This is a genomic window from Paraburkholderia sp. BR10936 (assembly GCF_040965735.1).
Lineage (GTDB): Bacteria > Pseudomonadota > Gammaproteobacteria > Burkholderiales > Burkholderiaceae > Paraburkholderia > Paraburkholderia nodosa_A.
In genome coordinates this window covers 1-56,838 of sequence record NZ_JBFRCM010000014.1, presented here as the reverse complement: position 1 = coordinate 56,838, position 56,838 = coordinate 1, and the positions used below count along the sequence as shown (strand labels likewise).

Genomic DNA, 56,838 nt, shown 5'->3' with positions numbered 1-56,838 from the left:
GGAGCGGTTCAACCGGCAGCCTGCGGTGGCCGCGCCCGCGCAATCGGGCGCATAACGATTTTGTCTGCGTCCCCCGCAGACAATCCATCCGGCTGGAAAGGTAGCGGTGGTCATTACAGCCGGCCGATGTTTGCGGTAACGTGCGCGTTTGCAGAGGCGGGAACGACGCCACGAAAAGGAGAGAGACAGATGACAAAGCGAGTGATAGTGACCGGCGGTAGCGGCCTTGCCGGCAAATGGGTGGTCGAGAACCTGGTCGCGCACGGCTACGAAGTGTTGAATCTGGACCGTGTGCCCATGCCGAAGCGCACGGCGCGCACGCTGATCACGGACATCACCGACGCGGGCCAGGTTTTCAACGCGATCACCTCGACCACGGCGCCAGTGGAATTCGCCGACGACCTGGAGCCGAAACCCATCGACGCGATCGTTCACTTCGCGGCGATTCCTCGCATCATGTTGACGACCGATAACGAGGTCTACCGCATCAATGTGATGGGGACTTACAACATTCTCGACGCCGCTGCGAAACTAGGGGTCCGCAAGGTGATCCTCGCCTCGAGCGAGACGACTTACGGTGTGGTGTTCGCCCACCGGCATCGCGATCCCGCGTACTTTCCGCTGGACGAGAACTATCCGGTGGACCCGATGGACAGCTACGCCACCTCGAAAGTGGTCAACGAAGTGACCGCGAAGGCATTCCAGGCGCGCACCGGGTCGGACATCTACTGTTTTCGCATCGGCAACGTGCTCGATCCCGAGGATTACGCGAAGTTCTCCACGTGGCTCAAGGATCCCGCGCTGCGCAAGCGTATTGCGTGGAGCTACATCGACGGGCGAGATCTCGCCAACGCGTGCCGGCTCGCCATCGAAACGGACGGCCTCGGCTTCGAGATCATGAACGTCGCGGCGGACGACGTGTCGTCCGACTTGCCGACCCAGACGTTGCTGGATCGCTACTATCCGGGCGTGCCGGTCAAGAAGGCCCTCGGCGAGTTCGAGACGCTGCTCAGCAACGAGAAGCTCAAACGCTTGCTTGGCTGGCAGCAGCAGCACTACTGGCGCGACGAGGCAAAACGCTTCAATCCGTAAGCGGCATCAGCGTCGAAAACGCGCAGGGCCAGCGAGTGCTGGCCCTGTTCACGACATCGACGCTCCCGGCGTTATGCTGCCAGCTTGAGCGCTTGCGAGAAGTCTGCAATCAGGTCGTCGATATCTTCGATGCCCGCCGAAAGCCGCAGCATGCCGTCGGAGATGCCCATCGCCTTGCGCGTTTCTGCGCCGGCTTCGAAAAAGATCGTCGGCGCGACGGGGATGATGAGCGTGCGCGTGTCGCCGAGGCCGGTCGCCTTGATCGGCAGTTCGAGCGCGTTGACGACGTCGATCATGCGTTCCGCGTTGAGCAGTTCGAACGAGAGCAGCCATGACGCGCCCTTGAAAAGCGCATGGGCAACCTCGTATTGCGGATGGCTCTTCAAGCCCGGATAGAACACCTTGCCGATGGCTTCGTGGCCTTCGAGAAACTGTGCGAGCGCGAGCGCATTGTCGCTGCTTTGCTTCACGCGCAGGGCGAGCGTTTCCGCGCCCATGGCGATGGCGTGCGCCTGCTCGGACGACAATGACGCGCCCATGTCTCGCAGGCCCTTCTTGCGGATCTGCAGGAGCCCCTGATCTTTCGGTGCCGAACGCCGATAGTCGTCGGCGATGTTCGGATACGTGCTCCAGTCGAACAGGCCCGTATCGGTCACCGCGCCGCCGAGCGCGGCGCCATGGCCCGCGATGGTCTTCGTCAACGAATTGATGACGAGGCTCGCGCCGACCGCCTTCGGCTGGAACAAGGCGGGCGAGGTAATCGTGTTGTCGACGACGTAGACGATGCCGCGCTCGCGGCACAGCTCGCCGATGCCTTGCAGGTCGGGGATCTGCGTGCCCGGATTCGCGATGGTTTCGACGAACACCATGCGCGTATTCGGGTGGATGGCGTTCTTCACGTTTTCGGCGTCGCTGGCGTCGACGGTCGTGACTTCCACGCCGAGCGTGCGCAACGTGCCGAACAGGCTGTTGGTGTTGCCGAACACATAGCGGCTCGACACGAGATGATCGCCCGCACGCAGCAGCGTGAGGAAGGTCGCCGTGATCGCGGCCATGCCGGTGCTGAAACAGACTGTGCCGGTGCCGCCTTCCAGGCTCGTGATCTTGCGCTCGAGAGCCGCCGTCGTGGGAGTGCCTTGCCGCGCGTAGTTGAAACCCCCTTTCTTCGTGCCCTGAAATACGCCGATCAGGTCCTCGACGCGCTCGAAACCATATTGCACGGACGTATGAATCGGCTGGCGCACGCCGCCGTGCTCGGTGCCCGCGATCCTGTCGCCGTGAACGATGCCAGTGGTGAAGCCTTGCTTGCTCATTCTCACTCCGTTTCTCAAGTCGATTGCGTTTGGCACATTATCGCCTGTAACGCGTGTTGCCGGCAGGTGGGACGCACCGAACCAATCGGTCGGGCGCTAACGCAGTTCGGACTCCGACGGTTCCAGCACGCTGCGCAGCTTGCCGAGCAGCCAGTTGACCAACGCGTTGTTGTGCCGGTAGTGATTCCAGGTGGGAATCTGGCGGGCGCCGAGGATGCGTTTGAACTCATAGGACGTCGCGCCCAGCTCGATTTCCTCGAAACCTTCGCGAATGCCGAATTCGACCGTGCGAATGAACATGGCGAAGTACAAGCCGTACTCCTGGCTCCTGGCGTAGTCGAGCCCGATATAGCGGTTGACGAGGTGCCTTCCCTTGCCGATCAACTGGGTGAAGCCAATCAACTCGTCGTCCAGAAAGTACAGCAGATAATGGCTAAGGCTGCGGGTATTGGCGAAATACTCCGGCGTGAGCTTCTCGAACTTCAACTCGGCTTTCTGCCAGGTGTTCAGATACAACTCATACACTCTGGCGACGAGGTGATCGGGCAGACCCGCGCATTCTTCATAGCGCAGTGCGGCGGCCTTTTTCAGCTTACGCTTGAGCAGGTTCCTGCGGTCGCTCTTCATGGCCTGGTAGTAGTCCGGGCCGATCGACAGCACCGGCACGGGCAGGCCTTTTGCCGCCACGAAGCCGCGCAGCGGCAAGTCCTCGGTGAAACCCTTGTACGCGAGCAGGCTCCCTTTCTTCGCAAGCGCCGTGCTGATGGCCGCGAGCGTCTCCTGCGAGACTTCGCCCTGGATGCGGCCGGCATCGACGGTCGGATGCCCGATGCAGGCCAGCTTGAAGCGGATCCAGCTCAGGCTTTGCTTCAGCCAGCCGCTGGGAAGGAGGGTGTTGAGCCGGAAATCCATCACGAAGTAGGGCGCCACGGTAACGAGCGCGCTGTCCCGGTACACGGCGAAATAACCGAAGCTGAAATCATCCAGCCGGGCCGTCTGAAAGGCCTGGTAAAACTCCGCTCCCTCCGGCTCGTCGCGCAGAAACCCCTCGGGCGGATTGGCCAGATCCTCGACGTGCAGCATGGATTGCGGTCCCTTTTTTCTGTTTGCTTTGTCGACAGCCCAATGTCGGGCACCGATTGTCGGCGATCTTCGCTTTCTTGTCGATTGGCGGCGCGGCGCTCGCGGCAGGCGTCACAACTGCGAATCGAGGAGGGCGGCTGCGTGTTCGAGCAGCTTTTCCCGTAACGACCGGCGGCGCCAGTCTTCGAGCGTGATGCGTTTGGCGAGGGCAGCGTCGGCATCGAAAATGGCCGTCTGCTGGCGCGCGAAATCGCGGTCGTAGATGTTGAGATTGGCCTCGTCGTTGAGCTTGAACGAGCGGCTGTCGAAGTTGGTCGAGCCGACCGACACCAGATATTCGTCGACGACGATCAGCTTGCAGTGGAACATCGTCGGCTGATACTCGTACATCTCCACGCCGGCCGCGAGCAGGTCGCCCCAGCACGCACGCGAGGCCTCGCGCACCGTGTGAGTATCGATGCGCTTGCCCGGCGTGATGATGCGCACCTTCACGCCGCGCTTCGCCGCCTCGACGATCGCGTTGATCGTCAGCTTGTCCGGCACGAAGTACGCCGTCGACAAATGGATGGAGCGCGCCGCGGCGGTGATCGCCATGAGGTACATCAACTCCATGTCGTCGCTGCCGCCCGAGGGCGAACTGCTGAACACGTGCGCGAGGCCGTTGCCCGCGGCGTCGATCGCGGGAAAGTACTGCGGGCCGTGCAGCACATTGCCCGTCGACTTGACCCAGTTGTCCATGAAGACCGCCTGCATCTGTCCGACCGCCGGGCCTTCAATGCGAAAGTGCGTATCGCGCCAGTGCTTTTCGTCCTGCGCATGGCCGGTCCATTCGTCGGCGATGCCTACGCCGCCCGTAAAACCGATGCGTCCGTCGATCACCAGCAACTTGCGGTGCGTGCGGTCGTTCATGCGGCCGAGGCCCGTCCAGTGCGGCTTGTGATACAGGACGAGCTGGACGCCCGCCTCGCGCAGCATGCGTTGATAACGCTTGTCCATTTTGGACGAGCCGACCCAGTCGAGCAGCACGTGCACGGCGATGCCCGCGCGCGCCTTGTCGGACAGCGCGCGGGCGACTTCTTCGCCAATCGCGCCGGACCAGTAAATGAAGGTCTCGAAGGTAATGGTGTGCTGCGCCGCGCGGATGCCGGCCAGCATCGACGGAAAGATCTCGTCGCCGTTCACGAGCACCTCGAAGCGATTGCCTCCCACGACGGGCGGCCCGAGCAGCAGCCCCATCGAGCGGATGAACTGCGGACTGTCGCTCGCGTAAAGCCGGTCGATCTTGTGCTCGATCTTCTTTTCGCCGCTCGTGAGATTCGCGATCACCAGGATGACGACGAGCGTCACCGCGACCGTCACGACAATGAGGGCAATGGTCGACATGCGTGGGCCTCGCCTCGCGGATGGTAACGATGCCCTGCTGTAGCACATTGCATGCGCAAGCAGCGCTGTCGATCAATCCGGCTCGTCGGCTCCGGCCATTTGGTCCAGATTCGACTGCAATTTCGTGATGACGCGGTGCAAGGTCTTGATTTCGCTGGCGGTCACGCCAGCGGAGAGCTGGTTGATCCAGGGGGCCTGAAGACGCATGGCCGCTTCGAAAGCTTGCCGGCCCTCGTCGGTCAAAACGACAAGCTGCGCGCGGCGGTGGTGAGGGTTGGCCTCGAAGCGGACCAGACCGTCGTTGGCCAGGTCATTCACGATTCGTTGCACGTTTTGCCGATTGGCCCCCAGATCGCGGGCAATCCAGGCCACCGGCTGCGGCCGTTGCGCGGCCCTGATGGCGCCGAGCATCTGCCAGCGTGCGCTCGTGAGGCCGAGGCCCTCGACCAGGCGGTCGCCCGAAGTGAGCAGTCCGCTATTGAGCCGGAAGAGCTCGAGCATGATGCCCGACAGGAGTTCGCCGACCGGTGTTCTCGCGAGTTCGCGCATATGGCACCCTATTTCTAAATTGACATCATCATGTCAATTTACTATATATTGGCCATGACCGGTTGACATCATGCTTTTAGACTCTGGAGTGCACCATGCTGCAATTGCGACCGCTTGATCCTTCTTTCCCGATCGAACGTCAACTTGCCGTTGACGCCGAGCCCGTTGTGCTCGTGAACGTTTTCACACTGGATCTGGCCGATGAGGCGAAGTTTCTGGAGGCCTGGCAGGAAGACGCTGCGCTCATGAAGCAGCAAGCCGGCTTTATTTCAACGCAGCTCCACCGGGCGATCGGAGAGCAACCGGCTTATATGAATTACGCAGTGTGGGAATCCACGGCGCATTTTCGGGCGGCATTCTCTGCGCCGGCGTTCCGGTCGAGTCTGGCCGCTTATCCTTCCTCGGTGATCGCGTCGCCGCATATCTTCCAGAAAGTTGCCGTGCCGGGGATTTGCGAGAGTTAGTTGTTTTGCCGTCGTTGCGGCTCGATTTCAGGTCGCTGCTGGTTGCCGGCCCTTGGCCGCGTTGCGGCGAAGAGCGGGCATATCGTGGAAAGACAACGGCATGATCAATGGCTGCCGGCGGTCAGAACCGTCGAGATCACGCCGGTCGCGCTGGCAACGAGCACGTAGTCGCCGGCTACGCCGACCCAGTGGTAGCCACGCGGGGGCGCTTTCAGGCCATGCTGATTCCAGTTTTCGACCACGAAAATCCGATCACGGTATTCAGGCGGCAGGCGGTCGCCACGATGCCAGTCGCGATGCGGAATCGCACCGACCGGACGGTTGGCTCGTTCGATCGACGTAGGTGGCGGGTTGCCAGGCCGGTGTTCGGGCTGCGATGCGAACGCGGTGCCTGTCGTGGCGAGCAGGGCGGCAATAACGAAGAGTGTCGTGACTTTCGCTTTCATGGTGAATGCTCCAAATAACGTTCAAGAAAAGAGGAAGTGAGATGAATTTTACTTAGGAATGTTGATCACTAACTAACGGATTCACTTCCACCGGATTCGCTGGCGCGACGCTCCTCATCGGCGAAGCGGTTCGACGTGCGCTTCTTGACGAGAGATTCGCCATGCGGGACAGCGCTCGGCGCTGGCAAGCGGGCCATGGCCATGAACGGCGCCATCATGAGGAGGCCGGCGATCGCGAACGTGGCGTTGAGTCGGTTGATGTACGAGTTCATGGTTTTCTCCAGGGCAAGGAAGTAAAGGATGACTAAGTTATCGATGGATTGACTCGAGCTTCGAGGGAAGCCTCGGGAAGACTGCGTCCGAATCCAAAGCTTGCATTAAGTTTACATTTCGTAAGATTTGCTTTCAAGCAATGGGAGCGAAGTTTCAGTGCGGCGTATCGCCTCACAAAATTGGAGCGCGAACCCGGCGGCGGTGGTTGCCCGAGCCGCAAGGCGCGCCGCGGCCGGGCGTGCCAGTCAATTACGGCCAGTCTGCGTTGCACAGACCAGCCGGGGTTGCAGGCTCAGAGCGGGAGGACGCGGCGCTTATGTCCCCCAGGGCGCGCGCGGCAATCGCTCGAAGTCAGGCAATGGCGCCTTCCCTGAGCCTGAACGCGGACACGGTCTCGCGAAGCGCGTGTGCCTGCTCAGCCAGCGCATACGTCGCGGCCGAAGCCTCCTCCACGAGCGCCGCGTTCTGCTGCGTGACTTCGTCCATTTGCGTGACGGCGATGTTCACCTGCTCGATGCCCGTCGACTGTTCGCGCGACGCCGTCGAAATCTCCTGCACGGTGCCGGAAACCCGCTGCACGGCTTCGACGATCTCGTCGATGATGTGGCCGGCGTCGGCCACCTGGAACGATCCGCTTTCGACGTGTACTTTCGACTGCTCGATGAGCGCCTTGATCTCGCGCGCCGCGCTCGCGCTGCGCTGCGCGAGCGTGCGAACCTCGCCCGCGACAACGGCGAAACCGCGGCCTTGCTCGCCCGCACGCGCCGCTTCGACGGCGGCGTTGAGCGCAAGGATGTTGGTCTGGAACGCGATGCCGTCGATCAAGCCGATGATCTCGCCGACCTTGCTCGAACTGTCCGCGATAGATTGCATCGTGCCGACCACGCCTCGCATCACCGTGCCGCCGCGCGCCGCGGTCTGCGCCGCCGTTCCCGCGAGCGAACTGACGTGCTCCGCGTTCTGCGCGTTCATGCGTACGATCGACGTCAGCTCCTCCATGCTCGCGGCCGTTTCTTCAAGCGATGCAGCCTGCTCTTCGGTGCGCGAGGACAGATTCTGGTTGCCCGAGGCAATCTGCGCGCTCGCCGTTGCCACGCCTTCGGCGTTGGCGCGAACTTCGCTCACCACGCGTGCGAGGCTCGTCTGCATTTTCGAAAGCGCCGTGAGCAGTTCCGCGGTCTCGTCGTCGCCATGTGCATGCAGATCGGTCGACAGGTCGCCGTCGGCGACCTCGCGCGCAAAGTCCACGGCACGGCCCAGCGGGCTCGTGACAGTACGGCTGAACAGCACGCCGCCCGCCAGCGCGAGCAGGAACGCGGCCACCATCAGCACGGCGCTCACGATGGTGGCGTGCGCGGCCTGCACCGCCGCCTGGGCGGCCACTTGCGCGTTGGTGGCGGCAATGATCTGTGCGGCGCGGTCGAGCAGCTGGGCGGGCGCGCGATCGACGCCGGCGACCACAGTATCGCCCGCAACAGGATCGGCGCCGGCCGCCTTGAACGCCTCGAAGCCCTTGCGGTACCCCTGGCCCATCGCCTCGTGCGCCTCGGCGAACTGCGCGACGAGCGTGTGCGCTTCGCCTTCGGGCAGCTTCGTTTCGAGCCCGGCGGCGAGATCGTTCACGGTGCGCTCGCGCTTCTGAAACGCGCTCCAGTAACGATCGAGTTTTTGCGGGTCCTTGCCACGCAGGAGTGTGTCTTTCCACTCCTGCACCTGCAGCTTGAACTCGACGAGCGTGGCCGACACCATGCGCTCGTTCGCGGCGGCGTCCTGCACGGTGGTGCGGTAGGTATCGATCGCCTGGTTGAGCGTGTGGATGCCGTAGAACGCACCCGCCGACATGAGGGTGAGCGACGCGGCGAAGGCGAGGGGAATCTTGCGGCTGAGTTTCATGGGGTTCGAATGGCTAAAAATGCAAGGCGCATGACGCGCCGACTTCCCTATTACGGCTCAAGTCTGCTGTTCTTGAGTTTTTGCGGATTACGCCGTCTTTCGTCATACGTAAGCCGTTGCGAACACCATGCGCGTGCGGCGCGGCGAATTAGAGATCGGCCTCTCCTTCAAACGCTTCGAATCGAGCCTCGGCTGTCTGGCGTGACGAGATACCGTTGAGGCGAGGGACGGTGAAGCGACGGATGCAGCGACACCCAGCTTCTCGCACTTTCCAGCGCTTCGATCTGACCGGTCTGCGAATTGCGCCGATACACGAGGCCGCTTCGGCCACTGATCTCGATGGCCTTTACCACTTCACCCGAAGCAAGCCGGATTCGGGTGCAAGTGCAGATAGACATCGTGGATGTCCGTAGTTGGCGCATCGAGACGGCGGATCGTGAGGCAGGGCGCGGGTTTTTACAAGCGGTTGATAGAATTGCGCAACGCGCAAGCAACCCCTCGACTCGAAGGAGCCAGTCTGAATGTCGCCGAACACGGATACCGAATTATTTCGCCTTCTCGCGAACAGCTATCGCCGCCTGTTGGGCGTCGCGCTCGTTCCCGAAGGCATGGGCGACACAGAGGGCGCGGCCTGGCTCTACGAACGCGCGCCGTTCGGCTTGCTTGCGCACGGCACGCAGGCGGACCCCGTATTCATGTATGGCAATCGTCGCGCGCAAGCGATCTTCGGCTACGACTGGGACGAAATCACGGCGCTGCCTTCGCGTCTTTCCGCGCAGGCGCCCGAGCGTAGCGAGCGGCAGGCATTTCTCGATTCGGTGACGCGCGAAGGCTTCGTGAAAGACTATCGCGGCATCCGCATCACGAGGTCGGGGCAGCGCTTCTGGATCGAGCGCGCGACCGTATGGCAACTGATCGACGAAACGGGTGTGCTGCACGGGCAGGCTGCGATGATTCCGCATGTTGCGCCTTGCTGATGCGGGCTTGCGCTCGCGAATCCCGCCATCATTTTGCGTTCTGCGGACCCTTGCGGTTCGCTTGCGGCGCTGTCACGGCATAGCCCGCGAGAAATACATCGATTGCCCGGTTCACGACCTCCAGCAATTTCGCGCGCGAGGCCTTGACCTCATAGCCTAGCGTCGCAATTTCGACCAACTCGGCTTCGAGAAGCGCCAGTAGATGTCGCGCCGCGACGCCTGGATCGCACGGCCGGATTGTGCCCGCCTCGATCGCGCTCGCCAGAAAGTCGCGCACGTGCATCAAGCCCCGTTTTGGACCCGATTCATACAAGGCTCGGCCCACGTTCGACCGGTCGACCTCCTGGTAGCACAGGCGGCGCGTTGCGAGAAAAGAGGGCTGCAGCACGGCCGTCAGGAAGTGGACCCCAAACGCGACGAGCGACTCGCCCAGCGGCATTTCGAGCGTCAGTTGACTGAACGCATGCCGGATTTCCCTTCCGGCGCGGCTCGTCATTGTTTCAGCAAATAACGCCTCTTTCGACTCGAAATAGCTATACAGCGTCGCCTTCGACGCGCCCGAACGAGCCGCGATTTGCGTCATCGACGCCTGCTCGAAGCCGACGTCCCGGAACACTGCCAGCGCGGCTTCGATGATGGATTGACGCTTTTCTTCGGTCTTCTTTCTCATCGGGTCTCCCTTCCTCACTTGTTCTCGGGCCTGGGACGCGAGCGTCCACGCCAATACCCTCGTCCGTCATGGAATGAAACATTCGTTGCCGGGTAAGGCGATTGACAGTCATCGATCGTTCCATTATAAACCATACCGTTCAGTTTAGTTATGTGACCGGGACATTAATTCAGGGTTCAAAGTTGATGCGCAACGAGGCATCAGCCTTTCCGGGCTGCAAGACTTCAACCGCTTAGTACTACGAGTCAATGGCTTTGCGCCTTGCCTTGTTCTGGCAGGGCGCGTCAACGCACGATTCGATGGAATATATGCCACAACAGATTCATGCAAGAGAGGGATGGAACAGGAAGGGCCAACGCCTCGGCGCGGCGCTTTTCTGCTCGACCGCCATATTGATCGCCGGCTGTCAACGTCACGACGCCGGGATGCCCGCTAACCCCGCCAGCCAGAGCGTCGAAGTCGGCGTCAAGACGCTCGCCCCGCAGCGCATCGTGATGACGGCCGAGCTTTCGGGCCGCCTTTCGTCTCTCAAGGTCTCGGATGTGCGGCCGCAAATCGGCGGCATCGTCCAGAAGCGGTTCTTCGTCGAGGGTTCGGACGTGAAGGCGGGGCAGGTGCTCTACCAGATCGATCCGGCCACCTACCAGGCGACGTACGATCAGGCGCGCGGCACGCTCGCGAAGGCCGAGGCAACGCTCGCTTCCGCGAAGACGAAAGCCGATCGCTACGCCCAGCTCGTGAAGATCAACGCGGTCAGCGCACAGGACAACGACGATGCGATCGCGGCCGTTCGCGAGGACGAGGCCGATGTGATCGCGGATCGCGCATCGCTCGAGTCGGCGCGTATCAATCTCGGCTACACGCGGATCACGGCGCCCATTTCGGGCCGCATCGGCGCTTCGTCGGTGACCGAAGGCGCGCTCGTGACTTCAGAGCAGACCACGGCGCTCGCCACCATTCAGGCATACGACGAGATGTACCTCGACGTCACGCGTTCGAGCGCCGACTGGCTGCGCTTGCGCAAGGCGTTTGCCTCGGGCCGGCTCAAGCGTTCGGGCACGGGCGCGGCGGTGCAGCTCGTGATGGAGGACGGCACGCAGTACGCACACGCTGGCGTGCTGCAGTTTTCGGGCATCACCGTTGACGCGACAACGGGCTCGGTGACGGTGCGTATGGTCTTCCCGAACCCGGACGGCGAACTGCTGCCCGGCATGTTCGTGCGCGCGCAGCTCGACGAGGGCGAGAGCACGAACGCGCTGCTCGTTCCGCAACTCGCGGTCACGCGCGCTTCGGACGGCAGCGCGAGCGTATGGGTCGTCGATGCGACCGGACACGCGAAGCAGGTTGCGGTACACGCGGACAGTGCCTATGCAGACCAGTGGATCGTCACGAGCGGATTGCAAGCCGGCGATCGCGTGATCGTGAGCGGGCTGCAAAAGGTGCAGGCCGGCGAGGCGGTTCACGTGGCCGCGGATTCGGCCACCGCAGCCGCTGCTGCGTCTGCTGCGAAGTCGTAAGGAGGGCGCATGGCAGGTTTCTTCATTCAGCGCCCGATCCTCGCGTGGGTCGTTGCGATCGTCATCATGTTGATCGGCGCTGCGGCGACCACCACGTTGCCGATCGAGCAATATCCGACCATCGCGCCGCCTTCGGTACAGGTCACGGCGACCTATCCGGGCGCTTCCGCCGACACGGTCGCGAAGACCGTCACGCAGGTGATCGAGCAGAAGCTTTCCGGCATCGATAACCTGCTGTACATGTCGTCGACGAGCAGCGGCGCGGGGCAGGCGACCATCAACCTGACGTTCAGGCCCGGCACCAACCCGGACATCGCGCAGGTGCAGGTCCAGAACAAGGTGACCCAGGCCACCGCCTCGCTGCCGGAGACGGTGCAGGAGCAGGGCGTGCAAGTGGCGAAGGCGTCGAGCGACTTTCTGATGATCGTCGCGCTCTCGTCGCCGGGCGGCACGCTCGATTCGATCGACCTCGGCAATGTCATCGCCACGCAGATCGAGGACCCGCTTACCCAGATCAACGGTGTGGGCGACGTCACGCTCTTTGGCGCGCAGCACGCCATGCGGATCTGGCTCGATCCCGTGAAGCTGCGCAGCTTCGGCGTCACTGCGTCCGACGTGACGACAGCGGTCACCAATCAGAACGTGCAGCTTTCCGTCGGCGAACTCGGCGGCGCGCCTGCTACGGACTCCCAGGCGATCAATGCGACGATCTCGGCGTCGAGCCTGATGACGACTGCCGACCAGTTCGGCGACATTCTGCTGCGCGTGAACAGCGACGGCTCGAAGGTTCGCCTCAAGGACGTCGCGCGCGTCGAGGTGGGCGGCGATTCATACGATACGTCCTCGCGGCTCGACGGCAAGCCGGCGGCCGCGCTGGCCGTCAAGCTCTCGACGGGTGCGAACGCCATGGCGGTCGCGAAGGCCGTGCGCGCGAAGCTCGTAGAGCTGCAGCCGCAATTGCCCAAAGACGTGGCGATTGCGTATCCGTACGACTCCACGCCGTTCGTGAAGATCTCGATCGAGGAGGTCATGAAGACGCTCTTCGAAGCGGTGATCCTCGTGTTCCTCGTGATGTATCTGTTCCTGCAGAACCTGCGTGCGACGCTGATTCCGACGATCGTCGTGCCGGTTGCGCTGCTCGGCACGCTGGGCGTGATGTCGGCGATAGGCTTCTCGATCAACGTGCTCTCGATGTTCGCGATGGTGCTCGCGATCGGCCTGCTCGTGGACGACGCGATCGTCGTCGTCGAGAATGTCGAGCGCATCATGGCCGAGGAAAAGCTCGACGCGAAGGCGGCCACGAAGAAAGCGATGAGCCAGATCACCGGCGCGCTCGTGGGCGTGACGACGGTGCTGACTGCCGTCTTCATCCCGATGGCCTTCTTTTCCGGCTCGACCGGCGCGATCTATCGCCAGTTCTCGGTCACCATCGTTTCGGCGATGGTGCTCTCGGTGCTACTCGCCATGACGCTCACGCCCGCGCTCTGCGCGAGCCTGCTGAACCCGTCGGCCGTCGAGCACGCGCAGAGCCCCGGCTTGCTCGGCGCGTTCAATCGCTTCTTCACGAAGAGCAATGCGCGCTACAGCACCACGCTTGCGCGCGTGGTGGCCAGGCCCGCGCGCTGGATGCTCGGCTATGCACTCATTGCGGGCGTGGTCGGCATTCTGTACGTGACGCTGCCTTCGTCGTATCTGCCGGAGGAAGATCAGGGCTCGATCATGGTATCGATTTCGGCGCCGGTCGGCACGCCTTCTTCGAAGACGCTTCAGACCGTGGCAGCTGTCGAGCAATACTTTCTGAAGCAGCCCGCGGTAACGCACGTGATGGCCGTGAACGGTTTCAGCTTCAACGGGCAAGGGCAGAACAATGCGCTGGCGTTCGTGCAGTTGAAGGACTGGAGCCAGCGCGGGTCGAACGATAGCGCGCAGGCGGTGATCAATCGCGCGAACGCGGTCTTCGCGGGCAATCGCGATGCGCAGATCTTCGTGATGAACGAGCCCGCGATTCATGGTCTCGGCACGCAAAGCGGCCTCGACTTCGAGATCGAGGACCGCGCGGGCCAGGGGCATGACAAGCTGCTGAAGGCGCGCAACCAGTTCCTCGCGCTGGCCGCGAAGGAACCGTCGCTCGCCATGACGCGCTCGGCCGGCCTCGAAGATACGCCGCAGCTCTACGTCGATATCGACCGCGAGAAGGCGAGTGCGTTCGGGCTGTCGATCGCCGATGTCGACACGACGATTTCCACCGCGTTCGGCTCCGCGTACGTGAACAACTACATCGATACCGGGCGGATCCAGAAGGTCTACGTGCAGGCGGACGCACCGTACCGGATGATGCCGGACGACATCGGGCAATGGTATGTGCGCGCGGATTCGTCGTCGTCGAGTACTTCGTCATCCTCGAGTTCGTCGTCGAGTTCGACTTCGGCTTCAACGTCTACAACGTCTACAACGTCCACGACGACGTCGGGCTACGACGGCCAGATGGTGCCGTTCTCCGCATTCGCCACCACGCGCTGGACGTTCGGGCCGCCGCAGATCGAGCGCTACAACCGCGAACTGGCGATGCAGATGAGCGCACAGCCCGCGCCCGGTGTGAGCACCGGCCAGGCGATGGCCGCGGTCGAAAATCTCGCGAAGCGGTTGCCCACCGGATTCGGCATCGAGTGGACGGGGCAGTCGTATCAGGAAGTGCTTGCCGGTTCGCAGGCCACGTATCTGTATGCGATTTCGCTGATCGTGGTGTTCCTGTGCCTCGCGGGGCTGTACGAGAGCTGGTCGGTGCCGCTCGCGGTCATTCTCGTGGTGCCGATCGGCGTGCTTGGCGCGTTGTTGGGCGCGCATTTGCGCGGGCTGTCGAACGACGTCTATTTCAAGGTCGGCCTGCTGACGACAATCGGCCTCGCAACGAAGAACGCGATTCTGATCGTCGAATTCGCGAAGGACCTCCAGGAGCAGGGCCGTGGGCTCGTCGAGGCCACGCTCGAGGCGGCGCACCAGCGCTTGCGGCCGATCCTGATGACATCGCTGGCGTTCGTGTTCGGCGTGCTGCCGCTCGTGATCAGCACCGGCGCGGGCTCGGCCGCGCGCCATGCGATCGGAACCGGCGTCGCCGGCGGGATGATCGCGGCGACGGCGCTCGCCATCTTCTTCGTGCCCGTGTTTTTCATCGTCGTGCGCCGGCTGTTCAAGGAGCATGGCGACGGCGAAGCCGTGCAGCACGCAAAGGACCAGGAATGAAATTGAAGCTTCTGTCCGTGCTCTGTGCGGCAGCATTGAGTGCGTGTTCTCTCGACCCGGTTTATCAACGGCCCGCTGCGCCGGTCGCCACCGCCTGGCCAACGGGCGCCGCGTACGCTACGGGTGCATCGGCGGCTACGCCCTCAACATCACCTGCGGCGCCGAACGCGGCCGACGTCGGCTGGCGCGATTACTTCAAGGACTCGCGCCTGCAGGAACTGATCGCGCTCGCACTCGACCACAACCGGGACTTGCGGGTGGCGGCGCTGCAGGTGGCCGAGTACGAGGCGCAGTACCGCATCACGCGCGCGGAGCTGGCGCCGACGATCGACGCCGGCGGCTCGCTCACGAACACGCGCACCGACGGCGCGGTGAGCCACTCGAATACCGTTTCCGTCGGCACGACGTCGTGGGAAATCGACTTTTTTGGGCGCATCCGCAGCCTCAAGCGCCAGGCGCTCGAGAACTATCTGTCGACGCAGGCCTCGCGCACGAGCACGCAGCTTTCGCTCGTGGCCGATGTCGCGACCGACTATCTGCAATTGCTCTCCGATGAGACCTTGCTGAAGGTTTCGACCGACACCGCCGCGGCCGACCAGAACACCTACGACCTCACGGTGAGCATGATGAAGATCGGCAGCGCGTCGCTTCAGGACGTGCGCGAGGCGCAGACGTCGCTTGCGAGCGCACGCGCGAGCGTGGCGTCATACACGCGCGCGGTCGCGCAGGACCGCAACAATCTGATCGCCGAAATTGGCTGTCCGTTGCCCGACGACTTCGCCACGGGGCCTACGCTGCTCGAGAGCGACGCCATGTTCGCGGACGTCGATGCGGGCATCCCGTCCGACTTGCTCGCGCGACGGCCCGATATCATCGAGGCGGAGCATACGCTCAAGGCGGCGAACGCGAACATCGGCGCCGCGCGCGCGGCGTTCTTTCCCAAGATCGAGCTGACGGCGAGCGCCGGCACTGCTAGCACGAGCCTCTCGCAGTTGTTCAAGGCGAGCACGGGCGCGTGGACGTTCGCGCCGACGATCACGATGCCGATCTTCGATTACGGCAGCAACAAGGCGTCGCTCGACGTTGCGAAGATCGAGAAGGATATCGACGTGGCCGACTACGAAAAGGCGATTCAGACGGCGTTCAAGGAAGTGTCGAACGCACTGGCGGGGCGCGCGACCTATGTCGATCAGGTCGCGGCGGACCGCGACTACGTGAAATCGGCGCAGGATTACTACGACCTCGCGCAGGCGCGCTACAAGACCGGCACCGACAGCTTCCTGACCGTGCTCACCGCGCAGCGCACGCTCTATACGGCACAGGAGCAACTCGTCACCGACGAGCTGGCGAAGCTCTCGAATCAGGTCACGCTGTACAAGGTGCTGGGCGGCGGCTGGTCCGCGTCGAGCGTGCCTGAGCAGGCTGCCGCAAGCGACCCGGCGCATTCCTGAAGCATGCAGTCGGAAATGCGGCCCAGGATGCAGTCCAGGCGAGTCACCCGCTAGAATTGCGATGGTCGGCGCTGCGTTGTGCAGCGGCGCTTGCGACTTCCTTGCCATTACTCGATTCAATTCACGCGTGAAGACCGCTACTCTCGAACAACTGCGTGACGGGCAACTCGCCGGCGCACGACAGCTCAAGCTCGCTTGCGGGTTGACCGAATTTCCGCGCGAAATCTTCGATCTCGCCGACACCCTCGAGGTGCTCGACCTCTCGGGCAATGCGCTCACGTCGCTGCCGGACGACCTGCCGAGGCTGCGCCGTCTGCGCATACTGTTCGCTTCGAACAACCCGTTCACCGAGTTGCCGCCTGTACTCGGCGACTGCGAATCGCTGAGCATGATCGGCTTCAAGGCGAACCGCATCCGCCGCGTTACGGGGCGCGCGCTGCCGCCGCAATTGCGCTGGCTGATCCTGACCGATAACGACGTCGACGCGCTGCCGGCCGAAATCGGCGAGCGTCCGAATCTGCAGAAGCTGATGCTTGCCGGCAACCGGCTGCGCTCGTTGCCCGAGACGATGGCCGCGTGCAGCCGGCTCGAGCTGCTGCGGCTTTCGGCGAACCGGCTCGACGCCTTGCCCGACTGGCTGTTGCGCCTGCCGCGCCTGGCGTGGCTCGCCTACGCCGGCAATCCGCTGAACGTGGTGCGCGAGCAGGTGGCGCTGGCCGATTCGCCGGTGCCCGATATCGACTGGCATACGCTCGCACTCGGACAAACGCTCGGCGAGGGCGCATCGGGCGTGACGCATCGCGCGACGCGTCTCCTGCGCGACGGGCATCCGGTGGAGGCGGTGGCCGTCAAGCTGTTCAAGGGCGCGGTCACGAGCGACGGTTTGCCGGAACTGGAAATGGCGGCGTGCCTGCAAGCCGGGCCGCACGCGAACCTCATCCCGGTGCTCGGCAAGATCACGGGTCATCCGCTGGGCGAGCACGGCCTCGTGATGGAACTGATCCCTCCGTCGTTCGCCAATCTCGCCGGGCCGCCGAGCCTCGACTCGTGTACGCGGGACGTCTATGCAGCCGATGTTCTGTTCGACAGGCCAGTCGCACTGCAGATCGCGCGCGGGATCGCATCGGCGGCGCGGCATCTGCATGGGCGCGGGATCATGCACGGCGATCTCTATGCGCACAACATCCTGCACGACGGCTCAGGGCACGTATTGCTCGGCGACTTCGGCGCGGCGTCCTTTCACGATATCGACGATCGCGCACAGTCCCAGGCGCTCGAGCGCATCGAGGTGCGTGCGTTCGGCTGTCTGCTGGAAGAACTCGCGCAACGTCTGGCCGCAGAGGCTAATGAACGCGACGCCGGCTTCGATGCGCTGATTGCAGACTGTTTCGCCGAGCAGGTCGACAGGCGGCCTTCGTTCGATGAGATTGTCGAGCGGCTGTCTGCCTGACGCCATGGAACGGGCGGATTCGCTGACGCCCGGTGAATTTTCGCAAGCCGCTGAATACTCGGCGTGAAGGACAAGAATTCTGTCCTCTTTCCCACACTCATTCGTGCAACGAGCAACTACAGTTGAATCGTTGGGGATCAGTTGCACGTTGGACCCGCCATCGCCTGATTGCCGTCCCAGGGTGTGAACGCCATGAAAAAATTCCTCAGCGCGCTATTGCTCGCTTCGGCGCCGTTCGTCGCGTGGGGCGAGACGCCATTCCTCCATTCACACAGCGCGATCGTGTATGACGTCGCGCGCCACGAAGTCCTGCTCGAAAAGAACGCCGACGAGGCCCAGCCGATCGCGTCGCTCACCAAGCTGATGACGGCGATGGTCGTGCTGGACAGCGCCCAGCCGTTGGGAGAGACGGTGACGGTCGGCAACGACGACATCGATCGGCTCAAGCATACGGGGTCCCGCATCCCTATCGGTGCGTCGCTCAAGCGAGGAGAGATGCTGCGTCTTGCGCTCATGGCGTCGGAGAACCGCGCTGCATCCGCGCTTTCACATGCGTTCCCGGGCGGCCAGGCGGCGTTCATCCGGCAGATGAATGATAAGGCGCGCGCGCTGAATATGGCCAATACGCACTTCGACGATCCAACCGGGCTCTCGCCCGAGAATCTCTCGACGGCGCGCGATGTCGTGAAGATGGCGGACGCCGCGGCGCGCTATCCGTTGATCAGCGAATACACGACGCTTCCCCGTTACGAAGAGGCGATCGGCACGAGGACGCGGTTCTATCACAACACCGACCCGATAGTGAGCTCAGCCGACTGGGACGTGCTGGTCGCAAAGACGGGCTATATCCGCGAGGCGGGGCGCTGCATCGTGGTCGATGCGAACATGCCGAACGGGCAGGTGATGATTGCGCTGCTCGGCTCGCGAACCTCGTGGGGACGCTCTGCCGATCTCGTCACGATACGGCGATGGCTGAACGGCGACGACACGCCGGTCGTGGAACCGCGCTATTACGCAAGCGCCCGTGCGCATCATCACTATTCGATGCTCGCGCGCTCGCACGGCGTCAGGGTGCGGCTCGCATCGTACCCGAGCGCCCCGACGTCCGGTGCGCACCGGCAGAGCGTCAAACACCATGCCGGCAAGCGGGCGCACCATACGCTGGTTGCCGCGCTAGGCTAGACGGCATTCGTGTCGACCGGCGTATAAATCGCGAGTTTCAGCGCCGGATCGTCGTTCGCCTGAAACGTTGCGTACTCGTAGCGCTGCGTACCGTGCTTCGCGTGCGCCAGGACCTTCTGGCCCGACGCGCCGCTGCGCACGTCGTGCGCACTCCACCACCTCACGAATTCCTCGCTGCCTGAACGCAGGCGCTCGACCAGTTCGACGAACGCCGGGTCGCCTGCATGGAGGTCGTGGCTCGTGCGAAACAGCGCGATCATGCGGCGCGCTTCATCGGGCCAGCCCGCGCCAAAGAGCCGCCGTGCCTCCGGTTCGATGAACATGTAGATCATGATGTTGCGATCTTCCGCAGCGAGGCGATCGAAGCCAAGCAGATCGGAGGCGGCCTCGTTGCACACGAGGATGTCCCAGCGCCGGCCCGTGACGTAAGCGGGCAGACCGAGACTGGCGACGATCCGCGCAAGGGTCGGCGGCACGCTCTCGCGGGCGAAGACGCGCGGCTCGCCGCGCTGCGCGAGCACGCGCAAATGGGCGGCTTCGGCCTTGTCGAGCCGCAGTGCCTGGGCAAGTGCATCGAGCGTCGAAGCCGAAGGGCTGACCGCGCGCCCCTGCTCGAGCCGGACATACCAGTCGACGCCGATGCCCGCGAGTTCCGCGACCTCTTCACGCCGCAGGCCGGGCGTACGGCGGCGCCGGCCGCCACCGAGGCCGACGTCGTCGGGGCTCAGCTTCTTGCGCCGGGAGCGCAGAAAATCGCCGAATTGGGTTTGTGTCGTGGCTGTCATCGCGTTCGCTTCGTGCAGGGTGGGTGGGACTGCGCAATCCTGGGATCGCAGCGGGCCTTGTTGCCCATTCTAAGCCTGCCAGAATCGGCTCGTTCCCCCTTCTGGAAGCGCCATGAAAGCTGCCATTCTGAAAACCCTCAACGCGCCGCTCACGATCGAACAGATACCGGACCCCACCGCCGGCACTGGCGAGGTCGTCGTGGACGTCGTTGCGGCGCCGGTGTTGTCCTATGCGCAGGAAGTGTTTAGTGGAGAACGCCGCTATCCCATCGACCTGCCGATCGTGCCTGGTTGCGGCGCGATCGGCCGGGTCCGGACCGTCGGCCCGGATGCGACGAAACTGCAACCGGGCGACTGGGTGTTCTGCGATCCGACGGTGCGCGCGCGCGACGACGCGCTCATGCCCGACATCGTGCTGCAGGGCTGGAGCGCGCGGGGCGAGGGCGGCCAGAAATTGCAGCGCTATTTTCATGACGGCCCGTTCGCGGAACAGCTTAGGGTGCCGACCGAAAACGCGGTGCGTATCGGCGACATCGATCCGGCCGACGCTGCGCGATGGTGTGCGCTCAATACGCTGCTCGTGCCTTATGGCGGGCTGCTCGCGTCCGATCTGCGGGCGGGCGAGATCCTGCTCGTGAGCGGCGCGACCGGCAACTTCGGCAGCGCGTGCGTCGCGGTCGCGCTCGCCATGGGTGCGCGGTGCGTCGTAGCCCCCGGGCGCAACGTACAGGCGCTCGACAAACTGGCGCGCAACTTCGGCGAGCGCGTGCGGACCGTGGCGCTTTCCGGCGACGAAGCAACGGACCGCGAACGCATGCAACAGGCGGCGCCTGGGCCGATCGACTGCGTAATGGACCTGATGCCGCCATCGGTTCCGGCGACGACGGTGCGCGCCGCGGTGATGGCGGTGCGCCCATACGGGCGCGTGGTCCTGATGGGCGGGGTCGGCATGCTCGGTGGCGCCGGGCTCGAACTGCCTTATCCGTGGATCATGCGCAATGACATCACGGTGCGGGGCAAATGGATGTACCCCACGCAAGCCGTGACGCTCATGACAGGTTTGATTAACGGGGCACTGCTCGATCTGCGCCATTTCGACGTGACGGCCTTCGCGCTCGACGATGCGAACGAGGCCGTCGCGCACGCGGCGGCGAACGGCGGCCCGTTCAACATGACGGTGATTTGCCCGTAGCCTCGATTCATGCGCCTTGCGGCGATGAACGGCGTGCGCCGCTCCGTCCTGCCAGTGCGCCAAGCGCCGTTCGAGGTAGTTCTTCGGTGGCGAGAGCCCACAGCGAATACGCCACGCCGCGCTGGAACAACAAGCTGACAGCACTGCGAAGCTCGCCCCTGCCGAGCGCATAGACCGAGTCAGTGACGGCCTTGGCGCCGTGCATCAGCACGCTGGCATGGCGGTAGCACCCCATCATGCAGGCGTTGCACGGTTCGCGTTGATCGGGCAGGCGGTCGAGGTCGAACACAGAGCCCATGGGCTCATGCCACGGTTCGCAACGCCAGACATCGAGGTTCCAGTCGATATAAAAATACTTGCTGCCGGCGATGCACGGAATGAGTTGCTGTTCGCCGCGCACGAACCGCGCGACCTCGTCCAGTGCAGCGCCCGGGTCCATCACGCGAAAGCGCTTTTTGAGGGCCTCGATGGCACTCAATGCTTCGAGCAGTTCGTCGCGGCTGAGGTCGACGAGCTTCGAATTTTCGTCGTAAACGAGCGATGTGGAACCGAATGCGTCGCGCCTTGGGTAGGAGAACACCACGGAATCGAAGCCAAGCTGATTGAGCGTCTCGGGAAGCGCTGCGTAACGGACCAGATGGCTCACCGTAACCGTTGCGCAAACCGGGATGCCGAAAGCATGCGCCTGGGTGATGCCCTCGCGGATGCGGGCCGCAAGGCCGGGCAGGCCGCGATTGTGCTCGTGCTCGCTCATGTCCGCGCTATCGATCGAGATCAGGAGACGCTTGAGGCCGGCGTCAGCCAGCTGCTTGATGTGGCGGGGAAGGAACCAGCCGTTCGTGATCACGCCGCACTGGATGCCGGCTTTCGTGGCCGAGCCTACGAGCGATTCGATTTGCGGGTGCACCAGAGGCTCTCCGCCCTGCAGCGTCATGTAGCGAATCTTGCGTCTGCGCAGCATCGGCATCGCACGCTCGAACGCATCGGGATCGAGATAGCGGCGCGGACCTGCCATTTTCTTCTCACGAGAAAAGCCGCAGAAGTCGCATGCAGCGTTGCAAACGTTCGTCACTGAGACGTCACAGACCGCAGGCAATGGATTGCGTGGCTCGTTCGCGTCGTTGCTTACATTTGGCAAACTGCGCCACTTGATAGTCCGCTCTGTCCTGTCCATGGTGCTGGTGCCCTCACGGTTTGCCGGCTCATTGCGCTCGAACCATCATAGGTTACGCCATGCACGCGCGCCGCATCGGGTACGATTCTTATTCAAAAATAACTCCAACAAATCTTGTTTGACCGGCTAGTGCGAGTCGACTTCAATCCCCATACTTGAAGGTGTCTCGTCGGCATTTCGGTTCCGGGCGAGTTTGCGAATGCTATGCACTGGCTGCAGAAGGAGGGGGAAATGGTTGACACTTCAACCACCAGGCCGCGCGTCATCGGCTTCAATCACGTCGCGCTGGAAGTCGGCGACATCGAGGAAGCGCTGGCATTCTATGGCCGCATCTTCGACTTTCAGTTGCGCGGCAAGAGCAGGACGATGGCCTTCATCGATCTTGGCGATCAATTCATTGCGTTGCAGGCGGGGCGCAAACAGCCCGCCGACGACGGCCGCCATGTCGGCCTCGTTGTCGATGACAAGGAGGCGGCGCGCGCCGCACTCAAGGCGGCGGGCGTGAAGCCGCTCGACGGTCCATTTCTGGATTTTCGCGACCCCTGGGGCAATCGCATCGAGATCGTGGGCTATGACAACATCCAGTTCACGAAGGCGCCGAACGTCCTGCGCGGCATGGGCCTGACGCACCTGACCAAGAACGAAAGCGCGAAGAAAGAACTGGCCGAAAAAGGGATGGCAGCCAGTTGATGGCCGGCTTTCGGTGATGGCCGATCGGCCGGACGGCTGCTTCGCTCAATTCGGTTGAGGTTGCGGTTCTTGTGGCGCCAGTTGCGGTTGCGGTGGTGGTTGCAGCGGCAGTTGCGGCGCCGGTTGCGGCTGCAGCAGCGGCAGCGGAGGAGGTTGCGGTGCCGTGATCGGTTCGAGACCGCTGTGCGTGATCGCCGCCGCCGCTTCCGGCGAGGACAGAAAGCGGATCAGCGCTTCTGCGCCGACAGGATTTCTCGCTGTGGCTGCAATGCCGCCGGAGTACACCGTGTAACGTTGTACTTCCGCGGGCAGACTGCCGACCACTATTATCCCCTTCACCGGCAACAGTTCCACGACTTGTTGCAAGCCGATCTCGGCGTCGCCGTTCGCGACGACAGTGGCGACCCGCTCGGCGGAAACCATGCGGCTCCTGCTTTTCACGCGCCCGTCGAGGCCCAGCCGCGGAAACAGTTCGTTGGCGATATAGACGCCGCTCGCGCTATCCGGATAGACAATCGACTTCGCTGCAAGCAGCGTGCGGCGCAAACCGTCGACCGTGCTGATGTCCGGTTGCGGCGCGCCCTCGCGCACCGCGAGGCCGATTGGCGAGCGTGCGAAGTCCACCTTGCTGCCGGGCACCACGTTGCCCGCGCGAACCTGGTCGTCGAGCGCATTGCTGACCACGATCAGCACGTCGGCCCACTCGCCGCGCGCAAACCGCACGGGAATCGCATTCAGGGCGTTGCCTGTTGCAGCGCCCCAGACGGTGGCCAGCGTATAGCCGCTCTCGTCTTCGAATTGCGGGCCCAGATCACGATACGCTGGCGCAAACCAGCCCGACATCATGACTTTCACCTGGTCCGCCAGACACACGCCGGGGCCCGGTAACGCGAACGCGATGCACAGCGCAAATGTGCAAAACCTCAGCTTGTGGATAGTCACGGTTGCGCCCCATCTCGATCGGCTGATCCGGCACCACGGACATGTATCGCTCCCTATTTGCAACCACAGCGTGCAACGAAAGCATGCGATGAAAACGCGCTATGTAAGCGCGTCGTGGATACGACCTTTTTGCATCGTTTATACAACACGTTCGTTTGCACACACACTGGTTTTCTTCGCCTCTGATAGTCTTTTCCCAGCGACAGTTCGGGCGGTTATCAAACTTGACGCGTGCGATCGTGAAATTGAAAACAGGGGGGCTTATCCATGTTGCATTGGCTTTCGAACTTGATTGCCCACAATGCCGCAACGCCGGAGAAGCAGGCTCAACGCGCGCTCAGTGAATTGCGCATGGCACTCTTCCAGGCCGAACAGCGGGTTCTCGATGCGCAATTGCAGGCCGAGTACTACCGCACGCGAATTGCGTTTTGCGAGGAGGTGCTGAAGGCCGGCATCGAACAGGTGTCGGACCTGCGCAAAGGGCAACGTGAAGCGGTTACTCACGACTTGCGTCCGAACCTGAAGCTCACGACTTCCTGAGAGTCGGGCGCGGCAGAAGAGACTCCGCCGGCATGATAGAAAGCGACTGCGGCACCAAACTTGCTCAGCCGGTATGTAGGGAACCCTACTGTCGAACAACTAGACCCTACATCAGGAGACGATCATGGATAAACGTGAGTACAGCCACTCCCAGGAGATCGAACAGGACGACGCCGATCCGGAAAACGAACCTTATCTGCACCCCTATCGCGCGTTATTGCATGAGCCCACCGTCGTACTGGCTGGCAACCCGAGCGACCGCGCAGACGTCGCTACGTCGGCGATACTCGGGTACAACTGACTGACTGCAACGCATTCGCCCGTCGCTTGCCGGGTCAAATATTCGGTATTCCGAATGATTTGATTCGGCGATTCTGCTTTGGCGACTAGCGGCCGATGTGCGCCCATCCGGGCGCAGCGCACTTTTCTTTCCGGTAGTCGGCGGAACGATCGAAGCACCGCTAGACGCGCGGTAGATCGTCGATGGATTTTTCGACGTTACCGTCCGGCACTTCCAGATCGATTCCATCGATTCCGTTGGGATGCGGCACCGGCTTGATCTTCGGACCGAGAAATCTCATGCCGCCGAGCGTAAATACCGAATACACCACGGCGCCCGAGCGGATGTCGTTGGTGACGGCCGCCACTTCGGAGATGGTGGGTGTCGAGAGCCAGTCGTGTGTCTGGGGGTCGATCAGCGCCCAGCGCACGTGTGTTACGCGGTCCGTTGAGGAACTGATGCGGACACCGTCGATACCATAGGTAGCCATAGCGTCACCCTCGAGGCGAGAATCCTCTAATGGTAATCCGTTCGCTGCCCGGGTGGTAGCACGCCGGATGCCGTCCATTCGACCGCGCTCACCACACCGCCTGGCTCGTGATTGCAAACTGCTTGAACTGGGTATCGACGCGCAAGGGCGCGCCGCGCTCCGTCTTCTCGATGTGGTCGACGAGCGGCAGCCCCACGCCTTCGAGCCAGTCGGAGAGTCCCAGATCGACGGGCGTGTCGATGCGTACGAACATGCCCGCGTTGGAGGCGAGCCAATGGCTGATCAGCGCCTTGGCGCGGCAGGCATCCGGCGAATCGGGGGCGATCACGGGGCCGATCACGTGCCCGTCGCCAAAGCGGCGAAAGAGGGCGAAGCCAATCAGGTCGCCGTCGCGGTCGAGCGCGATGCCGCTCGCCTGATCGAGCAGTTTCGGCAGCATGTCCGAGCGGTCGAGGCCGCTTGCGCGCGTCGCCAGTTCGATGAGCCGGGGCCGGTCGCTGGCGCCGATCGGGCGCAGCCGCTCGCCCGCGGGCAGCGAGACGAGCGGCGGCTGAAACGCTGCGCCCTGGTGCTGGTGAATGCGGCCGATGCGCGTAAAGCCGAGCCGCTCGACGAGCGGCCAGCCCGTGTCGCTCGCGTGGAGCAGCAGCGTGCGCGAGGCGAGCGCCTGCATCCAGTGCTCGATCATGGCCCGGCCAATGCCGCGGCGCTGATGACTGGGCTTGACGATCAGCATGCCGAGCGTCGCCGCGTTGGGACCGAACAACCACGAGAAAGCCGTGCCGACGAGCGAACCGCTTTCGTCCACGGCCACGATGCCTTCGCCGATGCGGGCAGCGAAACGCCAGTCTTCGGGGCGGTGCCGCCAGCGCACCGCCGTCGACAACGCATGCGCGGCGGCCAGATCGTCGGCGGTAAATGCGCGGTAGGTAATGACGCTGTTCAGGTTTGGGTCGGACACGCCGGCCTCCGGATTCTGTATACGCGTCCCGTGACTATCGCATCGCCCGCCGTGACTGACTAGGACGATCTTCCTGTTTGGGCGCGCGCCCCGCCAGCGCCCGTGATGCAATGCAAAACGCGGGGTTGGACGGTCAATAACGCGTCGATTCTGCTGATTGGGCTTTTTTGTCGGCGAAATATGCGGTGGCAGTGGACCTACGATATTTCCCATCGAGACCAAGTCGAGGGAACCCAGTCATGGACCAGTTCGATCCCGCCGCAGTCGCTGCCTCAGTGGCCGAAAAAGCCGGCCACTTCATCGGCGGAGAGTGGGTCGTCGAAGGCGCGGCGCGCATCGGGGTCGCGCGGCCATCGGACGGCGTCGTCTATGCCTCGGCGCCGCTTGGCGACGCGCAACGGGTGGACCACGCCGTCGACAACGCGAAGCGCGCGTTTCGCACGAGCGGCTGGCCACGCATGGCGCCGCGCGAGCGCGCCCGCATCCTGCGCCGCTTCGCCGACCTGATCGCCGCCGACACCGCCACGCTCGCGCCGCTCGAGGCGCTCGGCTCGACGCGCCCCGTGCGCGACGTGTGCGCGTGGGACGTGCCGTTCACGGCGGAAGGCATCCGTTTCTATGCCGAGTTCGCCGACAAGCTCGGCGGCGAGGTCGTGGCCACCGATCACGACCATCTGGGCATGACGATCGCCGAGCCTTATGGCGTGGTCGGCGCGATCGCGCCGTGGAATTTCCCGCTCGTGATGGCGTCGTGGAAGATCGGTCCGGCGCTCGCGGCGGGCAATGCCGTGGTGCTCAAGCCTTCGGAGATGACGCCGTTCTCGGTGCTGCGTCTGGCCGAACTCGCGATCGAGGCAGGCATTCCCCCTGGCATCTTCAACGTGGTGCAAGGCGACGGCGCGACGACCGGCGACGCACTCGTGCGCCACCCGGACATCGCGAAAGTCACGTTCACGGGATCGACGCGCGCGGGCTCGGCGATCATGGCGGCGTGCGCGCAAAGCGGCACGAAGCCGGTCACGCTGGAATTGGGCGGCAAGAGCCCGCAAATCGTCTTCGCGGATGCGCCGAAGCTCGACGAGGTCGCGCGCCGCATCGCCGGCGCGATTGCCGTCAACGCGGGGCAGGTGTGCGTGGCCGGTTCGCGCCTGCTGGTCGAGCGCGCCGTTGCGGACGAACTCGTGTCGCGCATCGAGCAGGCTATCGCTGAGTTGCGCGCCGGCGCGACGTGGGCTTCGGGCACGACGCTGCCGCCCATCATTTCGGAAACCCAGGCCGCGCGCATCGAAGGCATCGTCGAGCGCAGCGTGGCCGAAGGCGCCACGCTCTACTGCGGTGGCCGCCGCGCGGACGCGCCCGTGCCCGGCGCGTTCTACCTGCCCACCATCCTCACCGGCGTGACGGCGCAAACCGAGGCGGTGCGCGCCGAGATCTTCGGCCCGGTTCTCACGGTGCAGACCTTCGACACCGAGGAAGAGGCGCTCGCGCTCGCCTCGCATCCCGAATACGGCCTGGCGGCCGGCGTGCACACCGCGGACATCGGCCGCGCGCTGCGCCTCGTGCGCGCGCTGGAGGCGGGCACCGTGTGGGTCAACCGCTACGGCCGCAGCAACGATTTCATGATCCCGACGGGCGGATACAAACGCTCGGGCATGGGCAAGGATCTCGGGCGCCAGGGTTACGAAGCGCACCTGCGTTTCAAGAGCGTGCTGATCGATACGAGAACCTGACGCCATGCTGACTGCAAAGCTGACGAATCACGCACGAAAACGCACGGTCATTCGGCTATGGCCCGCGCGATGGCGCCACCGCAGAATCTGCTGCGGCGGCCCCTGCAAACGCGTCGTTTATACCGTGCAGGCCCCACGATTCGACGCCAACCCCAAATTTTGCGCTGTTTAAATTTTCCACAGGGACGCACTTCCACCTGTTTTCGCCACTGAGCCCCAAGCGGGTTCATCACACGAAAGGATTGCCATCATGATCGATTTCGAGCCGAAGTACATCACGTTCGACTGCTACGGCACGCTGACGAAGTTCCGCATGGCCGACACGGCGCGCGAGATGTATGGCGACCGCCTCAAGGGCGCCGACCTCGAGAAGTTCGTCGCGTTCTTCGCGGGCTATCGCCGCGACGAGGTGCTCGGCGCATGGAAGCCGTACCGCGACGTGGTCGTCAATTCGGTGCGCCGCGCCTGCAAGCGCATGAACGTCGAGTTCATCGAGGCCGAAGCGGAAAAGTTCTACACCGCCGTGCCGACCTGGGGCCCGCACCCGGACGTGCCGGAAGGCCTCTCGCGCCTCGCGAAGAAGTACAAGCTCGTGATTCTCTCGAACGCTTCGGACGACCAGATCCAGAGCAATGTCGACAAACTCGGCGCGCCGTTCCACCGCGTATTCACGGCGCAGCAGGCGCAGTCGTACAAGCCGCGCATGCAGGGCTTCGAGTACATGTTCGATCAGCTGAACTGCAACCCCGGCGACGTGCTGCACGTTTCGTCGAGCCTGCGCTACGACCTCATGACGGCGCACGACATGGGCATCGAGCACAAGGCGTTCGTCAAGCGCGGCCACGAGCCGGGCACGCCGTACTACGAGTACTACGAAGTCGAGACGATCGGCGAACTCGCTTCGCAACTGGGTCTTTGAGAAACGCGCTAGCCGAGGCCGCCCGATGAAGCTCGACTCCTACTGGCTCGACACCGCCCCTGGCGGTCTGCTCGCAAGCGAGGGACCGGTGGAAGGCCGCGTGGACGTCGCGGTGGTGGGCGGCGGCTTCACGGGGCTTTCCGCGGCGCTCGCGTTCGGGCGCCGTGGCGCGAGCGTCGCGGTGCTGGACGCGGGGCGCATGGGTGGCGGCGCGTCGGGGCGCAACGGCGGCCAGTGCAATACCGGCGTGGCGCAGGACTATGCGGCGCTGCGCGGGCAACTGGGCGTCGAGCGCGCGCAGGGTTGCTACCGCGCTTACGCGGCGGCCGTCGACACGGTCGAGCGGCTCATTCGCGAAGAGGGCATCGACTGCGACTATCTCGCTTCGGGCAAGCTCAAGCTCGCGGCGAAACCGCATCACCTCGAACACCTCGAACGAACGGCCGAGCTGATTCGCCGCGAAGTCGATCCGGACGTCGAGATCATCGGCCGGGAACAGATTCGCAGTGAGGTGGAATCGGACAGCTTCCATGGCGGACTGCTACAGAAGCACGGCGGCCAGATGCACATGGGCCGCTTCGCGGTCGGGCTCGCGAACGCCGCGGTACGGCGCGGCGCACGGCTCTACGAGCACGCCGCCGTGACGTCCATCGCGAAAGAGGGCGGCGGCTATCGCGTGGAGTCGGCGCGCGGAACGTTGCATGCGCAACAGGTATTGATCGCCACGGGTCCTTCGCGGCATGGGCCGTTCGCGTGGTACCGGCGGCGTCTTGCGCCGGTCGGCTCGTTCATCGTCGTGACGGAACCGCTGCCGCCCGCGCAGCTCATGCGGCTCCTGCCCTATCGCCGCTCGTATACGACGAGCCGCCTCATGCACAACTATTTCCGCGTGACGCCGGATTCGCGCCTGCTGTTCGGCGGCCGGGCGCGTTTCACGGCGTCGGAGCGGCCGTCCGATGCGAGGAGCGGGCGCATCCTCCAGCGCACGCTCGCGCAGCTCTTTCCGGCGCTCGCGAGGGTGCGGATCGATTACTGCTGGGGCGGGCTCGTCGATATCACCGCGGACCGCCTGCCGCGCGCGGGTCAGCACGAAGGCGTGTGGTTCTCGATGGGCTACAGCGGTCACGGCACGCAGATGTCGACGCACATGGGCCAGGTGATGGCCGAGGTGATGAGCGGCAACCCGTGTGCGAACCCGTGGCGCGATTTCGCGTGGCCCGCCATTCCGGGCCACACGGGCAAGCCGTGGTTTTTGCCGCTCGTCGGCGCGTACTACCAGATCAAAGACGTTTTTTACTGACGCTGTTTTTCACAACACACAGCCTCGATACGTCGAGCTGCGGCCCCCCACATCAGACGCGGAGAAGTTTCATGAGCACCGACAAATCGCTTGAAGACATGGCTCACCCGGGCGTGCGGCTCGATGAACTGACGAAGCGCGGCGCCTCGCGCCGCGACCTCCTTCGCGCGATGGTCGCGGGGGGCATGATGTCGATGACGGGCGCGGGCCTGCTCGCCGCGAGCGGCGCCGCCCTCGCACAGGAGAAGCCGAAGCAGGGCGGCAAGATCCGCGTGGCGACGCAGTCGTCTTCCGCGTCGGACACGCTCGATCCCGCGAAGGAGTCGGTGTCCACCGACTATGTGCGCGCAAATATGCTGTACAACGGCCTGACCGAGTACGACTCGCACCTCGGCGCGCAAATGGCGCTCGCGCAGTCGCTCGAAACGAAGGACGCGACGGTGTGGGTCGTGAAGCTGCGCAGCGGCGTGCAGTTCCATGACGGCAAGACGCTCGCGCCCGCCGACGTGGTGTACTCGCTCATGCGCCACAAGGACGCCGCGGTGGGCTCGAAGGTGAAGACGCTCGCGGATCAGTTCCAGGACGTGAAGGCCACGGGCCCGAACGAAGTGACGATCACGCTCTCGGGCGCGAACGCCGACCTGCCCGTGATCCTCGCCGACTCGCATTTCATGATCATCAAGGACGGCACGAACGACTTCAAGACGGCCGTGGGCACCGGCCCGTTCAAGCTCAAGGAGTTCTCGCCGGGCGTGCGCACGGTGGTCGTGCGCAACGAGCGCTACTGGAAGCCGGGCCTGCCGCATCTGGACGAGATCGAACTGGTCGGCATCGGCGACGAGTCGGCGCGCGTGAACGCGCTGCTCTCGGGCGACGTGCAGCTCATCAACCAGGTGAGCCCGCGCTCGACCTCGCGCGTCAAGGGCACTCCGGGCTTCGCGGTGAAGGAGACGAAGACGGGCCAGTACACCGACCTCATCATGCGCGACGAAGGCGGCGTCACGGGCAATGCCGACTTCCGCCGCGGCATGATGCACCTGTTCGACCGCGAGCAGATCCGCAACGCCGTGTTCCTCGGCTATGGCGCGATCGGCAACGACCAGCCGATCGATCCGACCAACAAGTACTACTTTGCCGGCCTGCCGGAGCGCGCCTTCGATCCGCAGAAGGCCAGGTTCTACTTCCAGAAGGCAAAGCTCGGCAGCACGCCGCTGCAGATCTATGCCTCCCCGGCCGCGGACGGCTCGGTCGAAATGGCGATGCTGCTGCAGCAGGTCGCGCCGCAGGCGGGCCTGAACCTGCAGGTGGTGCGCACGCCCGGGGACGGCTACTGGTCGAACCACTGGATGAAGCACCCGCTGACCTTCGGCAACATCAACGCGCGCCCGAGCGCCGATGTGATCTTCACGCAGTTCTTCAAGTCGGATGCGCCGTGGAATGAAGCGAACTGGAAGGACCCAAAGTTCGACCAGATGCTGCTGGCCGCGCGCGGCGAGCCGGACGAAGAGAAGCGCAAGAAGATCTATGGCGACATGCAAGTGCTCGTGCACAGCGACGGCGGCATCGGCATTCCGCTGTTCCTGAGCTCGCTCGACGCGCACACGACGAAGCTCAAGGGCCTCGGTTCGATTCCGATTGCCGGACTGATGGGCTTCAAGTTCGCCGAGAACGTCTGGCTCGAGGCGTAGTTCGAGGTGTGATGTGTGCGGCCGGTGTGCGCCTGGATGGGCCCCCGGCCACCGATTCCCCGCTTCATGATGTTCAGGGAGGCGACATCCGATGAAAGCTCACGCGCAACGTCTCATTGCCGCGCGTCTCGGTCTCGCACTGCTCACGTTGCTGATCGTCTCGGCAATCGTGTTCGGTCTCACGGGCCTCTTGCCCGGCGACGCCGCGCAGCAGGCCCTCGGTCAGGCGGCCACGCCCGAGCAGGTGGCCGCGCTGCGGCACCAGTTCGGCCTCGACCAGCCCGCGCTCACGCGCTATGTCCACTGGTTGCTGCAGGCCGTGACCGGCAACTTCGGCACCTCGGTGTCGAACAACCAGCCAGTGAGCGAGCTGATCGCCACGCGCCTGCCGAATTCGCTCGTGCTCGCGGGGCTCACCACGCTCGTTTCGGTGCCGCTCGCGCTCGCCATCGGCATCTTTTCCGCCGTGTTCCGCGGCTCGCTGCTCGATCGCGTGCTCAACGTGCTCACGCTGTCCGCCGTGGCCGTGCCCGAATTTCTGGTCGCCACCATCGCCGTGCTGATCTTCGCGGTGAAACTGCGCTGGCTGCCCGCGCTCTCGTACCTCTCGGAGGTGGACTCGTTCGGCACGCTGTTGCGCATCTACGCGATGCCGGTCATGACGCTGTGCTGCGTGATCGTCGCGCAGATGGCGCGCATGACGCGCGCCGCCGTGATCGACCAGTTGAGCGCGCCCTATGTGGAAATGGCGCGCCTCAAAGGAGCGTCGCCCGCTCGCGTCGTGTTACGCCACGTGCTGCCGAACACGATCGGGCCGATCGCCAATGCCGTCGCGCTGAGCCTCTCGTATCTCTTCGGCGGCGTGGTGATCGTGGAGTCGATCTTCAACTATCCGGGCCTCGCGAGCCTGATGGTCGACGCCGTGACGAACCGCGATCTGCCGCTCGTGCAGGGCTGCGTGATGGTGTTTTGCGCCGCGTATCTGGTGCTCGTGCTGATCGCGGACCTGTGTCAAATCGTATCCAACCCGAGGCTGCGTCAACGATGAACCGACCCGCCACTTCCCATGCCGCGACCGTGCTCTACGCGACTAGCGAGAGCGAGGAGCGGGCCGCCGCCGACGTCGTCAAGGACGTGCCGGGCGACGTGCCCACGCCGCCGCGCTCGTCGCTGCGCCGCATGGTCGGGCGCCTCTCGGTGCTCGGCCTGATCGGCCTTGCGATCGTCGTGTTCTGGCTCGGCGTAGCCTTCATCGGGCCGCTCGTCGCGCCGTACAAGGGCGGCGCGATCACCTCCACGGAAATCTTCGGCTCGTATAGCGCGGCGCATCTGCTCGGCACCGATTTCCTGGGTCGCGACATGCTGAGCCGCGTGCTCTACGGTACGCAGTACACCGTGGGCCTCGCGCTCGCCGCCACGCTGCTCGCAAGCGGTATCGGCATATTCTTCGGACTGCTTGCGGCTGTCGCGCCGCGCTGGATCGACGAGGTGCTGAGCCGCCTGTTCGACGCACTGATCTCCATTCCGAGCAAGGTGCTCGCGCTCGTCGTGATCGCGGCGTTCGGCTCGTCGGTGCCGATGCTCATCACCGTCGCGGCGCTCGCCTATATTCCGGGCGCGTTCCGTATCTCGCGCTCGCTGGCCGTGAACCTGATGACGCTCGAATATGTGCAGGTCGCCAGAGCGCGCGGCGAAGGGCTCTTCTATATCGCCCGCGTGGAAGTGCTGCCGAACATGATCCACCCGATGCTCGCCGATTTCGGCCTGCGTTTCGTGTTCATCGTGCTGCTGCTCTCCGGCCTCTCGTTCCTCGGCCTCGGCGTGCAGCCGCCGGACGCGGACTGGGGCTCGCTCGTGCGCGAGAACATCGGCGGCCTCGCGGAAGGTGCGCCGGCCGTGCTGATGCCGGCCGTCGCCATCGCGACGCTGACCGTGGGCGTGAACCTGCTGATCGACAGCCTGCGCCGTCACGGCGGCCGCGCGCATGGGGGCGGAAAATGAACATGATCGAAGTGACGGGCCTGAGAGTGGTCGCGGGCGCGGCGCCCGATCCGGTCGTCGAGATCGTCAAGGGTGTCGACTTCACGGTGAAGAAGGGCGAAGTGCTCGCGCTGATCGGCGAGTCCGGTTCGGGCAAGACCACCATCGCGCTCTCGCTGCTCGGCCATGCGCGCGACGGCTGCGCCATTGCGGGTGGCAGCCTGAAGATCGGCGGCACCGACGTGCTCGCGCTCGACGAACGCGGCCGCCGCGCGCTGCGCGCGCGTACCGTGGCTTATGTCGCGCAGAGCGCCTCGGCGGGCTTCAACCCGGCACGCACGATCATGGATCAGGTGACCGAGCCCGCGCTGCTGCACAAGCTGATGTCGCCCGCGGCGGCGCGCGAGAAGGCGGTGAGCCTGTTCCGGGCGCTCGCGCTGCCTTCGCCCGAGACGATCGGCGCGCGCTATCCGCACCAGGTGTCCGGCGGCCAGCTGCAGCGGCTGATGGCGGCGATGGCGCTCATCACCGACCCCGCCGTGGTCGTGTTCGACGAGCCCACCACGGCGCTCGACGTGACCACGCAGATCGAAGTGCTCGCGGCCTTCCGCAAGGTCGTGAAGGAGCTGGGCACGACGGCCGTGTACGTCTCGCACGATCTCGCGGTCGTGGCGCAGATGGCCGATCGCATCGTCGTCCTGAACAATGGCGCGGTGCGCGAAAACGGCACGACGCTCCAGGTGCTCGACGCCCCCGCCGACGACTACACGCGCGCGCTGCTGGCCGCCCGCCGCCGCCCCGACCCTGGTCCGCCCGCCGTGCCGCCTGCCGCCGAAGTGCCGCTGCTCGAAGTGCGCGGTCTGTCCGCGGGCTATGGCCGGGTCGATGCGAACGGTGTGCCCGCAGTGCGTGTGCTCGAGGACGTGAGCCTGCGTATTGAGCGCGGCAGCGCACTGGGCGTGATCGGCGAATCGGGCTCGGGCAAGACGACGCTCGCGCGCGTGGTGGCCGGGCTGGTCGAGCGCGCGCGCGGCGAGGTGCTGCTCGACGGCGTACCGCTGCCCGCGACGCTTTCGGCACGCACGCCCGATCAGTACCGGCGCATCCAGATCGTGTTCCAGAACGCCGACACGGCGCTCAACCCGAGCCGCACGATCGCCGACATCCTCGCGCGGCCCATGTGCTTCTATCACGGCCTGCGCGGCGCGCGGGCGCAAAAGCGCATGCTCGAACTACTGGACCTCGTGAAGCTGCCCGCCTCGATTGCGAAGCGTCAGCCGGGCGGCCTCTCGGGCGGCCAGAAGCAGCGCGTGAACCTGGCCCGCGCCCTCGCGGCCGAGCCGGCACTCATTCTGTGCGACGAGGTGACGTCCGCGCTCGACACCGTCGTTGGCGCCGCGATTCTCGACCTGCTCGCCGAATTGCGGCGCGAACTGGGCGTCTCGTACATGTTCATCAGCCACGATATTTCGACGGTGCGCGCGATCTGCGACGACGTCGTCGTGCTGTACGGCGGCCAGTGTGTCGAGGCGGGCCAGCGCGACGTGCTGGAGGCGCCGCCTTATCACCCGTACACGGGTCTGCTCGTCGATTCGGTGCCGGCCCTGCAGCCGGGCTGGCTCGACGCACGGCGTGCCCTGGCGGGCGCCGCGCTGCCGCCGCTCGGGGCGTCGGCCGAGGTACGCGAGCTGTGCGCGTTCCGCGCACGCTGCCCGGTGCGTATCGATGGCGCGTGCAATGTGTCGGCGCCCGTGATGAAGCGCTTGCCGAGCGGCGCGCAGATCCTTTGCCATCACACGACGGCGGAACTGGAACGGCTGCAGACCGCACAGGCTGCACAAGTCGCACAGGCGACGCAATCCAGCGGGAGGGCAGCCGCATGAGCGCGCGCTTCGTGAGAGTGGCGGAAGCGGGCCGCCCGACCTTCGAGATCGAGATCGACGGCCGCGTGGCGCAGGCCGCCGAGGGCGACACGCTGATGGTCGCGCTCCTCGCCACGCAGGACGCGCTGCGCGACTGCGAGTTCGACGATGGACGCCGCGCCGGTTTCTGCCTGATGGGCGCGTGCCAGGACTGCTGGGTGTGGACCGCGCAGGGCGAGCGGTTGCGCGCCTGCACGACACCCGCGGCGCCGGGCATGTCGATCGTCACCCGCAACGTGCTTGCCGGGGAGGGCGTATGGCCGCGCGCGCAGAACTGAAGGTCGTCGTGATCGGCGCGGGACCGGCGGGCGTGCGCGCGGCGCAGACGCTGGTCGCGGCGGGTCTGCGACCCGTCGTCGTCGATGAAGGGCGGCGCGACGGCGGGCAGATTTATCGGCGTCAACCCGAAGGTTTCAAGCGCAGCTACGAAACGCTCTACGGCACCGAGGCCGAACGCGCGGCGTCGCTGCATCGCGACTTCGACGCGCTGCGCTCGCAGATCGACTACCTGCCCGACACGCTCGTCTGGAACGTCGGGCCGAAGTCCGTGCATCTCGCGAGCGGCGCACGCTACCACGAGCTGGCCTTCGACGCGCTGATCGTCTGCAGCGGCGCCACCGACCGGCTCATGCCCGTGCCGGGCTGGCATCTGGCGGGCGCATACAGCCTGGGCGGCGCGCAGGTCGCGCTGAAGTCGCAGGGCTGCGCCATCGGCGCGCGCACTGTCATGATGGGCACCGGCCCGCTGCTTTACCTCGTCGCCGCGCAGTACGTGAAAGCGGGCGCGACAGTAAGCGCGGTGCTCGATACGTCCACGCTCGGCCAGCGCCTGCGCGCGTTGCCCGATTTGCTGCAAGTGCCCGCCACGCTGCGCAAGGGCATGGCGCTCGTGCGCACGCTGCGCCGCGCGGGGGTACCGATGCATCGGGGCGTGACGCCGCTCGCGATCGAAGGCTCGCCCGAGCACGGCGTGACGGCGGTGCGCGTGAAACTCGCGAACGGCGGCGAAGCGCGCGTGGCATGCGACGCCGTGGCGCTGGGCTATCACTTGCGCTCCGAAACGCAAATTGCGGATCTCGCCGGTTGCGCGTTCCGTTTCGATCGAGCCGCGCGGCAATGGCTGCCCGAAGTCGATCAGGACGGCCGCAGCAGCGTGGCAGGCGTCTATCTCGCCGGGGACGGCGCACGCGTGCGCGGCGCCGACGCGGCCGAGCGTGCGGGCCGTCTTGCCGCTCTGGCGGCGTTGCAGGATGCGGGCGCGGTCTCACCGAATGGAGCACTTGCCGAAGTGGCGACACTGCGTGTCGAACTCGCACGCTTCACGCGCTTTGCACAAGGATTGCGCCAGGCATTTCCGTGGCCCGCGCATTTCGCGGCGACGCTGCCTGATGACACCGTCGTCTGCCGCTGCGAAGCCGTCACGGCGGGCGAATTGCGCCGCGTAGTGCGCGAGACGGGCGCGACCGAAGCGAATCGCGCGAAGGCGTTCTCACGCGTGGGGATGGGGCGCTGCCAGGGCCGCTTCTGCGCGCACGCCGGGGCCGAAGTCATCGCAGCCGAGGCGCGTGTACCGCTGGAAGCCGTGGGCCGGCTGCGCGGGCAGGCGCCGGTCAAGCCGTTGACGATGACGCTGAGCGCCGCGGTGAATGGTATCGACGAAGCGCAGGGCGGTGCGGCGCCCGCCGCGCAAACGCAGCCCGGCGCATGCCGCACAAAGGAGTTCAGCGAATGACGGATCGCGCCGATGTGATCGTGATTGGTGGCGGCATCGTCGGGACGTCCACGACGTTCTTCCTGAGCCGCCGCAAGCGTTCAGTGATCCTGATCGAACGCGGGCTCACGGGCCAGCAGGCGAGCGGCGTGAACTTCGGCGGCGTGCGCCGCCAGGGACGCGCGCTCTCTCAACTCGCCATGTCCAATCGCGCGCTCGATATCTGGTATCGCGCGCAGTCGCTGCTCGGCGAGGATGTCGAGTTTCTGCCTTCGGGCCACACGCGCGTGTGCTACCACACACACGACGCCGAATACTTTCATCGCTACGCCGGGCAGGCGCGTGCGTACGACCTCGATCTCGAAGTGCTCGAAGGCGCCGCGATGTTCAAGCGCTTCCCGTTCCTGGGCCGCGAGGTGCTGGCCGCCTCCATCTCGCCGCGCGACGGTCACGCCAATCCGCGTCTGGCCGCACCGGCCTTCGGGCGCGCCGCCGCGCGGCTCGGCGCCAATCTCGTGGAGAACACCGAGATCGTGCGCGTGGAAAAGGAAGCGGGCGGCTTTCGCGTGGAGAGCGCAACGGGCGCCGTGTGGCGCGCGGAGCAACTGCTGATTTGCGCCGGTGCATGGGCGGGAGCGCTCTCCGCGCAATTCGGCGAGCCGGTGCCGCTCGTCGCGCGCGGCCCGCAAATGGCCGTGACCGAGCCCGTGCCCTACCGCTTCATGCATTCGATGGGGGTCTACACGTCGATCAAGGAGGAGAGCGTGTACTTCCGGCAGATTCCGCGCGGCAACCTCGTGCTGGGCGGCGGCGCCCCGGGGCCCGCCGATGCGGGAACGCGCCGCGCCGGCGTGCTGCCCGGCAACACCGTGCAGCAGATCGCGCAGTTCCGCCGGTTGGTTCCCGCGCTTGCGCCGCTGCATGTGATCCGCGTGTGGAGCGGCGTGGAAAGCTACCTGCCGGATTCGGAGCCGGTGATTGGCCCGAGTTCGACGACAGACGGCCTTTTCTATGCGTTCGGCTTCAGCGGCTCGGGCTTCCAGATCGGGCCGGGCGTGGGTGAAACGCTCGCGGAACTGCTCGACGCCGGCGCAACCGACATACCGCTCGAACCGTTTTCGATTGCGCGCTTCGGGCGCGCGGCGCCCGCTGCAAGCGCGCACACATCGACTGCCAGCGAGGCTTGATCATGCATGACGCGAATGCATCCGTTGCTGCGCCAGTCACGCCGCTTCGCGACGCACTGGCCTATATCGACGCGAATTTCGACAAGTCCGTGAGCCTCGCCGAACTGGCCGAGGTATCGGCGCTCAGCGTCTCGCGATTCGCGACCGTGTTTCGTGAGCAGGTCGGCCTTTCGCCATACAAGTACCTGTGCGAGGTGCGCGTGCGCCGCGCGCAGCTATTGCTGCTGGCAGGCGTGCCGGGCGCCGTGGTCGCGACGCAGGTCGGCTTCTTCGACCAGAGTCATCTGGCGCGCCATTTCAAGCGCTTTTGCGGCGTGACGCCCAGCGCCTTCCTGCAGCAGGCGAGGGCGCTCGAAGTGGCTTGAGCGCCTTCTGTGTCGCGCGTCACAGAATGACGTAGACCTTGCGCATCGTTTTGTCGACTCCCCTCGTGCTTTGCGTGTAATGAGTAGGGGCGCTTCAGCGCTTCCGAACGATGCGCTGCTCGATCTTGCCGAGCCGCACCACGGTCACGCCCGGGCGCAACTGGCGCAGCGAAGGCATCACGAGGATGCAGTCGTCGTAGGGCGTGACTACCGGCGCGCCATCGGACCAGCCGATCACGGCGCCGGCCTCGGGAAACACTTCGAGGCCCGTGTAATCGCCAGCGAAGCGGAAGTCCATGCTCTTCGCCACCACGGGCTCGGTCACGCGCACCACGCGCATTTCCGGCGGAAGCGGTTGCAGCCAGTCCGCGGGCAGATCCGCTTGTTCCACGACACCCGAGAGCAGCAGAAAGCGCGCGGTGACATCGCGCGCCACGCTCACGGCGCTTGCTTCCCAATGCTGTCCGCACTCGATCAAGAGCGCGTTCTTCGCGCTCGCGGCGTCGCCGAAGCCTTCGTAATCGCGCATGCGGCGGCCTTCCGGGTGGCCTTCGTCGCAAATGACGGTGGCCGGTGCGCCTAGCCGCGCAGAGAGTTCGACGCCCTTGGCGAGCGGCCCCGCGACGATGAGCGGCATGCACCTCTCGTGCATCGAATGGAGGTCGAGCAGCAGATCGACGTCGTCGATCACGGGCCGCATCGCGCGGGCGCGGCGCAGTTCGTTCGATTCGCGCGTGAGGTCATCCAGCGCCTGCGCGGTCCATACGCGGTTGAAGTCCTGATCGACGAAACGCGCCGCGTCGGGGTGCGCGGGGTCGAAGCGGCGGTAGGCCTCCACGTTCGCGAACGCGAGCGTGAGCTTGCCGCGTCGCGGCCGCAGCCGCGCGTGCAGCAGCGCGTCGACGACGATCGCGCCGCACACCTCGTTGCCATGCGTGAGCGCATTGATCATCACGTGCGGGCCGGGCGCGCCCGCGTCGAACGTATGCACATAGGGGATGCCCGTCTCGCTGCGCTCGTGCACGGCGATGTCGGGAAACGCGACTTCGATCGGATAGGTGCTCATGCAAGCCCTCCCTGGCAGAGGTATTTGATGCAAAGGTAATCGTCGAGCCCGTACTTCGAGCCTTCCCGGCCATAGCCCGATTCCTTCACGCCGCCGAACGGCGCCGCTTCACTAGCGAGCGCGCCTTCGTTGATGCCGACGATGCCCGCTTCGAGCTGCCGCGCGACGCGATCGATGCGGCGCACGTCCTGGCTGTAAAAGTAGGCGGCGAGGCCGTATGGCGTGTCGTTGGCGGCGCGAATGGCCTCGGCTTCGTCGTCGAAGCGGAATAGCGGCACGACGGGACCGAAGGTTTCTTCGCAGCTTAGCTGCATGTCGGGCGTGGCGCCTGCGAGCACGGTAGGCGCGTACCAGTTCGCGCCCAGTTCGCTCAAACGCTTGCCGCCCGTGAGCACGCGTGCGCCGCGGCTCACGGCGTCGTCCACATGGCGGGCGATCTTCTCGACCGCGCGCGCATTGATCATCGGGCCGATCTGCGCGGCGGGGTCGGTCGCGGGCGCGACTTTCAACGAGGCCACGCGCGTGGCGAGCTTGTCGGCGAAGCGCTCGAATATGCCTGATTGCACGTACACGCGATTTGGGCACACGCAGGTCTGGCCGCCGTTGCGGAACTTGGCGGCCATGAGCCCTTCGACGGCAGCGTCGAGGTCCGCGTCGTCGAAGACGATGAACGGCGCGTTGCCGCCCAGTTCGAGCGAGAGCTTCTTCAACGTGGCCGCCGATTCCTTCGCGAGGTGCTTGCCCACGGGCGTCGAGCCGGTGAAGGTGATCTTGCGCACGCGGGCGTCCGCGAGCCAGTCGGCGACGGCGCTCACGCCCCGTTCGCGCGACGCGCAGATGAGGTTCAGCACGCCAGGCGGCACACCCGCCTCGTGCGCGAGCATGACGAGTGCGAGCGCGGTGAGCGGCGTATCTTCGGCGGGCTTGCCGACCACCGTGCAGCCCGCGGCGAGGGCGGGGGCGATCTTGCGCGCGATCATCGCGAGCGGGAAGTTCCAGGGCGTGATCGCCGCGACCACGCCAACGGGCTCCTTCACGGCGCTCATGCGCTTGCCGCGCTGCTGCTGCGGGATGAGATCGCCGTAGATGCGCGTGGCCTCATCGGCGAACCAGGCGACGTAGGACGCGCCATACATCGCTTCGCCGTGTCCCTCATGCAGGGGCTTGCCTTGTTCGAGCGAGATCAGTTGACCGAGTTCGTCGGCGTTCGCCACGATCAGCGCATGCCAGCGGCGCAGCACGGCGGCGCGTTCGGCGGCAAGCGTGTCGCGCCAGGCGGGGAATGCGCGGGCGGCAGCGTCGGTCGCTGCGCGTGCGTCGTTCGCATCGCTATCGGCGACGTCGGCGATCGTTTTGCCGGTCGCGGGATCGGTCACGGCGAAGCGCGTGCCGGAGGCCGAGGGCACCCATTGCCCGTCGATGAAGTTGTCGCCGCGAATCAGCGCGCTCAAGGGATAACGCGTGGTCATATGCCGGTTCCTTTCCGCACGTGCGGAAGAAAATGGATCGATGCAGGGAAATGAGCGCGCACGACGAGTGCGCCGAAGCCGCGAGGTTTCAGCGAAGCGCGCGCGAGAAAATGGATGCGGGACGCAGGAGCGCGAGGCGCGTGCCTCACGTCCGTTGCCCATGCTCAGGAATGCAGGTTCTGCGAGAACAGCGTTTCGAGCGGGTAGTGCGGCTTGACGAACGCCGTCTTGATGATGACGTAGCTGAAGTACTTCTCGATGCCGATATCGCGCTCCAGCAGCCCCTCGACGATGCTCTGATAATGGCTCACGCTGCGCGCGACGAACTTCAGCAGATAGTCGTAGCCGCCGCTCGCGAGATGGCACTCGACCACCTCGTCCACCTCGCGTATTGCCTTCTCGAACTTGATGAAGTCCTCGCGGCGATGGTCGGCGAGCGTGACCTCGGTGAACACCATCTGCACGTCGCCCAGCTTTTCCAGCTGGATCTGCGCGCCGTAGCCGACGATGAACCCCGCCTTCTCCAGACGTTTTACGCGGATCAGGCAGGGGCTTGGCGACAGCCCGACTGCGTCGGCCAGTTCGACATTCGTGATGCGCCCCCGCTTCTGCAGCTGCGAGAGGATGCGCAGATCGATTCGGTCCAGCTTGCAGTCGTTGCTCATCGTGATGGGGGCGGCCCTGCATGTCGAAGTGTCGAGTGATGGTATCACGCGGCGACACGGGCGCTGACCCCATTCTTTGTCCTCAATGCGGCGCGCACTTCGGGCTGCGCGAGCACGTCGTCGAGTGTTTTTTCGAGGCGCTCGAACAGAAGGTCGAACTCGCTTTCGGTGTACGAAAGCGCGGGCGCGAAGCCGAGAATGCCGTCGCCGAACGCGCGGAATACGAGGCCGTTGCCATACGCGGCGGCGGCGATGCGATCGGGCAGGCCGAGCGAGGCGTCGAAGCGCTGTTTGGTCTCCTTGTCGGCGACGAGTTCGAGCGCGCCGAGCAGACCGCGGTGACGCGAGTCGCCCACGAGCGGGTGGGCGAGCAATGCGTCGAGCCCCTGAGCGAAGCGCGGCGCGCGCGCGACGCCGTTCGCGAGCAGGCCGCCTTCGTGATAGAGGCGCATGACTTCGAGGCCGATGGCCGCGCTCACGGGGTGCGCCGAATAGGTGTGGCCATGGCCGATCACGGCGGCGGCGTCGCCATCGGCAATGCCTTGATAAACGGCATCCGACATCAGCACGGCGCCCATCGGCGCATAGCCCGCGGTGAGGCCCTTGGCCACCGTCATCAGATCCGGCTCGACGTCTTCGGCCTGGCAGGCGAAGAGCGGACCCGTGCGGGCAAAGCCCGTGATCACCTCGTCGGCGACGAACAGAATGTCGAGCTTGCGGCACGCTTCGCGCATGGCTTTCAGCCAGCCGGCGGGCGGCACGATCACGCCACCCGAACCCTGGATCGGCTCGCAGAAAAACGCGGCGACGTTTTCGGCGCCGAGTGCCGCGACTTTCGCTTCGAGCGCGTCGACCGAAGCGGCGATGAGCGCTGCGTCGTCCGCATGCTCGCTGCGATATGCATAGGGCGACGGAATATGATGCTGCGTGGCGAGCGGCAAGTCGAAGTTGCGATGGAACGCGGGCAACGCAGTCAGCCCCGCGCCGACTGCCGACGAGCCGTGATAGCCGCGCTCTTGCGCGATGACGTGCTTCTTCGCGGGGCGGCCCGTGGCGTTGTAGTAGTACGTGATGAAGCGCAGCGCCGAATCCACTGCATCCGAGCCGCCCAGCGTGAAGTACACGTGTTGCAGCGAAGCAGGCGCGCGCTCGACGAGCAGCGCGGCCAGTTCGATGGCGGGCTCCGAGCCGAAGTGAAAATAGCCCGTCGCGTAGGGCAGGCGCGCCATCTGTCGCGCGGCGGCTTCGACGATGCTTTGATGGCCGTAACCCGTGTTGACGCACCAGAGGCCGGAGAACGCGTCGAGTAGTTCGTTGCCCGCGGCGTCCCGCAGGAACACGCCCTGGGCGGATTCGAGCACGGTCACGCCGCGCGCTTCGTGCGCACGGAAGTTCACGACGGGATGGATCAGATGTTTGCGGTCGGCTTCGATGAGCGAGCGATTCGGCATGGTTCGGTTCCCGGCTGATAAGTCAGAGGAGTGCGGCGCCTGGCCGTTGATTGGGCGTTGGCTGGCCGTTGATTCACCGTTCCATGCTACCGGGCCGATACCGGTGCGCGTTTCGCCAATTAATTCGCGAAATAGCGTGTTTGTGGCGTTTTGATCGGGGAGCGCAGCATATTGTGCTGCGCCCTCTGCGCCGTCACGAGACTCAATAGCCGCGCGTGCGGTCGATGAGGCCGAGCATCGGCAAGCCGTCGCGGTGGCGGCGGATGTTCTCGAGCACCACATCGACGGCCGTTTCGGGCCGCGTGGCGCTGGCAATGTGCGGCGTGAGGCGCACACGCGGATGCGTCCAGAACGGATGCTCAGGCGGCAGCGGCTCGGGGTCCGCGACATCGAGAATCGCATTGCGCAGTTGCGCGCGATCGAGCGCGTCGAGCAGCGCTTGCTGGTCCACTTGCGGCCCGCGTCCGACGTTGATGAACGAGGCGCCCTGCGGCAGCTTCGCGAAGAGCGAGGCGTCGAGCAGGCCGCGCGTGGCTTCGGTGAGCGGCAACAGGCAGATGAGGATATCGGTGCGCGCGAGGAAGGCGTCGAGCGCCTCCGCGCCCGCGTAGCACTCCACGCCAGGCAAGGCGCGCGGCGAGCGGCTCCAGCCCGCGCATGCAAAGCCGAAGAGGCGCAGGCGTTCGAGCACCGCGCTGCCCAGCATGCCGAGCCCCAGCACGCCAACGCGACGCGACGCGGCGGCGCGTACGGGCAGGGCGCGCCATACGCGCTGCTGCTGTTGCAGGGCGTAGTCGAACAGATCGCGATGAATGGTCAGGACCGATTGCGTCACGTACTCGACCATCCCCTCGACAATGCCCGGCTCGATCATGCGCACCACGGCGATGTGCTCCGGCACGCCGGAAAGATCGAACTGGTCGATGCCCGCGCCGACGGAGAAGATCACTTCGAGATTGGGCAGCGTACGCGCGGGGTCCTCGGGCGGTTGCCACGCCGCGAGAAAGCGCACAGCGGCGGGGTCGCCGATATCGGGCCACAGGCGAAAAGCGATCTCGGGAGCCTTGTGCGCGAAAAGCTGTGCCCATTGCTTGCCGCGCTCGGGGTCGGCTTTGTAGAGGAGCGTCATGAGGTCGGTTTGCGCAATCAGCCTAGCGCCTGATTGACGATGGCGAATTGCAGCACGCCAGGATCGTGCGCCGGCGCGCCGTTGCGCGACATCTTCACGACCGTGTCGACGCGCGCGAGGCCGATCGATTCGAGCCAGGTGCCGAGCCCTTGCTCGTCGGGCGTATCGAGGCGCGTGAAGGCCCCCGCGTTGGCGGCGAGGCGGTTGGCGATCAGCGCTTTGGCGCGCTGCATGTGCAATCCATCGTCGGCGGCGACGGCCACCGGACCGATCGCATGGCCGCGGCCGAACGGGCGCAACAGCGCGAAGCCGAGCACCGTGTCGCCACGCACCAGCACGACGCCCTGGGACACATCGAGCAGCGGCGGCACGAGTGCGCTGCGGTCGAGCCCGCTCGCGCGGGAAGCGAGTTCGATGAGGCGCGGCGTATCGCCCGGTTCGAGTGGACGCAAACGCTCGCCCGGCGGCGGCTCGACAATCGGCGCCGCGAAACTGTCGCTCTGGTGCTGATGCAGCAGCCCAATCTTCCTGAAGCCGAGCTTTTCGTAAAGCGGCTGACCTGCCTCGGTGGCGTGCAGCACGGTCATGCGCGTTCCCAGCGCTTCGAGCAGACGCTCCATCAACATCCGGCCGATGCCGCGGCCTTGCTGGTCGGCCGAGACGATCACGAGCCCGAGCGTCGCGCCATGCTCGCCCCACGGCCAGCACAGCGCCGTGCCCACCACGGTCGTGCCTTCGCGAACCACGTAGCCGTGCCCGGCCGCGGCGGCGGCGAAACGCCAGTCGTCGCTACGATGGGGCCAACGGAATTGCAGGGAAAGCGCGTGGGCGCCCTCGATGTCGGATTCGGTGAAAGTCTCGCAGACGAGGCTAGAGGACGCAGTCTGGCCGGACACGGCGGGCTCCTTGATCGAAGTTCGAAGACTCACTTTGACAGGACGCGCGCGCCGGGAATAGGACGATCCTGCTGTGCGGCCGATCGAAGCCGGTTCTGAGCCCGCTGCCGAGTCCGCCCAATCAAGGTCCGCTGCCGCGGGCGGTCCGCACGGTCAAGTGGTTCGACACCGAGGTGACGCCGCGCACCGAGCGGGCCGCGTCGCCGGCCCGCGCGATCTGCGACTGGTGCGGTACCGACCCCGTCAACGAGACGACGCCCTCATGCGCCGTGACGTGGACGTTGGCGAAATTCAGTCCCGTGGTGCGCGTGAAGGCCCGGCGCACATCTCGCACCAGCGCGCTGTCCGATCTGCCCGACTGCGCGGGCGCGCCTTCCTGAGCAGACGCCTCGCCAGGCGCGCTCGCGGCCGTTTGTGCGCACGCATAGCCCGTGCAACTCGAGATGGCCACGAGGACCAGTGCGCGGGCGATTTGGCTTTTACCGTTAGTTTTCATCCTTCTTCCCTTTGCCAGGTTCTGCAGGTTCCCCAAAGTTCTGCGCCCGCCGCCGGAGCGCATCGAAAACAAGCGGCGGATCAGTACGTTGTAGGTGAAATCTTTGGCGAGGAGAAGAAGGCTGCCAGGAGGTCGCCGACAACCCATGGCGCATGCGTCGACGGCGCCTCCTGCGTAGCGCTTACTTTCCTTGAAGGAGCAGACCGAGCGGCGCGAGCGGGCCCACCGGCAGCAGATCGAACGCGAGGATGCCGGCCTGGGCAAGCGGTAGCGTATCCAGCGTAGCCTTCACATCGTCGACCGAGCCCGAGCTCATGAGAAACACCACGCCCGGCTTGTCGTGGCGAAACCAGTACTGCTCGATTTTGTCGTCCAGGTAGAGCTTGAGCGTGGCCGGCACTTCGTGCGGCATGATCTCGTCGCGCTGCGCGGGCGTGAGTTCCTTGACGATCGATCCAATGGCGAGAACCTTCATGACAACCTCCTTGATCCATGTTTGTTGCGACTTGCAACGCGATTGAGTGTATCGTTGGGGTCTCGTCGGCTGTACTGTCACAAACGACAACTTTAGAGGCATTTACGCCATGCGCATTGCTGTCCTGGCTCTCGACGGCGTCTTCGATACCGGGCTCTCCGTCACGCTCGACGCGTTCTCGGTCGCAAACAAGCTTTCGGCCGCGGCCATGGGCGGCGTTCCGCGTTTCGACATCACGCTCGTGGGGGTGAGAAAGCGGGTGCGCTCGGCTCACGGCCTCGCGGTGCCGGTGCAAACGGTCGCGCCGGATGCGAAGCCCGATTGGGTGATCGTGCCGGCATTGGTGACGCTGTCTGCGCAGGAGTTGATGCGGTCGTTCGAGCGCCGGGACGTCGAAGAGGGCATGGCGCGTTTGCTCGAATGGCAAGCGGGGGGCGCGCGAATCGGCGCATCTTGCGTGGGGACGTTCATCCTCGCAGAGGCGGGGCTGCTCGATCACCGCGAAGCCACGACCAACTGGTCGCTCGCGCCGTTCTTCCGGCAACGCTATCCGTATGTTCAGTTGAACGAATCACGCATGCTCGTGCCTTCGGATATCGGCGTGACGGCCGGCGCGGCCATGGGGCATCTCGATCTCGCGCTCTGGCTGATCCGTTCGGCGAGCCCCGAACTCGCATCGCTCGTATCGCGCTATCTGCTGGCCGACATCCGCTCGTCGCAGGCGCCGTACATCATCCCGAATCATCTCGCGCAGGCCGATCCGCTCATTCAGCGCTTCGAGCAATGGGCGAGAAAAAATCTCAAGTCGGGATTCTCGCTGCAGGACGCCGCGAAGGCGCTGGCGACGAGCTCGCGCTCATTGCAGCGCCGCTGCCAGGAAGTGCTCGGCAAGTCGCCGCTGGCGTACTTTCAGGATTTGCGGGTCGAGCACGCGCAGTCGCTGCTGCGCAGCGGCAAGCTCGACCTGGAAAGGATCGCCGCCGAAGTCGGTTACGGCGACGGCGCGACGCTGCGCAGCCTGTTGCGGCAGCGCTTGGGAAGAGGGGTGCGGGAACTGCGTTCCGACCTGTTGTGACCGTGCGGCCTTTCTATGGCGCGAGGCCGAGCACCGTGAGATGCATCTCGCGGCGCTCGACAAAGCCCAGCGTGCGATAAATGCAAATGGCGCCGTGATTCGACGTGAGCACGTGCAGGAAGGGTGTCTCGCCGCGCGCACTGATTGCCGCCATCAGCAGCTTCATGAGGCTCGCCGCGAGCCCTTGTCCCCGGAACGCCGGGTCCACGCACACGGCGCTGATTTCGGTATGGCCTTCGATCTTCATGCGTTCGCCGGCCATGGCGACGAGCTTGCCCTCCCTGCGCACGCCAACGTAGCCGCCGAATTCGATGGTGCGCGGACCAAACGGGCCGGGTTGCGTTGCCGCGGCCAGCGCGAGCATCTCCGGCACGTCTTGCCCCGTTAGCCGCGCGTACTTCAGCGCGGTGGGCGCAGGCGCTTCGCCTTGCCAAACCATTTGCAGCAGCGTGGCGTGCCGGATCAGCGCGAAGCCGTCGGGTGGCTCCACGGCATCCAGCGTGGTCAGGGCAACGGGTGCGTGCTCTTCGATCAGTCCGCGCAAGGCGTCGAACGATTCAGGCGTGGTGTCCGTCATTGCCGCAAAGGGGGCGACGGCGGGCGCATACCGCACTGCGCGCTCGTTCCCAACGGCGAGATGGCGCTGGCGGCCCGTCAGCGCGTGCCCTGGCACGTTGTCCAGCGCGGTCGTGCTGCCCGCAGGTATCGTTGCCAGCACATCGAACATGATTCGCGCTCCGGTAAGGGATGGTGACGGTTTGCGATGATAGTCTAGACAAGGCGGGTTCGGCGGACCACGGCCGAACCCGCCAACTTTGGCGTCATTCCCGCCAATGCCTCTCGTCACGCACCGCTTGCCAGCGCTTCGAGCACGGTGTCCAGTTCGACATGCCCGCGAAGGATTTCATCGGCGGGCCTGGAAAAACAGATCCAGCCCTCGTTGAATCCGTCCAGCATGCGCATCCGCGGCAAGGGATGCTTCATGCCTTGCGACAGGAAGCGCGACTCCCATTCCTGCCGGTTCACTGCCACCGCGCGCACAGGCCGGCCAAGCACGCGGGCGAACGCGGAGGCGATGTCGTTCGCGCTCACACGGCACGGGCCCTCCAGCTCGACCACGCGCGTGCCGCTCCACGTCTGCTGCAGCAGTTCGGCGGCGAGGCGGCCGACGTCTGCGGTCGCGACCATCGGCACGGCCTGGTCGAGCGGTTGCAGGTAGCTCTCGATCACGCCATGGTTGCGCGCGCTCGCGACATCCCACGCGGCGTTCTCCATGAACCAGCCGGGACGCAGGAAAGTCACCGGCACAGGCAGCGCGGCGAGCGCCTGCTCCATCAGCGAGAGTTGCGTGAGCAGATTGCTCTCTTGCGCCTGCGCACCGATGGTCGACAGACACACGACTTTCGCGGGCCGTGCGTTGTGGATCGCGGTGCAAACGGCGTCGATGACCGCGCGCGACTCCGGGAAGCCCGGCGAGGGATCGAACTGCGGAGGCAGCAGGATGAACACGCCCTGCGCGCCGCTGAATGCCGCGGTCAGCGCGGCGGCGTCTTCCATGCTTGCCGTGGCCAGCTCGCATCCTCGTGCTTGCCACGACGCGGCGCGCGCAGCGTCGCGCACGACTGCCCGAACCGGTTGCCCAGAGGCCAGCAGCGCACGGGCGAGTGCGCCGCCCACTTTTCCGGTAATGCCTGTAATTGCGTACACTTGAAACCCTCCGCATGCGACGACGAATGTGTCGAAAAAGCCGAACACGATTGGCAGCGAGGTGCTGCCTGGTGCCGTTTCGGTGAGACGCATTCTGGACGCAGGGCGGCCGAAGCTAAATGCCGCGAAGGGCACTACATCAGTGACTCGGGCGCACGAATCGGATGGCCGATCCATCATCGCCAAAGGCTGCCAGGGGCCGCCGTACCGGCTGCCATTGGAACGACGACATTGAGAACAACGACACTCGAGAACATTTCCGGCGCGATCAACGTGTTTGCCGCCGTTGTCGACGCGGGGACCTTTGCCGCCGCGGCAGACGTGCTCGGCATGTCGCCGCCAGGCGTGAGCCGTGCGATTGCGAGGCTGGAGAAGCGGCTCGATATCCGGCTCTTCAATCGCACGACGCGATCGATTTCGCTCACCGAAGGCGGGCGCCGTTTCTACGAGCAGGTGGTTCCGCATCTCGCGGGGCTCGAGGAAGCGGCCATCGCGGCATCGGGCAATGCGTCGGCGGTGCGGGGTAAATTGCGGGTGAATCTGGACCCGGTGTGCTATCGGGCGATTCTCGGCGCGGAACTCGACCGGTTCATGGACGCCCATCCCGAACTCGAGATCGAACTGATCGCGAGAGATAGTCTTGGCGACCTGGTTGCGGAGGGATTCGATGTCGCGATGCGATTCGGCAAGCCGCGATCCTCCACGCTGGTTGCTCGCAAGCTGCTCGATACCGCTGTCGTGACGGTCGCGGCGCCGGCCTATCTCTCGCGCTGGGGAAGACCGCTGCGCCCCGAAGATCTCGAAGGCCCCGCTCACCGGTGCCTCGAATTCCGCGACCCTGAGACAGGCAAGCCTTATCCGTGGGAGTTTCATCGCAAGCGCAAGCACGTCGTGCTGGCGACGCAAGGGCGACTCACGGTGAACGACCCGGGCGCCTTGCTCAATGCTTGCCTGGCCGGTTCCGGCATTGCGCAAATGCTGCTTCTCGGCGCCGAGCCCCTGATTGCCGATGGCAGGCTGGTGAATCTGTTTCCTGACTGGCCCGACGAACGCTTCCCGCTATACGTCTACTATCCGTCACGCCACTACATGCCCGCGAAAACGCGCGCATTCATCGATTTCATCGTTGCCTGGGCCGCTGGGCATTGATTGCGTCGACATCACAGCGGCACGCGTTGCCGGCAGCTCGAAAACGTGGATTCCAGCGGAGTGGAGTGATTCGCGCAGTTCTCCCCGTTGTTCCGGCAGTTGCACACGGCGGTTGCACAGAAACGATCCGGGCACCAGAGTCGTTCCCTGGTGAGCCATCCCGACCGGCCGGAAACGATTCGTGCTCAGTGCTTGCCCGGGAACGAGAACGTCGCACGCGCGCTGCCATTGCCGGCGACGTTTACACGCTGCGTCCTCGTTACCTCGTTATAGGTGGCGGTGATCGTGTAGCGTCCGGCCGGCAGTCGCACGAGCATGTACGGACCGTGCGAACGCGTGTCGAGCACCGACGTGCCGCCAGCGTTCGTTATCTGCACGTGCACGTCGGCCACATAGCTCGAACCGGGGCCGGTAAACAGCATCGAGAGCGGCCACTGGCTGCGCGCGTGCCGCAGTGCGGAAGACTCGTCGCGGCCGACCCCGCCGGAGACGAACGAGATGTCGCCTTGCTGCTCCGTTTGGGGCATGCCCGTTTGCGCGAGTGCGCTGCTTGCCATTGCGAATGCGCACATTGCAGCGAGCAGGGCCGACGCGATTCGGGGAACCTTGCGTTGCCTTTCCATCGTGGTCACTCCTTACAGTGATGTCGATCTCGCGCACGCAGGGGCGAGCGCCGCCGCTTGCGCAGGCCTCGTAACAGATTAGCTTTTTTCGGCCCACGATGCGCGCTGCACGCCACGTTCGCAGCGCGGCGCGCCGCATTCGCGAGCGTCATGCAAATCACATCGAATACGGAATTTTCGTTGCGTTCGCAACAATCACATTACCGTGAGCTTGCAATTACCTGTCGGTTTGGCGCCTTTCATGCGTGTTAGCTACCGCCAGCCGGGAAAATACTGAGATAAAAGCCCGTAAGGGTACTCAATAGTTTTTATATGATTATTTGGAGTTTTGCTACATCAACCGGCGAAGCCAAAGCGGATGCATCAAAGCAAACGTTTGCGCGCTGCAACTAAACCGGTTTCCCCAGCAGGAAGTCTGCCGGTGCCCGACGCGGCCGGCCGTTCTGCCAGACCTGTTTACCGGTCTGATCAGTACTCCATAACGTATTCGAACTCTCGGAGAGACATATGAGGATCACCCGTTGGCCCACCGCCGCCGTGCTGATTGCGATGGCCGCTACCGCCCATGCCGGCGACAGCAGCAACGACGTACCTTATCCGTTGCCGATGCCATTGATGGCCATCCCCCAGAACCTCGGCGCGCACGTTCGTGCCGACCTGCTGCTCAAGCGCATGACGCAGGACGAGAAGCTCCAGTTCATCCATTCCGAATATCAGATGAGCGCCGTGCCGGGCGGCGGCGCGGGCTATATTCAGGGCGTGCCGCGTCTGGGCATTCCCGACCTCAATATGGTTGATTCCGCAACGGGCTCCGGCAGCACGAGCCAGAAGAGCACGACCTTTCCGGCGACGATCGCGCTCGCGGCAAGCTGGGACCCCTATCTCGCGCGCGACTTCGGCGCACGCATAGCCGACCAGTTGCGCGAGCAAGGATTCGGCATGGGACTGGGCGGTGGCACGAACCTCGCGCGCGAACCGCGCGGCGGGCGCCTCTTCGAGTACCTCGGCGAAGACCCCGTGCTGGCGGGCGAAATTCTGGCGGCGCGCACCATCGGTACGCAAAGCCAGCAGGTGATCGCCACGATCAAGCACTATGTCGGCAACGAACAGGAAACGGGCCGCCAGGGGGGCAACAGCCAGATCGACGAGCGCACGCTGCGCGAACTCTATCTGCTGCCGTTCGAAATCGCGGCGAAGGAAGCGCGCCCGGGCAGCGTGATGTGCAGCTACAACCGCCTGAACGGCACCTACGCATGCGAAAACACGCATGTGCTGACCGACGTGCTGAAGAAGGACTGGGGCTTCCAGGGCCAGGTGCAGTCGGACTGGGGCGCGACGCATAGCACGGCCCCGGCGATCAACGCGGGTCTCGACGAGGAAGAGGACGTGGGCCCGACGGTCTACCTCACGCCCGATCTGGTCAAACAGGCGATCGCTTCGAAGGCCGTGTCGCAGGACCGTCTGGACGACATGGTGCGGCGCAAGCTCTATGTGATGATCAGCACGGGCGTGCTGGACCATCCGGCGCAGGGCGGTGCCACGATCGACTTCGCGAAGTACAACGCGTTCACGCAGGCTGCGGAAGAACAATCCATCGTTCTCCTGAAGAATGACAACAGCCAGCTGCCGCTTTCGGCCCCGAGCCTGCACAAGATCGCGGTGATCGGCGCTCACGCCGATACGGCCGTGCTGAGCGGCGGCGGCTCGGGCAATACGCGCGATCCGGTCACGGGCAACTTCTCGGGCTGCGGCGGGCTCACGTTCGCTTCGTCCACGGGCTGCGGCTGGTGGACCAACCCGTGGCTCAAGCTCAATACGCCTATCACCCAGGCGATCCAGCAGCTCGCGCCTTCGGCGCAGGTGAGCTTCGCGGGCAACACCGACCAGACGCAGCCGTTCCGCGCCTATACGCAGCAGGAGATCACCCAGGCCGCGACGCTCGCCAGCCAGTCCGATGTCGCGATCGTCGTCGTGGCGCAGCCTGCGGGTGAGGACTTCGGCGATCTGCAAAGCCTGAGCCTCGCGAACCCGTCGAATCAGGATCAGCTCGTCGAGGCCGTTGCGAAGGCCAACCCGCGCACGATCGTGATCATCGAGAGCGGCAATCCGGTACTGATGCCGTGGAAGGACCAGGTCTCGGCAATCGTCGAGGCATGGTATCCGGGCGAGGGCGGCGGCAAGGCGATCGCGAACGTGCTGTTCGGACAGGTGAACCCTTCGGGCAAGCTGCCGGTCACGTTCCCGGTGCACGATCAGGACACGCCGACGTGGGGGACGAACGGCGCCTTCGCGACCGATCCCGTGTACTCCGAAAAGCTGGACATGGGCTATCGCTGGTATGACGCGAACAACATCACGCCGCTTTACGAGTTCGGCTATGGCCTTTCGTATACGCACTTCAGCTATTCGGGGCTGACGGTGAAGCAGGGCCCGGGGCATACGCTCACAGCGTCGTTCACGGTGCGCAACGATGGCCGCGTAGCGGGTGCGGAAACGGCACAGGTCTATCTGGGCGTGAGTTATGCCGGCGAGCCGCCGCGTCGTCTGGTTGGTTTCCAGAAGGTGTTCCTGAAGCCGGGTCAGTCGCAGCCGGTGCGCGTGACGATCACCGAACGTGCACAGAGCGTTTGGGACACGACGCATAGCGACTGGGCTTATGTTGCTGGCAGCGCGGTGTATGTGGGGGCTTCGTCGCGCGATATCCGACTGCAGAGCCGGTAAGCGAGAGGACGCACAGAGGCTGCGTTGGCGGCCTCTGTGTTCAATTCCTGAAAACGGCCGGCTCGCGAACGTTTGCGAGCCGGTACAAAATCGAATTCGCAAGTCTTTCCGTATCTATCATTCGCACACGCGAGAACGTAAATGCATACTCTCGCGAACATGAATGACTTCCGCGGGTAATCCCCATTCAATCTGAATAGGGAAAGCAGGTAGACTTACCCACCCGTCCGTGGGCCTTCCTCCGTTTGCGCGTTTTCCAGATACACGCCGTCACGCTTTACTGTGACTCTGTCTCGTAGTGCCGCGCGCACGCGACGCATGGAAGCTGAACCAAAAAGAATACTAAATCAGCCATGAGACTGATCACACGCGCAGTGAGCTGGCTTACCGAAGGCAACCGCCGCGGTCGAATCGTTGTGGTGCTCGTCCCCATGTGGATGAGTGCCGTTGCGGCGGCCGTGTTCGCTCAGCAGCCCCGTGCTGCGATAGCGTGGCTCGTCGCGGCACTCGCGTGCAGCGTTGTGCTATCGATGCTGCGCTTCTCCCAGCGACTCGCCGCTCGTTTGCGTTTGAGCGAGGAGCGTCTCAGCCTCGGGTTCGAAGGCATCAACGCTGGGCTATGGGACTGGGACCTGGTCAACGACCGTGCCTACTACTCTCGCTATCTGTATCAGCAACTCGGGTATGGCGACGGCGACCTCCCCATGGACACCCGCGCGTTCAATGCGCTCGTGCATCCTGCGGATCTGCTCCGTTTGCGCGAGACCATCATCAACCATCTGAAGCATGACAGCCTCTACGACGTCGAGTACAGGCTGCGAATGGCCGATGGTCGATATCTGTGGTGCCGGGGACGCGGCAAGGCCATACGCGACGAGAGCGGCCGGGCGACGCGCATCGTCGGTTGCCTCTTCGATATCTCCGGGTTGAAGCGCGCAGAAGCGGCCGCCGCGAAGGAAAAGAGCCTCACCGAAGCCACGCTCGCTTCGATCGACGACGGTGTGATCCGCATGGACAACCAGGCGAGCGTGACCTATTGCAACGCCGCCGCCGAGCGCATGCTCGGGCGTGCCTCGCGCGATATCTACCTGAAGCCGTTGTTCGACGTCTGTGATCTCTACGACGAGCGGTCCGGCAATATCGTCACTGCGCAATGTCTGCACAACCGTGCTGCAGCGGCCGATGACGACGCGCAACGCAGACTCTCTGTGACGCGCCCGGATGGCTCGCTCCTGCCCGTGGCATGCTCTGTGGCGACGATCCGCGATGACGAAGAGGAAATGCTGGGCACGGTGATGGTGCTTCGAGACGCGAGCACGGAGCGCAAGCATGCCGCCGAACTCGAATATCAGGCTACGCACGATCATCTGACGGGTCTGCTGAACCGCCGCGAATTCGAGCGCCGGCTTTCGAGCTTGCTCGAGAAGGCCGGGACACGCCCGCATGCGGTGATGTTCCTCGACCTCGATCAGTTCAAGGTCGTCAACGATACGTGCGGCCACGCGGCCGGCGACGAATTGATTCGCAGTGTGGGTGGTGCCCTGAAAGAACAACTGCGCGCTGCCCATATCCTCGCCCGCCTCGGCGGCGATGAATTCGGCGTCGTGTTGCCGGAGTGCTGCATCGACGACGCCCTGCGGGTCGCGGAGGATCTGCGGGAGGCCGTGACGGTCATCCGGCTACCCTGGGACCAGCGTTTGCTGACGACCGGCGTGAGCATCGGTGTGGTGGAGGTGGACGCCGCGCAAATCTCGACGTGGGACATCATGAAGGCGGCAGACGTCGCCTGTTATATGGCCAAGGAAAAAGGCCGCAACCGCGTGCACCAGTATTGCCTCGAAGATCAGCTCCAGTCGACCACCCATACGCAGATGGAGTGGGTGGCCCGCGTGAAAGCCGCGCTCGAGCACGACCGCTTCCGCCTCTACGCGCAACAGATCAAGTCGCTCAAGGAGGGCGGTCCCGGCGAAGAAGTGCATGTCGAGTTGCTGCTGCGCATGGTCGACGAATCGGGTGAAGTGATTCCTCCCGCGTACTTCATTGGCGCCGCCGAGCGCTTCAACTTGATGCCGCTCGTCGATCGATGGGTGATCGGCCGTGCTTTCGAAGCCATTGCGGCGGGCCATCTCGCCGCAAACGTCTGGTCGATCAACCTCTCCGGCGCGTCGCTCGGCGACGAGGACTTATTCGCGTACATCGTGCAGCAGCAGCAGCGTTGCGCAATCAGTTTCGAAAGCGTCTGCTTCGAGATCACGGAAACGGCCGTGATCACCAATCTCTCGAAAGCGATTACGCTCATGGAGAGCCTGCGAGCACTCGGCTGCCGATTCGCCCTCGACGATTTCGGCTCGGGCATGTCCTCGTTCACTTACCTCAAGCGCCTGCCCGTGGACTACCTGAAGATCGACGGCAGCTTCGTGCGCGGGATTGCCAGCAGCGACCTCGATCGGACGATCGTCCAGTCCATTCACCAGGTGGCCCATGCCGCCGGCAAGGCGACCATCGCTGAATTTGTGGAAAGCGAGGCGATCATCGGTCGCCTCAGCGGGATTGGCATCGACTACGCGCAAGGGTTTTGTGTCGGGTTGCCCCAGCCGCTTCCCGAAGGCGTCGTCGAGACCGTCGGCGCTTGATCGATAGCGACATCACTGCGCTCGAATTCGATTGTGCTGCGACCCGTGTGCAGCTGCCGTTCCCGATTTGGTGACAGAAGGGGCGACCTGTCTCGTGTGGGTGCCGTAGCTGTCGAAAATTGGCGTAGCTGACCCCAAAAATAAATATTCGAAAGTCGCTTGACGATATCCGGAATGACCCGCATAATTCGCCTCCTTCGCTGATCGCTGCGAACGAAAACGAAGCGATTAAGACGAATTGCTCTTTAAAAATTTACAGCCGATAAGTGTGGGCGCTTGATGCGGTGGCGGCCCGATATGGTTCTTCGGAGCGATGTCGGGAGCAGCAAAAGTATCAAGAGTCTCACACTAAAGTAAGTCAGGTTTTTGAATTTATTCAGAACCTGTCAGCTTTGAGTGAGCGACCGGTCTCGAGAGAGACCGAAAACAGTAACAGGTATTGAA

52 protein-coding genes (1 of these 52 only partly in view) are annotated in these 56,838 nt (G+C 64.6%); 28 read left to right on the top strand and 24 right to left on the bottom strand.

Translation table 11 applies throughout. The features are described from left to right. Both AB4Y36_RS26510 and AB4Y36_RS26505 read left to right on the top strand, forming a co-directional pair. On the top strand, positions 1-55 hold the 3' portion of the coding sequence (locus AB4Y36_RS26510) for a LysR substrate-binding domain-containing protein (protein ID WP_069266591.1). 875 nt of this gene lie to the left of the window's left edge; the window shows 55 of its 930 coding nt (coding positions 876-930); its start codon lies off the left edge, out of view; it ends in the stop codon at positions 53-55. Positions 56-189: 134 nt separating this feature from the next. Next, positions 190-1,092: an NAD-dependent epimerase/dehydratase family protein gene (locus tag AB4Y36_RS26505; RefSeq protein WP_368684573.1), complete on the top strand. Its 903-nt coding sequence runs from the start codon at positions 190-192 to the stop codon at positions 1,090-1,092. 71 nt (positions 1,093-1,163) lie between these two features. Here AB4Y36_RS26505 and AB4Y36_RS26500 read toward each other — a convergent pair whose 3' ends face one another. The 4 genes from AB4Y36_RS26500 to AB4Y36_RS26485 form a co-directional block, all read right to left on the bottom strand. After that, positions 1,164-2,405 (bottom strand): cystathionine gamma-synthase family protein, encoded by a 1,242-nt coding sequence (locus AB4Y36_RS26500; protein WP_368684572.1) that lies wholly within the window; start codon positions 2,403-2,405, stop codon positions 1,164-1,166. Between the two features lie 96 nt (positions 2,406-2,501). Further along, the gene (locus tag AB4Y36_RS26495; protein WP_368684571.1) at positions 2,502-3,488 is read right to left on the bottom strand and encodes a GNAT family N-acetyltransferase; all 987 of its coding nucleotides are present in this window, start codon (positions 3,486-3,488) and stop codon (positions 2,502-2,504) included. Between the two features lie 111 nt (positions 3,489-3,599). After that, entirely contained in the window at positions 3,600-4,871 is a 1,272-nt protein-coding gene (cls, locus tag AB4Y36_RS26490; RefSeq protein WP_069266588.1) for a cardiolipin synthase, read from the bottom strand. Positions 4,872-4,943: 72 nt separating this feature from the next. After that, entirely contained in the window at positions 4,944-5,420 is a 477-nt protein-coding gene (locus AB4Y36_RS26485; RefSeq protein WP_069266587.1) for a MarR family winged helix-turn-helix transcriptional regulator, read from the bottom strand. 95 nt (positions 5,421-5,515) lie between these two features. Here AB4Y36_RS26485 and AB4Y36_RS26480 point away from each other — a divergent pair, with 95 nt between their 5' ends. Then, entirely contained in the window at positions 5,516-5,884 is a 369-nt protein-coding gene (locus tag AB4Y36_RS26480; protein ID WP_368604395.1) for an antibiotic biosynthesis monooxygenase, read from the top strand. A gap of 104 nt (positions 5,885-5,988) precedes the next feature. Here the strand turns inward: AB4Y36_RS26480 and AB4Y36_RS26475 are convergent, their stop codons facing one another. From AB4Y36_RS26475 to AB4Y36_RS26465, 3 genes are all read right to left on the bottom strand, one after another. Then, positions 5,989-6,330 carry an RcnB family protein gene (locus tag AB4Y36_RS26475; protein WP_368684570.1) on the bottom strand — a complete coding sequence of 114 codons (342 nt, stop codon included), beginning with the start codon at positions 6,328-6,330 and terminating at the stop codon, positions 5,989-5,991. A gap of 68 nt (positions 6,331-6,398) precedes the next feature. Then, positions 6,399-6,602, bottom strand: a complete 204-nt coding sequence (locus AB4Y36_RS26470) for a hypothetical protein (RefSeq protein ID WP_368684569.1) — start codon at positions 6,600-6,602, stop codon at positions 6,399-6,401. 352 nt (positions 6,603-6,954) lie between these two features. Further along, entirely contained in the window at positions 6,955-8,496 is a 1,542-nt protein-coding gene (locus tag AB4Y36_RS26465) for a methyl-accepting chemotaxis protein (protein ID WP_368604394.1), read from the bottom strand. Between the two features lie 521 nt (positions 8,497-9,017). Here AB4Y36_RS26465 and AB4Y36_RS26460 point away from each other — a divergent pair. Further along, positions 9,018-9,473, top strand: coding sequence for an MEKHLA domain-containing protein (locus AB4Y36_RS26460; RefSeq protein ID WP_069266583.1), 456 nt, complete (start codon positions 9,018-9,020; stop codon positions 9,471-9,473). Between the two features lie 28 nt (positions 9,474-9,501). Here AB4Y36_RS26460 and AB4Y36_RS26455 read toward each other — a convergent pair whose 3' ends face one another. Further along, positions 9,502-10,143 (bottom strand): TetR/AcrR family transcriptional regulator, encoded by a 642-nt coding sequence (locus tag AB4Y36_RS26455; protein ID WP_069266582.1) that lies wholly within the window; start codon positions 10,141-10,143, stop codon positions 9,502-9,504. A 389-nt stretch (positions 10,144-10,532) separates the two neighbouring features. Here AB4Y36_RS26455 and AB4Y36_RS26450 point away from each other — a divergent pair, with 389 nt between their 5' ends. From AB4Y36_RS26450 to AB4Y36_RS26430, 5 genes are all read left to right on the top strand, one after another. After that, the gene (locus AB4Y36_RS26450; protein WP_368684662.1) at positions 10,533-11,660 is read left to right on the top strand and encodes an efflux RND transporter periplasmic adaptor subunit; all 1,128 of its coding nucleotides are present in this window, start codon (positions 10,533-10,535) and stop codon (positions 11,658-11,660) included. Between the two features lie 9 nt (positions 11,661-11,669). Next, positions 11,670-14,900: an efflux RND transporter permease subunit gene (locus AB4Y36_RS26445; protein ID WP_368684568.1), complete on the top strand. Its 3,231-nt coding sequence runs from the start codon at positions 11,670-11,672 to the stop codon at positions 14,898-14,900. Further along, a complete protein-coding gene (locus tag AB4Y36_RS26440) occupies positions 14,897-16,351 on the top strand; it encodes an efflux transporter outer membrane subunit (protein ID WP_368684567.1) in 1,455 nt (484 codons plus the stop codon). The genes AB4Y36_RS26445 and AB4Y36_RS26440 overlap by 4 nt, the downstream gene beginning before the upstream one ends. A gap of 127 nt (positions 16,352-16,478) precedes the next feature. Continuing rightward, positions 16,479-17,801 carry a leucine-rich repeat-containing protein kinase family protein gene (locus AB4Y36_RS26435; protein ID WP_368684566.1) on the top strand — a complete coding sequence of 441 codons (1,323 nt, stop codon included), beginning with the start codon at positions 16,479-16,481 and terminating at the stop codon, positions 17,799-17,801. A 192-nt stretch (positions 17,802-17,993) separates the two neighbouring features. After that, entirely contained in the window at positions 17,994-18,983 is a 990-nt protein-coding gene (locus AB4Y36_RS26430; RefSeq protein WP_368684565.1) for a D-alanyl-D-alanine carboxypeptidase family protein, read from the top strand. Here the strand turns inward: AB4Y36_RS26430 and AB4Y36_RS26425 are convergent. Then, complete coding sequence (locus tag AB4Y36_RS26425) at positions 18,980-19,768, bottom strand: helix-turn-helix transcriptional regulator (protein WP_368684564.1); 789 nt, start codon at positions 19,766-19,768, stop codon at positions 18,980-18,982. The two genes, AB4Y36_RS26430 and AB4Y36_RS26425, sit on opposite strands and share 4 nt — an antisense overlap. Positions 19,769-19,880: 112 nt before the next feature. Here AB4Y36_RS26425 and AB4Y36_RS26420 point away from each other — a divergent pair, with 112 nt between their 5' ends. Then, a complete protein-coding gene (locus AB4Y36_RS26420) occupies positions 19,881-20,960 on the top strand; it encodes a medium chain dehydrogenase/reductase family protein (protein WP_368684563.1) in 1,080 nt (359 codons plus the stop codon). A gap of 7 nt (positions 20,961-20,967) precedes the next feature. On the opposite strand, the gene AB4Y36_RS26415 is transcribed toward AB4Y36_RS26420, so the two are convergent. Next, positions 20,968-22,134: a radical SAM protein gene (locus AB4Y36_RS26415; RefSeq protein ID WP_342948842.1), complete on the bottom strand. Its 1,167-nt coding sequence runs from the start codon at positions 22,132-22,134 to the stop codon at positions 20,968-20,970. Positions 22,135-22,338: 204 nt separating this feature from the next. Between AB4Y36_RS26415 and AB4Y36_RS26410 the strand changes: the two genes are divergently transcribed. Beyond that, on the top strand, positions 22,339-22,824 hold the full coding sequence (locus AB4Y36_RS26410; protein ID WP_256094883.1) for a VOC family protein: 486 nt from the start codon (positions 22,339-22,341) through the stop codon (positions 22,822-22,824). 45 nt (positions 22,825-22,869) lie between these two features. Here AB4Y36_RS26410 and AB4Y36_RS26405 read toward each other — a convergent pair whose 3' ends face one another. Further along, the gene (locus AB4Y36_RS26405) at positions 22,870-23,766 is read right to left on the bottom strand and encodes a substrate-binding domain-containing protein (protein WP_368684562.1); all 897 of its coding nucleotides are present in this window, start codon (positions 23,764-23,766) and stop codon (positions 22,870-22,872) included. Positions 23,767-24,054: 288 nt separating this feature from the next. Between AB4Y36_RS26405 and AB4Y36_RS26400 the strand changes: the two genes are divergently transcribed. Both AB4Y36_RS26400 and AB4Y36_RS26395 read left to right on the top strand, forming a co-directional pair. Further along, the gene (locus AB4Y36_RS26400; protein WP_342948844.1) at positions 24,055-24,306 is read left to right on the top strand and encodes a hypothetical protein; all 252 of its coding nucleotides are present in this window, start codon (positions 24,055-24,057) and stop codon (positions 24,304-24,306) included. Between the two features lie 124 nt (positions 24,307-24,430). Then, positions 24,431-24,607, top strand: a complete 177-nt coding sequence (locus tag AB4Y36_RS26395) for a hypothetical protein (RefSeq protein WP_368684561.1) — start codon at positions 24,431-24,433, stop codon at positions 24,605-24,607. Between the two features lie 160 nt (positions 24,608-24,767). Here the strand turns inward: AB4Y36_RS26395 and AB4Y36_RS26390 are convergent, their stop codons facing one another. Continuing rightward, entirely contained in the window at positions 24,768-25,076 is a 309-nt protein-coding gene (locus AB4Y36_RS26390; RefSeq protein WP_069266573.1) for a hypothetical protein, read from the bottom strand. 88 nt (positions 25,077-25,164) lie between these two features. Then, entirely contained in the window at positions 25,165-26,037 is an 873-nt protein-coding gene (locus tag AB4Y36_RS26385; RefSeq protein ID WP_069266572.1) for a GNAT family N-acetyltransferase, read from the bottom strand. Between the two features lie 239 nt (positions 26,038-26,276). Between AB4Y36_RS26385 and AB4Y36_RS26380 the strand changes: the two genes are divergently transcribed. The 11 genes from AB4Y36_RS26380 to AB4Y36_RS26330 all read left to right on the top strand — a co-directional run bounded on the left by AB4Y36_RS26380 (position 26,277) and on the right by AB4Y36_RS26330 (position 38,839). Beyond that, the gene (locus AB4Y36_RS26380) at positions 26,277-27,767 is read left to right on the top strand and encodes an aldehyde dehydrogenase (RefSeq protein WP_069266571.1); all 1,491 of its coding nucleotides are present in this window, start codon (positions 26,277-26,279) and stop codon (positions 27,765-27,767) included. Positions 27,768-28,017: 250 nt separating this feature from the next. Next, complete coding sequence (locus AB4Y36_RS26375) at positions 28,018-28,686, top strand: haloacid dehalogenase type II (protein ID WP_069266570.1); 669 nt, start codon at positions 28,018-28,020, stop codon at positions 28,684-28,686. A 25-nt stretch (positions 28,687-28,711) separates the two neighbouring features. Continuing rightward, on the top strand, positions 28,712-29,986 hold the full coding sequence (locus AB4Y36_RS26370) for an NAD(P)/FAD-dependent oxidoreductase (protein WP_368684560.1): 1,275 nt from the start codon (positions 28,712-28,714) through the stop codon (positions 29,984-29,986). A 71-nt stretch (positions 29,987-30,057) separates the two neighbouring features. Beyond that, positions 30,058-31,674: an ABC transporter substrate-binding protein gene (locus tag AB4Y36_RS26365; protein WP_368684559.1), complete on the top strand. Its 1,617-nt coding sequence runs from the start codon at positions 30,058-30,060 to the stop codon at positions 31,672-31,674. Positions 31,675-31,765: 91 nt separating this feature from the next. Then, positions 31,766-32,722 (top strand): ABC transporter permease, encoded by a 957-nt coding sequence (locus AB4Y36_RS26360; RefSeq protein WP_069266567.1) that lies wholly within the window; start codon positions 31,766-31,768, stop codon positions 32,720-32,722. Then, complete coding sequence (locus tag AB4Y36_RS26355) at positions 32,719-33,675, top strand: ABC transporter permease (protein ID WP_368684558.1); 957 nt, start codon at positions 32,719-32,721, stop codon at positions 33,673-33,675. Before AB4Y36_RS26360 ends, AB4Y36_RS26355 begins: the two co-directional genes overlap by 4 nt. Further along, positions 33,672-35,537, top strand: coding sequence for an ABC transporter ATP-binding protein (locus tag AB4Y36_RS26350; RefSeq protein WP_368684557.1), 1,866 nt, complete (start codon positions 33,672-33,674; stop codon positions 35,535-35,537). The genes AB4Y36_RS26355 and AB4Y36_RS26350 overlap by 4 nt, the downstream gene beginning before the upstream one ends. After that, complete coding sequence (locus tag AB4Y36_RS26345; RefSeq protein WP_069266564.1) at positions 35,534-35,854, top strand: (2Fe-2S)-binding protein; 321 nt, start codon at positions 35,534-35,536, stop codon at positions 35,852-35,854. The genes AB4Y36_RS26350 and AB4Y36_RS26345 overlap by 4 nt, the downstream gene beginning before the upstream one ends. Then, positions 35,833-37,308 (top strand): FAD-dependent oxidoreductase, encoded by a 1,476-nt coding sequence (locus tag AB4Y36_RS26340; protein ID WP_368684556.1) that lies wholly within the window; start codon positions 35,833-35,835, stop codon positions 37,306-37,308. Before AB4Y36_RS26345 ends, AB4Y36_RS26340 begins: the two co-directional genes overlap by 22 nt. Then, positions 37,305-38,474 (top strand): NAD(P)/FAD-dependent oxidoreductase, encoded by a 1,170-nt coding sequence (locus tag AB4Y36_RS26335; protein WP_368684555.1) that lies wholly within the window; start codon positions 37,305-37,307, stop codon positions 38,472-38,474. Before AB4Y36_RS26340 ends, AB4Y36_RS26335 begins: the two co-directional genes overlap by 4 nt. Before the next feature lie 2 nt (positions 38,475-38,476). After that, positions 38,477-38,839 carry a helix-turn-helix domain-containing protein gene (locus tag AB4Y36_RS26330; protein WP_368684554.1) on the top strand — a complete coding sequence of 121 codons (363 nt, stop codon included), beginning with the start codon at positions 38,477-38,479 and terminating at the stop codon, positions 38,837-38,839. Positions 38,840-38,933: 94 nt separating this feature from the next. On the opposite strand, the gene AB4Y36_RS26325 is transcribed toward AB4Y36_RS26330, so the two are convergent. From AB4Y36_RS26325 to AB4Y36_RS26290, 8 genes are all read right to left on the bottom strand, one after another. Then, complete coding sequence (locus AB4Y36_RS26325) at positions 38,934-39,905, bottom strand: succinylglutamate desuccinylase/aspartoacylase family protein (RefSeq protein ID WP_069266561.1); 972 nt, start codon at positions 39,903-39,905, stop codon at positions 38,934-38,936. Next, positions 39,902-41,374: an NAD-dependent succinate-semialdehyde dehydrogenase gene (locus tag AB4Y36_RS26320; protein ID WP_368684553.1), complete on the bottom strand. Its 1,473-nt coding sequence runs from the start codon at positions 41,372-41,374 to the stop codon at positions 39,902-39,904. The genes AB4Y36_RS26325 and AB4Y36_RS26320 overlap by 4 nt, the downstream gene beginning before the upstream one ends. A 164-nt stretch (positions 41,375-41,538) precedes the next feature. Continuing rightward, the gene (locus AB4Y36_RS26315) at positions 41,539-42,039 is read right to left on the bottom strand and encodes an Lrp/AsnC family transcriptional regulator (RefSeq protein WP_069266559.1); all 501 of its coding nucleotides are present in this window, start codon (positions 42,037-42,039) and stop codon (positions 41,539-41,541) included. Positions 42,040-42,083: 44 nt separating this feature from the next. Next, the gene (locus AB4Y36_RS26310; RefSeq protein WP_368684552.1) at positions 42,084-43,490 is read right to left on the bottom strand and encodes an aspartate aminotransferase family protein; all 1,407 of its coding nucleotides are present in this window, start codon (positions 43,488-43,490) and stop codon (positions 42,084-42,086) included. A 202-nt stretch (positions 43,491-43,692) separates the two neighbouring features. Further along, the gene (locus AB4Y36_RS26305; protein WP_368684551.1) at positions 43,693-44,619 is read right to left on the bottom strand and encodes a 2-hydroxyacid dehydrogenase; all 927 of its coding nucleotides are present in this window, start codon (positions 44,617-44,619) and stop codon (positions 43,693-43,695) included. Positions 44,620-44,636: 17 nt separating this feature from the next. Further along, the gene (locus AB4Y36_RS26300) at positions 44,637-45,515 is read right to left on the bottom strand and encodes a GNAT family N-acetyltransferase (protein ID WP_368684550.1); all 879 of its coding nucleotides are present in this window, start codon (positions 45,513-45,515) and stop codon (positions 44,637-44,639) included. Positions 45,516-45,636: 121 nt separating this feature from the next. After that, positions 45,637-46,011, bottom strand: a complete 375-nt coding sequence (locus AB4Y36_RS26295; protein WP_368684549.1) for a BON domain-containing protein — start codon at positions 46,009-46,011, stop codon at positions 45,637-45,639. 181 nt (positions 46,012-46,192) lie between these two features. After that, positions 46,193-46,486: a hypothetical protein gene (locus tag AB4Y36_RS26290; RefSeq protein ID WP_069266556.1), complete on the bottom strand. Its 294-nt coding sequence runs from the start codon at positions 46,484-46,486 to the stop codon at positions 46,193-46,195. A 109-nt stretch (positions 46,487-46,595) separates the two neighbouring features. Between AB4Y36_RS26290 and AB4Y36_RS26285 the strand changes: the two genes are divergently transcribed. Continuing rightward, positions 46,596-47,561: a GlxA family transcriptional regulator gene (locus AB4Y36_RS26285; RefSeq protein WP_368684548.1), complete on the top strand. Its 966-nt coding sequence runs from the start codon at positions 46,596-46,598 to the stop codon at positions 47,559-47,561. Between the two features lie 13 nt (positions 47,562-47,574). On the opposite strand, the gene AB4Y36_RS26280 is transcribed toward AB4Y36_RS26285, so the two are convergent. Continuing rightward, a complete protein-coding gene (locus tag AB4Y36_RS26280) occupies positions 47,575-48,288 on the bottom strand; it encodes a GNAT family N-acetyltransferase (RefSeq protein WP_368684547.1) in 714 nt (237 codons plus the stop codon). A 116-nt stretch (positions 48,289-48,404) separates the two neighbouring features. Then, complete coding sequence (locus AB4Y36_RS26275; protein ID WP_368684546.1) at positions 48,405-49,268, bottom strand: NmrA family NAD(P)-binding protein; 864 nt, start codon at positions 49,266-49,268, stop codon at positions 48,405-48,407. Between the two features lie 231 nt (positions 49,269-49,499). Between AB4Y36_RS26275 and AB4Y36_RS26270 the strand changes: the two genes are divergently transcribed. Then, positions 49,500-50,417 carry a LysR family transcriptional regulator gene (locus AB4Y36_RS26270; RefSeq protein ID WP_368684545.1) on the top strand — a complete coding sequence of 306 codons (918 nt, stop codon included), beginning with the start codon at positions 49,500-49,502 and terminating at the stop codon, positions 50,415-50,417. 185 nt (positions 50,418-50,602) lie between these two features. Here AB4Y36_RS26270 and AB4Y36_RS26265 read toward each other — a convergent pair whose 3' ends face one another. Next, the gene (locus tag AB4Y36_RS26265) at positions 50,603-51,040 is read right to left on the bottom strand and encodes a carboxypeptidase-like regulatory domain-containing protein (protein ID WP_069266552.1); all 438 of its coding nucleotides are present in this window, start codon (positions 51,038-51,040) and stop codon (positions 50,603-50,605) included. A gap of 507 nt (positions 51,041-51,547) precedes the next feature. On the opposite strand from AB4Y36_RS26265, the gene AB4Y36_RS26260 reads away from it, so the two are divergent. Together AB4Y36_RS26260 and AB4Y36_RS26255 are read left to right on the top strand one after the other, a co-directional pair. Continuing rightward, the gene (locus tag AB4Y36_RS26260; RefSeq protein WP_368684544.1) at positions 51,548-53,761 is read left to right on the top strand and encodes a glycoside hydrolase family 3 C-terminal domain-containing protein; all 2,214 of its coding nucleotides are present in this window, start codon (positions 51,548-51,550) and stop codon (positions 53,759-53,761) included. A 353-nt stretch (positions 53,762-54,114) separates the two neighbouring features. After that, positions 54,115-56,394, top strand: a complete 2,280-nt coding sequence (locus tag AB4Y36_RS26255) for an EAL domain-containing protein (protein WP_368684543.1) — start codon at positions 54,115-54,117, stop codon at positions 56,392-56,394. Positions 56,395-56,838: the final 444 nt, after the last annotated feature.

Bases quoted from the DNA above. Each gene is read 5' to 3' on its own strand.
- AB4Y36_RS26505 (WP_368684573.1), top strand. From the start codon at position 190: ATGACAAAGCGAGTGATAGTGACCGGCGGTAGCGGCCTTGCCGGCAAA.
- AB4Y36_RS26500 (WP_368684572.1), bottom strand. From the start codon at position 2,405: ATGAGCAAGCAAGGCTTCACCACTGGCATCGTTCACGGCGACAGGATC.
- AB4Y36_RS26495 (WP_368684571.1), bottom strand. From the start codon at position 3,488: ATGCTGCACGTCGAGGATCTGGCCAATCCGCCCGAGGGGTTTCTGCGC.
- cls (WP_069266588.1), bottom strand. From the start codon at position 4,871: ATGTCGACCATTGCCCTCATTGTCGTGACGGTCGCGGTGACGCTCGTC.
- AB4Y36_RS26485 (WP_069266587.1), bottom strand. From the start codon at position 5,420: ATGCGCGAACTCGCGAGAACACCGGTCGGCGAACTCCTGTCGGGCATC.
- AB4Y36_RS26480 (WP_368604395.1), top strand. From the start codon at position 5,516: ATGCTGCAATTGCGACCGCTTGATCCTTCTTTCCCGATCGAACGTCAA.
- AB4Y36_RS26475 (WP_368684570.1), bottom strand. From the start codon at position 6,330: ATGAAAGCGAAAGTCACGACACTCTTCGTTATTGCCGCCCTGCTCGCC.
- AB4Y36_RS26470 (WP_368684569.1), bottom strand. From the start codon at position 6,602: ATGAACTCGTACATCAACCGACTCAACGCCACGTTCGCGATCGCCGGC.
- AB4Y36_RS26465 (WP_368604394.1), bottom strand. From the start codon at position 8,496: ATGAAACTCAGCCGCAAGATTCCCCTCGCCTTCGCCGCGTCGCTCACC.
- AB4Y36_RS26460 (WP_069266583.1), top strand. From the start codon at position 9,018: ATGTCGCCGAACACGGATACCGAATTATTTCGCCTTCTCGCGAACAGC.
- AB4Y36_RS26455 (WP_069266582.1), bottom strand. From the start codon at position 10,143: ATGAGAAAGAAGACCGAAGAAAAGCGTCAATCCATCATCGAAGCCGCG.
- AB4Y36_RS26445 (WP_368684568.1), top strand. From the start codon at position 11,670: ATGGCAGGTTTCTTCATTCAGCGCCCGATCCTCGCGTGGGTCGTTGCG.
- AB4Y36_RS26440 (WP_368684567.1), top strand. From the start codon at position 14,897: ATGAAATTGAAGCTTCTGTCCGTGCTCTGTGCGGCAGCATTGAGTGCG.
- AB4Y36_RS26430 (WP_368684565.1), top strand. From the start codon at position 17,994: ATGAAAAAATTCCTCAGCGCGCTATTGCTCGCTTCGGCGCCGTTCGTC.
- AB4Y36_RS26425 (WP_368684564.1), bottom strand. From the start codon at position 19,768: ATGACAGCCACGACACAAACCCAATTCGGCGATTTTCTGCGCTCCCGG.
- AB4Y36_RS26420 (WP_368684563.1), top strand. From the start codon at position 19,881: ATGAAAGCTGCCATTCTGAAAACCCTCAACGCGCCGCTCACGATCGAA.
- AB4Y36_RS26415 (WP_342948842.1), bottom strand. From the start codon at position 22,134: ATGGACAGGACAGAGCGGACTATCAAGTGGCGCAGTTTGCCAAATGTA.
- AB4Y36_RS26410 (WP_256094883.1), top strand. From the start codon at position 22,339: ATGCACTGGCTGCAGAAGGAGGGGGAAATGGTTGACACTTCAACCACC.
- AB4Y36_RS26395 (WP_368684561.1), top strand. From the start codon at position 24,431: ATGGATAAACGTGAGTACAGCCACTCCCAGGAGATCGAACAGGACGAC.
- AB4Y36_RS26390 (WP_069266573.1), bottom strand. From the start codon at position 25,076: ATGGCTACCTATGGTATCGACGGTGTCCGCATCAGTTCCTCAACGGAC.
- AB4Y36_RS26380 (WP_069266571.1), top strand. From the start codon at position 26,277: ATGGACCAGTTCGATCCCGCCGCAGTCGCTGCCTCAGTGGCCGAAAAA.
- AB4Y36_RS26375 (WP_069266570.1), top strand. From the start codon at position 28,018: ATGATCGATTTCGAGCCGAAGTACATCACGTTCGACTGCTACGGCACG.
- AB4Y36_RS26370 (WP_368684560.1), top strand. From the start codon at position 28,712: ATGAAGCTCGACTCCTACTGGCTCGACACCGCCCCTGGCGGTCTGCTC.
- AB4Y36_RS26365 (WP_368684559.1), top strand. From the start codon at position 30,058: ATGAGCACCGACAAATCGCTTGAAGACATGGCTCACCCGGGCGTGCGG.
- AB4Y36_RS26360 (WP_069266567.1), top strand. From the start codon at position 31,766: ATGAAAGCTCACGCGCAACGTCTCATTGCCGCGCGTCTCGGTCTCGCA.
- AB4Y36_RS26355 (WP_368684558.1), top strand. From the start codon at position 32,719: ATGAACCGACCCGCCACTTCCCATGCCGCGACCGTGCTCTACGCGACT.
- AB4Y36_RS26350 (WP_368684557.1), top strand. From the start codon at position 33,672: ATGAACATGATCGAAGTGACGGGCCTGAGAGTGGTCGCGGGCGCGGCG.
- AB4Y36_RS26345 (WP_069266564.1), top strand. From the start codon at position 35,534: ATGAGCGCGCGCTTCGTGAGAGTGGCGGAAGCGGGCCGCCCGACCTTC.
- AB4Y36_RS26340 (WP_368684556.1), top strand. From the start codon at position 35,833: ATGGCCGCGCGCGCAGAACTGAAGGTCGTCGTGATCGGCGCGGGACCG.
- AB4Y36_RS26335 (WP_368684555.1), top strand. From the start codon at position 37,305: ATGACGGATCGCGCCGATGTGATCGTGATTGGTGGCGGCATCGTCGGG.
- AB4Y36_RS26330 (WP_368684554.1), top strand. From the start codon at position 38,477: ATGCATGACGCGAATGCATCCGTTGCTGCGCCAGTCACGCCGCTTCGC.
- AB4Y36_RS26325 (WP_069266561.1), bottom strand. From the start codon at position 39,905: ATGAGCACCTATCCGATCGAAGTCGCGTTTCCCGACATCGCCGTGCAC.
- AB4Y36_RS26320 (WP_368684553.1), bottom strand. From the start codon at position 41,374: ATGACCACGCGTTATCCCTTGAGCGCGCTGATTCGCGGCGACAACTTC.
- AB4Y36_RS26315 (WP_069266559.1), bottom strand. From the start codon at position 42,039: ATGAGCAACGACTGCAAGCTGGACCGAATCGATCTGCGCATCCTCTCG.
- AB4Y36_RS26310 (WP_368684552.1), bottom strand. From the start codon at position 43,490: ATGCCGAATCGCTCGCTCATCGAAGCCGACCGCAAACATCTGATCCAT.
- AB4Y36_RS26305 (WP_368684551.1), bottom strand. From the start codon at position 44,619: ATGACGCTCCTCTACAAAGCCGACCCCGAGCGCGGCAAGCAATGGGCA.
- AB4Y36_RS26295 (WP_368684549.1), bottom strand. From the start codon at position 46,011: ATGAAAACTAACGGTAAAAGCCAAATCGCCCGCGCACTGGTCCTCGTG.
- AB4Y36_RS26290 (WP_069266556.1), bottom strand. From the start codon at position 46,486: ATGAAGGTTCTCGCCATTGGATCGATCGTCAAGGAACTCACGCCCGCG.
- AB4Y36_RS26285 (WP_368684548.1), top strand. From the start codon at position 46,596: ATGCGCATTGCTGTCCTGGCTCTCGACGGCGTCTTCGATACCGGGCTC.
- AB4Y36_RS26280 (WP_368684547.1), bottom strand. From the start codon at position 48,288: ATGTTCGATGTGCTGGCAACGATACCTGCGGGCAGCACGACCGCGCTG.
- AB4Y36_RS26265 (WP_069266552.1), bottom strand. From the start codon at position 51,040: ATGGAAAGGCAACGCAAGGTTCCCCGAATCGCGTCGGCCCTGCTCGCT.
- AB4Y36_RS26260 (WP_368684544.1), top strand. From the start codon at position 51,548: ATGAGGATCACCCGTTGGCCCACCGCCGCCGTGCTGATTGCGATGGCC.
- AB4Y36_RS26255 (WP_368684543.1), top strand. From the start codon at position 54,115: ATGAGACTGATCACACGCGCAGTGAGCTGGCTTACCGAAGGCAACCGC.